Annotated in this window: 41 protein-coding genes; 14 read left to right on the top strand and 27 right to left on the bottom strand. The window is 52.8% G+C overall.

Annotated features, from left to right (window positions below):
• Nucleotides 1–133 precede the first annotated feature (133 nt).
• The 9 genes from LQ229_RS21705 to LQ229_RS21665 form a co-directional block, all read right to left on the bottom strand.
• A complete protein-coding gene (locus LQ229_RS21705) occupies nucleotides 134–1,243 on the bottom strand; it encodes a trypsin-like peptidase domain-containing protein (protein WP_230192900.1) in 1,110 nt (369 codons plus the stop codon).
• A gap of 249 nt (nucleotides 1,244–1,492) precedes the next feature.
• The gene (locus LQ229_RS21700; protein WP_230192899.1) at nucleotides 1,493–2,371 is read right to left on the bottom strand and encodes a sugar phosphate isomerase/epimerase family protein; all 879 of its coding nucleotides are present in this window, start codon (nucleotides 2,369–2,371) and stop codon (nucleotides 1,493–1,495) included.
• Between the two features lie 1,003 nt (nucleotides 2,372–3,374).
• A complete protein-coding gene (locus LQ229_RS21695; protein ID WP_230192898.1) occupies nucleotides 3,375–4,262 on the bottom strand; it encodes a carbohydrate ABC transporter permease in 888 nt (295 codons plus the stop codon).
• 15 nt (nucleotides 4,263–4,277) lie between these two features.
• Complete coding sequence (locus LQ229_RS21690; RefSeq protein WP_216537988.1) at nucleotides 4,278–5,156, bottom strand: sugar ABC transporter permease; 879 nt, start codon at nucleotides 5,154–5,156, stop codon at nucleotides 4,278–4,280.
• A gap of 118 nt (nucleotides 5,157–5,274) precedes the next feature.
• Nucleotides 5,275–6,648: an extracellular solute-binding protein gene (locus tag LQ229_RS21685; protein ID WP_230192897.1), complete on the bottom strand. Its 1,374-nt coding sequence runs from the start codon at nucleotides 6,646–6,648 to the stop codon at nucleotides 5,275–5,277.
• A 94-nt stretch (nucleotides 6,649–6,742) separates the two neighbouring features.
• A complete protein-coding gene (locus LQ229_RS21680; protein WP_230192896.1) occupies nucleotides 6,743–8,305 on the bottom strand; it encodes a response regulator in 1,563 nt (520 codons plus the stop codon).
• Nucleotides 8,302–10,068, bottom strand: a complete 1,767-nt coding sequence (locus LQ229_RS21675) for a sensor histidine kinase (RefSeq protein ID WP_230192895.1) — start codon at nucleotides 10,066–10,068, stop codon at nucleotides 8,302–8,304. Before LQ229_RS21675 ends, LQ229_RS21680 begins: the two co-directional genes overlap by 4 nt.
• Nucleotides 10,069–10,202: 134 nt before the next feature.
• Nucleotides 10,203–11,378, bottom strand: a complete 1,176-nt coding sequence (locus tag LQ229_RS21670; RefSeq protein ID WP_216537991.1) for an MFS transporter — start codon at nucleotides 11,376–11,378, stop codon at nucleotides 10,203–10,205.
• A 150-nt stretch (nucleotides 11,379–11,528) separates the two neighbouring features.
• A complete protein-coding gene (locus LQ229_RS21665) occupies nucleotides 11,529–11,831 on the bottom strand; it encodes a metalloregulator ArsR/SmtB family transcription factor (RefSeq protein WP_216537992.1) in 303 nt (100 codons plus the stop codon).
• A 261-nt stretch (nucleotides 11,832–12,092) separates the two neighbouring features.
• Here LQ229_RS21665 and LQ229_RS21660 point away from each other — a divergent pair, with 261 nt between their 5' ends.
• The 5 genes from LQ229_RS21660 (at nucleotide 12,093) to LQ229_RS21640 (ending at nucleotide 16,996) form a co-directional block, all read left to right on the top strand.
• On the top strand, nucleotides 12,093–12,743 hold the full coding sequence (locus LQ229_RS21660) for a helix-turn-helix transcriptional regulator (RefSeq protein WP_230192894.1): 651 nt from the start codon (nucleotides 12,093–12,095) through the stop codon (nucleotides 12,741–12,743).
• Nucleotides 12,744–12,881: 138 nt separating this feature from the next.
• Nucleotides 12,882–14,018, top strand: a complete 1,137-nt coding sequence (locus LQ229_RS21655; protein ID WP_230192902.1) for an alanine racemase — start codon at nucleotides 12,882–12,884, stop codon at nucleotides 14,016–14,018.
• A gap of 530 nt (nucleotides 14,019–14,548) precedes the next feature.
• Entirely contained in the window at nucleotides 14,549–14,749 is a 201-nt protein-coding gene (locus LQ229_RS21650; protein WP_230192893.1) for a hypothetical protein, read from the top strand.
• Between the two features lie 118 nt (nucleotides 14,750–14,867).
• Nucleotides 14,868–16,481 carry a D-aminoacylase gene (locus LQ229_RS21645; RefSeq protein WP_230192892.1) on the top strand — a complete coding sequence of 538 codons (1,614 nt, stop codon included), beginning with the start codon at nucleotides 14,868–14,870 and terminating at the stop codon, nucleotides 16,479–16,481.
• A gap of 50 nt (nucleotides 16,482–16,531) precedes the next feature.
• Nucleotides 16,532–16,996: a RidA family protein gene (locus tag LQ229_RS21640; protein ID WP_216537995.1), complete on the top strand. Its 465-nt coding sequence runs from the start codon at nucleotides 16,532–16,534 to the stop codon at nucleotides 16,994–16,996.
• Nucleotides 16,997–17,091: 95 nt separating this feature from the next.
• On the opposite strand, the gene LQ229_RS21635 is transcribed toward LQ229_RS21640, so the two are convergent.
• The 3 genes from LQ229_RS21635 to LQ229_RS21625 all read right to left on the bottom strand — a co-directional run bounded on the left by LQ229_RS21635 (nucleotide 17,092) and on the right by LQ229_RS21625 (nucleotide 18,569).
• Entirely contained in the window at nucleotides 17,092–17,784 is a 693-nt protein-coding gene (locus LQ229_RS21635; RefSeq protein WP_230192891.1) for a hypothetical protein, read from the bottom strand.
• A 123-nt stretch (nucleotides 17,785–17,907) separates the two neighbouring features.
• The gene (locus LQ229_RS21630; protein ID WP_230192890.1) at nucleotides 17,908–18,219 is read right to left on the bottom strand and encodes a DUF3889 domain-containing protein; all 312 of its coding nucleotides are present in this window, start codon (nucleotides 18,217–18,219) and stop codon (nucleotides 17,908–17,910) included.
• 140 nt (nucleotides 18,220–18,359) lie between these two features.
• Complete coding sequence (locus LQ229_RS21625; protein WP_216537998.1) at nucleotides 18,360–18,569, bottom strand: hypothetical protein; 210 nt, start codon at nucleotides 18,567–18,569, stop codon at nucleotides 18,360–18,362.
• A 303-nt stretch (nucleotides 18,570–18,872) separates the two neighbouring features.
• Between LQ229_RS21625 and LQ229_RS21620 the strand changes: the two genes are divergently transcribed.
• Nucleotides 18,873–20,483 carry a nitrite/sulfite reductase gene (locus LQ229_RS21620; RefSeq protein WP_230192889.1) on the top strand — a complete coding sequence of 537 codons (1,611 nt, stop codon included), beginning with the start codon at nucleotides 18,873–18,875 and terminating at the stop codon, nucleotides 20,481–20,483.
• A gap of 196 nt (nucleotides 20,484–20,679) precedes the next feature.
• On the opposite strand, the gene LQ229_RS27360 is transcribed toward LQ229_RS21620, so the two are convergent.
• The 3 genes from LQ229_RS27360 to uvrB all read right to left on the bottom strand — a co-directional run bounded on the left by LQ229_RS27360 (nucleotide 20,680) and on the right by uvrB (nucleotide 25,865).
• A complete protein-coding gene (locus LQ229_RS27360; RefSeq protein ID WP_356711611.1) occupies nucleotides 20,680–20,760 on the bottom strand; it encodes a putative holin-like toxin in 81 nt (26 codons plus the stop codon).
• 111 nt (nucleotides 20,761–20,871) lie between these two features.
• Nucleotides 20,872–23,733: an excinuclease ABC subunit UvrA gene (gene uvrA, locus LQ229_RS21615; RefSeq protein WP_216538000.1), complete on the bottom strand. Its 2,862-nt coding sequence runs from the start codon at nucleotides 23,731–23,733 to the stop codon at nucleotides 20,872–20,874.
• Between the two features lie 134 nt (nucleotides 23,734–23,867).
• Nucleotides 23,868–25,865 carry an excinuclease ABC subunit UvrB gene (gene uvrB / locus LQ229_RS21610; protein ID WP_216538001.1) on the bottom strand — a complete coding sequence of 666 codons (1,998 nt, stop codon included), beginning with the start codon at nucleotides 25,863–25,865 and terminating at the stop codon, nucleotides 23,868–23,870.
• A gap of 223 nt (nucleotides 25,866–26,088) precedes the next feature.
• Here uvrB and LQ229_RS21605 point away from each other — a divergent pair, with 223 nt between their 5' ends.
• A complete protein-coding gene (locus LQ229_RS21605; protein WP_216538002.1) occupies nucleotides 26,089–26,895 on the top strand; it encodes a flagellar motor protein in 807 nt (268 codons plus the stop codon).
• Nucleotides 26,879–27,661, top strand: a complete 783-nt coding sequence (locus LQ229_RS21600; RefSeq protein ID WP_216538003.1) for a flagellar motor protein MotB — start codon at nucleotides 26,879–26,881, stop codon at nucleotides 27,659–27,661. Before LQ229_RS21605 ends, LQ229_RS21600 begins: the two co-directional genes overlap by 17 nt.
• A 53-nt stretch (nucleotides 27,662–27,714) precedes the next feature.
• Here the strand turns inward: LQ229_RS21600 and LQ229_RS21595 are convergent, their stop codons facing one another.
• From LQ229_RS21595 to ftsE, 6 genes are all read right to left on the bottom strand, one after another.
• Complete coding sequence (locus LQ229_RS21595) at nucleotides 27,715–29,277, bottom strand: copper amine oxidase N-terminal domain-containing protein (RefSeq protein ID WP_216538004.1); 1,563 nt, start codon at nucleotides 29,275–29,277, stop codon at nucleotides 27,715–27,717.
• Nucleotides 29,278–29,383: 106 nt separating this feature from the next.
• The gene (locus tag LQ229_RS21590; protein ID WP_216538005.1) at nucleotides 29,384–30,694 is read right to left on the bottom strand and encodes a PDZ domain-containing protein; all 1,311 of its coding nucleotides are present in this window, start codon (nucleotides 30,692–30,694) and stop codon (nucleotides 29,384–29,386) included.
• Nucleotides 30,695–30,767: 73 nt separating this feature from the next.
• Nucleotides 30,768–32,216: a S41 family peptidase gene (locus tag LQ229_RS21585; RefSeq protein ID WP_230192888.1), complete on the bottom strand. Its 1,449-nt coding sequence runs from the start codon at nucleotides 32,214–32,216 to the stop codon at nucleotides 30,768–30,770.
• 134 nt (nucleotides 32,217–32,350) lie between these two features.
• The gene (locus LQ229_RS21580) at nucleotides 32,351–33,550 is read right to left on the bottom strand and encodes a peptidoglycan DD-metalloendopeptidase family protein (protein ID WP_216538006.1); all 1,200 of its coding nucleotides are present in this window, start codon (nucleotides 33,548–33,550) and stop codon (nucleotides 32,351–32,353) included.
• 24 nt (nucleotides 33,551–33,574) lie between these two features.
• Complete coding sequence (ftsX, locus tag LQ229_RS21575) at nucleotides 33,575–34,489, bottom strand: permease-like cell division protein FtsX (protein ID WP_216538007.1); 915 nt, start codon at nucleotides 34,487–34,489, stop codon at nucleotides 33,575–33,577.
• Complete coding sequence (ftsE, locus tag LQ229_RS21570; RefSeq protein ID WP_216538008.1) at nucleotides 34,479–35,165, bottom strand: cell division ATP-binding protein FtsE; 687 nt, start codon at nucleotides 35,163–35,165, stop codon at nucleotides 34,479–34,481. The genes ftsX and ftsE overlap by 11 nt, the downstream gene beginning before the upstream one ends.
• A gap of 278 nt (nucleotides 35,166–35,443) precedes the next feature.
• On the opposite strand from ftsE, the gene LQ229_RS21565 reads away from it, so the two are divergent.
• Complete coding sequence (locus LQ229_RS21565; protein ID WP_230192887.1) at nucleotides 35,444–36,901, top strand: VanW family protein; 1,458 nt, start codon at nucleotides 35,444–35,446, stop codon at nucleotides 36,899–36,901.
• A gap of 990 nt (nucleotides 36,902–37,891) precedes the next feature.
• On the opposite strand, the gene thpR is transcribed toward LQ229_RS21565, so the two are convergent.
• Entirely contained in the window at nucleotides 37,892–38,479 is a 588-nt protein-coding gene (thpR, locus tag LQ229_RS21560) for an RNA 2',3'-cyclic phosphodiesterase (RefSeq protein WP_216538009.1), read from the bottom strand.
• 301 nt (nucleotides 38,480–38,780) lie between these two features.
• Between thpR and LQ229_RS21555 the strand changes: the two genes are divergently transcribed.
• From LQ229_RS21555 to ilvA, 3 genes are all read left to right on the top strand, one after another.
• Entirely contained in the window at nucleotides 38,781–40,127 is a 1,347-nt protein-coding gene (locus LQ229_RS21555; protein WP_356711601.1) for an MFS transporter, read from the top strand.
• 79 nt (nucleotides 40,128–40,206) lie between these two features.
• Complete coding sequence (locus LQ229_RS21550; RefSeq protein WP_230192886.1) at nucleotides 40,207–40,401, top strand: hypothetical protein; 195 nt, start codon at nucleotides 40,207–40,209, stop codon at nucleotides 40,399–40,401.
• 79 nt (nucleotides 40,402–40,480) lie between these two features.
• On the top strand, nucleotides 40,481–41,746 hold the full coding sequence (gene ilvA / locus LQ229_RS21545) for a threonine ammonia-lyase IlvA (RefSeq protein ID WP_230192885.1): 1,266 nt from the start codon (nucleotides 40,481–40,483) through the stop codon (nucleotides 41,744–41,746).
• A gap of 36 nt (nucleotides 41,747–41,782) precedes the next feature.
• Here the strand turns inward: ilvA and LQ229_RS21540 are convergent, their stop codons facing one another.
• The 3 genes from LQ229_RS21540 to LQ229_RS21530 all read right to left on the bottom strand — a co-directional run bounded on the left by LQ229_RS21540 (nucleotide 41,783) and on the right by LQ229_RS21530 (nucleotide 44,047).
• The gene (locus LQ229_RS21540; RefSeq protein ID WP_216538013.1) at nucleotides 41,783–42,151 is read right to left on the bottom strand and encodes a DUF488 family protein; all 369 of its coding nucleotides are present in this window, start codon (nucleotides 42,149–42,151) and stop codon (nucleotides 41,783–41,785) included.
• A 69-nt stretch (nucleotides 42,152–42,220) separates the two neighbouring features.
• Nucleotides 42,221–43,198 (bottom strand): diaminopimelate dehydrogenase, encoded by a 978-nt coding sequence (locus LQ229_RS21535; RefSeq protein WP_216538065.1) that lies wholly within the window; start codon nucleotides 43,196–43,198, stop codon nucleotides 42,221–42,223.
• A 201-nt stretch (nucleotides 43,199–43,399) separates the two neighbouring features.
• Nucleotides 43,400–44,047 carry an HAD-IA family hydrolase gene (locus tag LQ229_RS21530; protein WP_216538014.1) on the bottom strand — a complete coding sequence of 216 codons (648 nt, stop codon included), beginning with the start codon at nucleotides 44,045–44,047 and terminating at the stop codon, nucleotides 43,400–43,402.
• A gap of 148 nt (nucleotides 44,048–44,195) precedes the next feature.
• Here LQ229_RS21530 and LQ229_RS21525 point away from each other — a divergent pair, with 148 nt between their 5' ends.
• Nucleotides 44,196–45,098 carry a LysR family transcriptional regulator gene (locus tag LQ229_RS21525; protein ID WP_230192884.1) on the top strand — a complete coding sequence of 301 codons (903 nt, stop codon included), beginning with the start codon at nucleotides 44,196–44,198 and terminating at the stop codon, nucleotides 45,096–45,098.
• Here the strand turns inward: LQ229_RS21525 and LQ229_RS21520 are convergent.
• Together LQ229_RS21520 and LQ229_RS21515 are read right to left on the bottom strand one after the other, a co-directional pair.
• A complete protein-coding gene (locus LQ229_RS21520; RefSeq protein ID WP_230192883.1) occupies nucleotides 45,083–45,649 on the bottom strand; it encodes a uracil-DNA glycosylase in 567 nt (188 codons plus the stop codon). The two genes, LQ229_RS21525 and LQ229_RS21520, sit on opposite strands and share 16 nt — an antisense overlap.
• 51 nt (nucleotides 45,650–45,700) lie before the next feature.
• A complete protein-coding gene (locus tag LQ229_RS21515) occupies nucleotides 45,701–46,189 on the bottom strand; it encodes a GAF domain-containing protein (RefSeq protein ID WP_216538017.1) in 489 nt (162 codons plus the stop codon).
• A 164-nt stretch (nucleotides 46,190–46,353) separates the two neighbouring features.
• Between LQ229_RS21515 and LQ229_RS21510 the strand changes: the two genes are divergently transcribed.
• Nucleotides 46,354–46,572, top strand: coding sequence for a DUF2905 domain-containing protein (locus LQ229_RS21510; RefSeq protein ID WP_230192882.1), 219 nt, complete (start codon nucleotides 46,354–46,356; stop codon nucleotides 46,570–46,572).
• The last annotated feature ends 334 nt before the right edge of the window (nucleotides 46,573–46,906 follow it).

Here is a 46,906-nt window from a genome sequence, read left to right as displayed (position 1 = left end):
GTAAATGACTTGATTTTCGGGCTGGGTTTAGTTTGGTGCTGTCATTTTCCCTGACTCCCTTGCTTTACGGCCAAGAAAATTTCCAATTCTCAAGAATCAGGGACTTGACATCTTACCGCTGGACTTTGTCTCTTTACTCGCCTTCCGAAAGCGTAACTCTGCGTGTAACCAAATCGCCGTCCGATTGCATCATGAGCTTTACTTGCTGACCCGGCAAGTACGATTTCAACAGCTCGTTCAAGTCTATGATCGTCGTCACGATGCGGTCGTCCACCGAATACAGCACATCCCCCGCCCGGATACCGGCCTTGGACGCTTCCGCGGACTCCGCTTTGCGCACGGTTAGCGGATCGTCCGTCGGCAACCCGACGATTGCCGCCCAGCTTTCTTCGAGATCGATGCCGAGCGATGCGCGCCGCACTTTGCCGTATCGATCGAAATGGTCCAGTACGTACTTCACCGTGCTTGCCGGTATGGAGAAGCCCATGTTCTCCACCCCGATCGCCGCGAATTTCAGCGAGTTGATGCCGATTACTTCGCCTTTCATATTAACGAGCGGGCCTCCGCTGTTGCCGGGATTGATCGCCGCATCGGTCTGAATGAGTTTGTAGAACGAATCAATGCCGCGGTCGAGTCCGCTGACAATGCCTGCGGTCGCCGAATTGCGCAGCGAGAACGAAACCGGCGTCCCAAGCGCGACAACCGGCTCGCCGGCTTCCAATTCCTCATCCTCCGCGAAAACGGCGGGCTGCAAGTCTGCGGCGTTGATACGAATCAGCGCGAGATCGCTGAGCTCATCGGTAAAGGTTTGGACGATATCGTAAGATTTGCCGTCTAAGGTGACGACGACCGCGTTGTTCAGTTTGTCGACGACATGCGCGTTCGTTACGATCCACCCGTCCTTCTTCACGATGACGCCCGTCCCGTGAGCCAGATTGTAACGATTGGCGGATACCCATTCTTGATCGGACTCGGGCTTGCCGATAATCGCGACGACGGAAGGTGATACTTTGCGAACGACCTCAGGCACCGAATAGGCCGGCGTATAGCGGTACGTTTGCGTTTTTGCGTCATATGTCCCCGACCCGCCAAGCTGTGCCGGCACGGCGGCGGCCTTGACATAAACTTCGCCGTTTACGAGCTTCGCTTCCAGCGGTACCGTCCCGCTCTGCGGATTCGCAGCGGCCGCTTGCGCCGGGCTGCCGGTTGCGGCTATTCCTCCCCAGAGGACGATTCCTCCCAATATTGCTGTCCAACAGCGTCCAAACCTCTTATTCATCTTCCGGTTTCGTTCCTCTCTCTATTAGTCTTTCCTCTATCATCTATAAGTCTCTCTTCTTTGTACCACACTCTACCAGGCAATACAAATCTATGAGCCTCTTGATCGCAAAAGAAAATGGAAGCTCCGTATATCGGGGCCCATCTCTCCCTCCGAATCCGGACTTCCATTATAAGTACGCTATAGCCGGGTCAAATATGCCCGTCTACCTCATTAAGCTTTATACCGCCGGATAAATTCCACCGCTTTGCGGATATCGATCTCCGGCTGATCGCCGACCTCGCGTTCGATCGTCAAATAGCCCGCGTATCCGATGTCCTGCAATGCGGCAAAATAACGGTCAAAATCGACCTTGCCTTCGCCGAGCGGCACTTCCGCGAAAATTTCGCCAGACGATACCATTTGCGAGATTTTGCCGTGATCCATCGGTTCGAAGCCGAGCGCCCCGTATACTTCGCGCGGATCGACCTCCCGATAGCGGATGCCGTCCTTCACATGCGTATGCACGATATAGTCTTTCAAGGCATACACGCCCGCGACCGGATCGTCGCCGGTTACCATCACCATATTGGCAGGGTCGAAGTTGACGGAAACGCCGTTCGTGCTGAGCGAGTCGAGGAAGCGTTTCAGATGAAGCGCCCGCTCCGGCCCGGTTTCGATCGCGAAATACGCGCCCGCGTTATGCGCATATTGGCTCAGTTCCTCGCATGCCGTCTGCATGCTGTGATAGATTTCGCCGTTCTCGTCTTCCGGCACGATGCCGATATGCGTCGTAACGATATTCGTGCCTAGGTCGAGCGCCAAATCGAGAATTCGTTTCGACTTTTCCACCTTGTCGGGGTTGGCGGTCTTGTCTTGAAAGCCATGCCCGCCCAAGTCGCCGCATAGCGCTGAAATTTCCAGTCCATGCGAAGCGATCAAATCTTTCAGTTCGCGCCGCCCCGCGGCCGTTAAATTGGCCGGGTCCATCTCGCCCTTCACCGCATAGATTTGCACCCCGTCCGCTCCGACTTCCTTCGCCTTTTTCAATCCTTCGCGCACGCCGACGCCGATGCTGTCGACGATCACGCCGATTTTATTCGTCAACTTCATCCAATTGTCCCTCCCCTATTCATTTGTATATAACATTCCACTTTCCACTCCGAAATCCTCTTCCTCATCGCTTCGTTGGAAATAAAGACTATCGGCGAGGTTCAAAATTTATAACGGTTATGAAAAACCTTTAATAGAAACAAGCCTGACTTTCCGGTTCTAACGAACTTCAGCGTCCTTTCGCTTCGAATCCCACGATTTTATCACGAGCGTTGCATCGAGAAATTGCTATCCGGACCGTACGGCCGTTATTTTGCGTCAAAACCGTTTATTCACGGTTTAGGCGGACATTGGTTCCGTTATCCGTTCATCGCAGGGCTTATTTTTACGCTCTTGCCGCGAATAGAGGATCGTATGTCCGCGAACTGTCCGAAATCGGGCCGTTTGTCACAATCAGCGTCTTCGGTGTCCGCGAACTTGGGAGCGAGGCGGTAGAACCAATGTGAAGGAATAGTACGGTAATCCGCACAACTGTTTCAATATTGCTGAAAAAAGTTAATGCAACGCCAGTGATAATCCTGCTCAGGTATGCGAACAATCGTACAAAACAAGCGGCTCACACTTCCAATCCATCGACTTAGTTCGAAATTTCGTACATAATGAGCAATTCCGGACCTATTCCCACAAAGGTGTACGAAAAATCGTACGAAACGAGTGCCGCACGCTTCAAATCCATCGACTTAGTTCGAAATTTCATACACAATGAGCGATTTCGCCCTTATTCCCGCAAAGGTGTACGAATAATCGTACAAACTAGCGGCACACACTTCCAGTCCATCGACTTAGTTCGAAATTTCGTACATACTCGCCGATTTGAGCCCTATTCCCGCAAAGGTGTACGAAAAATCGTACGAAACAAGTGCCGCACACTTCCAATCCATCGACTTAGTTCGAAATTTCGTACATAATGAGCAATTCCGCCCCTATTCCCGCAATGGTATGCGAAAAATCGTATGAAACGAGCGGCGCTCGAACCGCCAAATCGCCCCCTATCCTTCCACCGTTATCCCTTCACCGAGCCGGCGACCATCCCTTTCATCACCTGCTCCTGAAAGATCAAATAAACGGCAATCGTCGGAATGACGGCCAGAGACAGCGCCGCGAACGTCAACCGGTAATCCGTCATATAGCCGGTGGCGAACATGGACAAGCTAAGCGGCAGCGTCTGCAGCGCCGGCTTGCTGATGAACACGAGCGCGAACGCGAAATCGTTCCAGAAGCGCAGAAACGCAAGAATGCCTACCGTCGCCAGCGCCGGGAGGGACAAGGGCAGCATCATGCGCATGAAGAAGCCCCAATAGCCCGTGCCGTCGATCAGGGACGCCTCCTCGATCTCTTTCGGGATGGACGTCATGTAAGCCATCGTGACGAAGATGGCGAGCGACAATTCGAATGCGGTGTACGGCATAATAAGCGCCCAATACGTGTCGAGCATGCCGATCTTTTTCATTAATATAAATAACGGAACAAGCGTGCTATGGATCGGGATCAGCATCCCGAGCAAGAAGATGCCCATAACCGCCGCCCGCAGCCTAAACTTGAACCGCGACAGCACGAAGGCGGCCATCGCGCCGATGACTAACGTAAGAATGAGCGCCGCAAAGGTGACGATGAGCGAGTTGGTGAAGGAAACGCCCATTTTGGCAACCGTCCAGGCGTCCGTAAAATTGTTCCAATGCCACTCGCGCGGCACGCCGAACGGACGCTCGTAAAATTCGGGATTCGATTTGAACGCGCTGATAAACAGCCAGAACAGCGGATACAGCGTCACAAAGGCGTATAACGTCAGGACAATATTCAACGCTCCGCGCCGCGCCTGCTTCCACCGGAACGCCGCACCCGGCGGCGAAGGCTTATGAAGTTCGGCCGCATTTTGCATCTTCGTATTCATTCGTATTCAGGCCCCCTATCGCGTATTCCGCTGCTTCATGATGAATTGGCTGCCCGCCACCATAATCAGGCTAATGACGACGATCGCGGTCGAGACGGCGCTGCCGTAGCCGAAACGGTAGATGCTGAACGTATTGTTGTACATATAGGATGCGAGCAGCTCCGTCGAATGCGCCGGCCCTCCGCCGGTCATGACGTAGATCAGATCGAACGTCTTCAAACTGCCGGAAATGCACAGTACAACCGTCACCTTGATCGTATCCCAAATCATCGGCAGCTTGATCGAGAACAGCTTGCGCCAAGGGTTCGCCCCGTCGATGGCGGCCGCGTCCTCGATTTCAGCCGGAATGTTCTGCAAGGCGGCGATATACATAATCATATAGGGGCCGATAAAATTCCAGATAATCGGAACGGCCAGCATGTACATCGATATTTTCGGATTGGACAGCCACGCCTGCTTCCAGGAACCCAGCCCGACCGTATCGAGCACAAAATTTAAAATCCCGATTTGCGGATGATAAATATAACCCCAAATGATCCCAATCACGACGGAAGAGAGGACCATCGGCAAAAAGACGGCGGAACGGATCGCCCGCTGAAACAGCGTACTTTGGCGCAATACGAGCGCCAGCGCCAGCGCGATCGGCACTTGGCCGAAAACGGAAGCGGCGACAACGATCAAATTGTTGCGGAACGATTGCCAAAAAATCGGATCTTGCACAATTTCCGCATAATTGCCGAAGCCGATAAACTTCATCGCTCCGATCCCTTTCCAATCGAAAAAACCGTAGTAGGCCGACCAGACGATCGGCACGATGACGAAAAACGAGAAAATGAGCAGCGCCGGCAAAAGACCTGCCGCGATGACCCCCCGGATGCGGGCTTTGGATGTCATGACTTCCCTCCTGTAAAGAAAAGGTGATGCTGTCGAAACAGTAAACGAGCAAATGACCGCGTATGCGATCCTTTCCGATATGCCAAGGAAGCGCCGGATTGCGGCGCTTCCCTTAAGACTAATTTTCCAACGATTTCGCTTGCGCGTCTTGAATTTTCTGCGCGATGCTTTGCGGATCCCCGCCCATCAACAGTTCTTGCAAGCCGTTGTTGACGGCGTCCGAGCCCGCCGAAGTCATGACGTTGTCGTAGACCGGCGTCCGCTCCACGCTGTTGACAAGCTTATACACCTCGCTGAAAATCGGCGATACTTTGCTCTCGTCCAGCTCCGCCTTATAGCTGACCAGGTTGCTGCTGTCGAGCGTCTTCTTCTGCACGTCCGGACCGGACAGCGCATAGATCAAGTCATAGGCCGCCTGCAGACGATCGCCTTCCACTTTGCTGCTCAAACCGAGGGCCGAGCCGAGCGCGCCGGATACCGAATTCGGATTCCCTTTGCCGCCGGGCACGGACGGCAGCACCGTCGCCCCCATATCCTTCATTTGCTCCGGCGTCGCATTCGCCGCCAAGTTCGAGAGCGCCCAACCGCCGTCGATCATCATCGCCGCTTGCCCTTGGGCGAACATCACTTCCATTTGCGTATTGTCGATGCTGTTGAAGCCTTCCTGGAACGCTCCCGCTTTCCACAGATCCTGTAGAAGCGTCAGCGCTTGTACGAACTCCGGATCGGTAAACTTCGCGCCGTCCTGCGCCGACGCCTTCAGAAACCATTCCGTTCCGGTGACGCGATCGGCCAAGGAGCTGATAATGCTCGATTGCGCCAGCCAAGCCGCTTTGTTCCCGAGCGCGATCGGCGTAATGCCGTTCTCCTTCACCACTTTGACCGCATTCATCAGTTCGTCCCACGTCTTCGGCACTTCCAAATTATATTTTTCAAGAATCGCTTTGTTGTAAAACAGAATCGATGTCGGCGTCAAACCGAGCGTAGCGCTATATATGTTCCCGTCGATCGTAAAATCGTCGAACGATCCGGGCAAATACCCGTCTCTCCACTCCGGCTTGCTGTCAAGCAACGCGTTGATCGGTTGAATAAGACCGCCGGCATGGAATTCCTTCGTCATCGCCCCGGGCCACATCATGAAGACATCCGGCATTTCGTTGGCCGCCGCTACCGTTTTCAGGCGCGTCTTGTATCCGTCCGGCGGAATCGCCTGAATTTCCAGCTCGATGTCGGGACGTTCCTTTTGGAATTGCTCGATTTGCTCCCGCATCATCGTCGCGCGCAAATCGTTGCCCGTAAAGTTATGCCAGAGCGACAGCTTTACTTTTTCCTTTTTGGCTTCGCCGCCGTCCCCGGACGTTTGCCCCGACGATCCCGATCCCGATCCGGACTGCGCGGATTGCGTTCCTTCCGAACCGCTCTTGCCCCCGCCGCAAGCGGCCAATGAAACGGTCAGTACGACCATGAGCAAAAATATAAGCGCTTTCTTCATTGTTTTACCCCCTCCATCATGTTTACAGGTTCAGTATAAAAGCGCCGTCCTGTTGCCAAAAGGGGATATCCTTCAGCATCTGGGTAGATAAAATTCAGTTTTTGCCGCGGAATTCGGAAGGCGTTTTGCCCGTATATTTTTTGAACAACTGACCGAAATATTTAATATCTTCGTAGCCGACCCTTTTCGCGATCTCGCTTATTTTGGCCGGGGATGAAACGAGCAGTTCTTCCGCCAGGCGCATTCGTTCGCGCGTGACAAACTCGAGATAGTTCATGCCCGTCTCCCGCTTGAACACTTCGCTGAAATGGTTGGGATGCAGATGCACCGCCGCCGCCACTTGCTGCAGCGTAATATGTTTGTCCAAATGCTCCTGAATGTACGCGATCGACCTCCCAATATAGGATGTACGTCCTTCCGCCACCGTTTTATGATAGGCGTCCATAATCGTCAGCAAATGCTGGAATAACGCTTCCTCCGGATCGATGAACCGCTCCGGCGCCGCCTGCAATTCGTCGATCGACGGATGCGGCGCAGGATTGGATTTGCCCATTGCTTGCACGACCCGCTCCAGCCAGCGGTGTCCCGCCACCGCTGCCGAGACGAGGAACGCGCGCAGCGCCGGGGGCGTCAAGTCCGGGTCTTGCAGCTGTTTGCGCATCGTACGGCTTACCCAATGTTTCAACTCGATCGAATTGCCTCCATGCAGAATGCTCGCCAGTTCCGCTTCTTCCTCCAGCGAGCATACTTTGCGGCCGCCTTTGCGATCCTTCACCTGTTCGTAAGCGGCGATTTCTTCGAATCCGCTTAAGCCTTGATAGGCGGAAGCGTGCAGCGCCTCCGCATAAGAAGCCCGCAACTCCGCCGCATCCCGAACCGCCGTGCCTAGGGCCGCGAACAGGTCGCATTTCAACATTATGCGGATATGAGACATGGCCCGCTGCAAATCGTTACGATCGCTACTTGACCGATACCCCCGCAGCACGACGGCGATATCGTCCGCGCGCAACAGCGTCTCGCAATCGAGCAATTCCTTGAGGCTGTTGTCCACGGCGAATAGGAGCAGGCTGCGGACATGCGGCTGCGTTCCCCAGCCGGATGCGGTTACGATCGCCGCCTGCAGCGACCTGCCTTGGACGGCTTCGGTCCGCAAGCGCGGCAAATGCGTCCCGGCTTCGGCTAACAACTCCTCGTCCGGCATCTCTTCCGTCAACAACCGCTCCAGTATGCGGTTGCGGTAGGCGAACCGCCTGTTCTGATCCTGAACGGCTTCTTCCCGCCGCTGCATAATGTGATGTTTCGCCTTCATGACCGCTTTAATGATCTCTTCGGGCCGGCTCGTCTTAAGCAAATAGTCGCTGACGCCTTCGCGAATCGCCTGCTGCGCGTAAGCGAAATCGTCGAAGCCGGTTAAAATGATCGTCTCTACCTCGGGATTGATTTTACGCGCTTCGTGGATCAGTTCGAGCCCGGTTTTGCCCGCCATTTTAATATCCGTCAAAATGACATGCGGCGCTTCGGCGGCAATCCGCGCCAGCGCCTCTTCGGCCGAATCGGCCGGCTCAAGCAGGCGGAAGCCGAGACCGGGCCAATCGATGACCGTGCTCAGCCCTCTGCGTATGATCACTTCGTCGTCGACGATTAACAATCGAATCATGATGCTCCCTCCCTGATCGGTATCGTAAATGACGCTTTCGTCCCTTTGCCGAGCGCGCTCTCGATCGACAGCCGCGAGTCCAAGCCGTAATGAAGCACGAGTCTCCGCTGCACGTTGCGCAGACCGTAGCTTCCGGAGCCGTCGTCGCGGTACAATGCCGTTTCGAGTTGGTCCTGCAAGCTGCGCAGCGTCGTTTCGTCCATGCCCACGCCCGTATCCTCGACCGTAAACGTCATGCTGCCGTTCGTTTGATCCGCCACCACATGAATCGTGCCCGGCTCGCGTTTTTTCTGAATGCCGTGGATGAGCGCATTCTCGATCAACGGCTGCAGCACTAGCTTCAACATCGATTGCTTGCCGAGTTCCGGATGGATAATGAACCGGATTTCGAACTGGTCCGGGAAGCGGATCGATTGAATATTCGCATAATTTTGCGCATGGGCGATTTCCTGCGAAACAGGGCAGAATTCCTCCCCTTTATTCAGGCTGAACCGCAAAAAGTCGCTCAGCGCCCCGACCATTTCCGCAATCTGCATATCTTTGCTCATCAGCGCCATCCAATGGACGGACGATAACGTGTTATAGAGAAAATGCGGATTGATTTGCGCTTGCAGTGCCTGCATATCCGCTTCCTTCTTGCGCGCTTCGTTCGTTTTAACCTGCTCGGTCAAATGCTGGATGCGGTTGCTGAACTTGTTGTACGTATGCATTAGCTGACCGACTTCGTCGACCGTCGTCACTGGAAACGTTTGCATTTTACCGTCCGGATTGGCGTTTTTCAAGATGCGGGTCAGTTGTTCCAGCGGGCGCGTTACGCGATGAACGAGATAGAGCACCAAACCGACGAGCAGGACGATGGCAACGGCGACGGCGACAGCCGTCAGCGTGATGACGTATCGGTTCTGCGCCTTGTATTCGTTGTAAGGAATGACCCCCATCAACGTCCAGCCTACATTCGGCACTTGATCGAATAGAATCGTCTTTTTCTCCTCGCCTTCGCCGTAATCCTTCACGCTGGCCCCCTCCCTTGCGAGGGCGATTCCCGGAAACAGCTCGTCCGTTTTCCGGTTCAGCCACGGCGACGGCCCGCCGGAAATAATGCGCCCTTCGCTGTCGAGCAGCAGCACGTATCCGTTGCTCTCCAGGCCCGACGTTTTCAAGTAGGTCGATATCACCTCCTCGTTCAAGCTGATCGTCAGCATGCCGAGCGTTTTGAAATTGTTAATGTCCCGAATCGGCCGGATCAGGGAAATGACCCGCTTTACTCCGGTAAACGTCTCGTTTTCATATAGCGATGTCCAATACTTGGGATGCTTTGCGAAATAATCCGGCTGCTCGGCCAGCGGATCGGGCGCGCCCGATTGCGTGACCGTATCGTTGAAAAAAGTGGATAACGTCGCCCGGTCGCCGCGGGGTTGGATCGTAATATCGGATATGTATTTTTTGGAGAAAGCCAGATTAGTCAAAAAACCGATCATTTTCAAATATTCCGTCGCATCGGTCTGTTTATGGTTCAAATATTTTTGCGTATCCCCGTGTCCGATCAGAAAGACCGACATGTTCTCGACGTCCTGCACGATAAATTCCAGGTTCGTCCGAATTTGGCGCAGCGTATTCATCCCGGATTGCTTCGCTTTTTCCTCCGTGACCGAAGAAGAGAGCTGGTACGAAACGACGCCGAGCAGCAGTACCGGAACGAGCAGCGAACCGACCAGCATAAACGACAGTTTATGTTTTAACGAGCCAGCCAGCCAGCGTTTCAACGGAAGCCCCCCTTTGCGAGCCTATAGATTCTTATCATCACTATACAAAATATAATATTTGAAATCTATACCAAAAGAGAGAGCGGCCTCGCGTCTCCCGCGGCCACTCTCTCCTATAATTGTCAAGAGCCGGTTTATGTTTGTACGGACTCCGTTTCGCGCTTGACCGGGCTTGAACGGAACAGCGCCCAGGCGGCCGCGATCGCAACGGCGACGCCCAACGCGCCGAACCAAGCGACCGATGCGAGCGATACCTGATTAACGGCGATGCCCCCGATTCCGGCGCCGGCTGCCATGGCCAACTGCATCATGGATTGGTTCAAACCAAGCATCACGCCGGACGCCCCGGGCTCAATCGTTGCCAAATTATATTGCTGCGTCGGTCCGGTCGACCAGGCCGCGAATGACCATAATATCAGAACGGCAAGCACGCCGGCAAATGCGTTCGCGACCAGCGACAGCAGAACGAGCATTATAATATGCAGCGTCATCCCGCCAATCAGCGTCACGCGCACGCCCCATCGGTCCGTACTGAAACCGCCGAACTTCGATCCGATCAGACTGGCGATGCCGAAGATCAGAAGAACCGTGCTGAGCAGCTTGTCGCTGATCCCCGATACCGTCAGCAGATAAGGAGAAAGATAGGTATACGCGACCGAGTAACCGCCAAGCCAGAAAAACGTAATGAGTAATCCGAGCGCCACCTTCCGCTTTTTCAAAAGGGCGAGCTGCTGCGGCAAAGGGATCGGCTCATCGCCTTTCGTACGGGGAATGGCGAAGAACAGCACGACCATTGCGATTATGGCGAATAACGCGATCCAGCCAAATACGGCTTTCCACCCGAAGGCGTCGGCGACCGTTCTCCCGAGAGGAACGCCGATAATTAAAGAAGCGGTAAATCCCATGACGACCGTCGCGATCGCGCTCGCTTGCTTGCCCGGGGGAGCGATCTTGGCCGCAATATTGAGCGCGGTAACGACAACCATTCCCGCCCCGAGCGCCATAATGACGCGTGCGGCAACGAACAGTCCATAGCCGGGCAGAACAAACGATAGGATATTACCCGTTGCGAAAATGCCTAGCGAGTATAAAATCAAATTGCGTCGATCCACTCTCGCCGTCCATGCCATCAAAATCGGCGTGCCGATCGCATAGACGAACGAGAAAATCGTAATCAACTGGCCCGCGGCCGCCAGCGTAATGCCAAGCGACTCCGCGATTCGGTCCAAAATGCCGGATACGATGTATTCGGACGTTCCCACCAAAAAACTGATCATAGCCAGCATGTATATTCTCCATGTGTTTCTCATTCTCTCACTCCTGTTTCCTTAGTTTATATTAAGACATATCGTGAAATGTTAATATGATAGGGTTAAAAAATAGATACATATCGCGATATGTCGAATTGTTTGGCGCAAAATGAAACCGAACGCTCCGGCCGAGAATTCAGTTCATTTTGTTTACAGCTCTTCCTTCAACAAATCGGCGATGCTGCGGATCGCTTCTTCATCCCTCTGGTAATACGTAAACTTGCCGATACGCTTCGTCTTGATCAGCCCGGCCCGCTGCAGCATCGTAAGATATTGGGAAGCCGTCGATTGCGTCATGTTCAATCTGTCTGTAATTTGACTTACACATACCCCGATTTCGTTCATATCAATCCCTTCATGGGGCGTAAAATGGAGATACGGCTCCTTCAGCCAGTGCAAAATTTGCAGTCTCGATTCATTGGACAGGGCTTTAAATACTTCAATTGGTTTCATACATATCATTATATCGAGAATTATCGATTTGTCAAATCATTCGTCTTGACCGCCTTATGGCTATGTCTGCCAAATCCGAAATTCGCTAGAGCTATGCGGGGTCCACTAAGGCGAGTCCGATGAATTCGCCCTGATCGCGACGAACGTCCAACATGCTGCCTAATGTTCTCCTTACTTATTTTTTGTCTGTCAAACTTTTTGTTTGTTTTTCCGATTCGATATGATAATATTTGAGGCAAAGGCAAGAAGGAAGGTGACAGCTTGGAGCATGTTCAGCATGAAATGGAGTTTCTTTCTGCGCTGGTGAAAGGCATCGCCGCTCAATTCGGCGAAAACTGCGAGGTCGTGCTGCATGACTTGACCCGCCCGTACGAGAGCACCATCGTCGCCATTGAGAACGGCCATATCACCGGCAGAAAAGTCGGCGATCCCGGCACGAATCTAGGGCTGGAGCTGCTGCGCGGCAATACGGAAAACGGCAATAAATTCAACTACGTGACACAAACCAAGGACGGGCGGATATTGCGCTCTACTTCGCTGTATATGCGGAATCACGCCGGCGAAGTGATCGGATCGCTATGCATGAACTTTGATATTACCGATTTGACCATGGCGGAGAAAACGCTGCAATCTCTAACCTACAGCGGTTTGCAGCCCGAAGTGCGCGAATCGTTCGTCAGCAACGTAGGCGATTTGCTCGACATGCTGATTCAGGAAGCGCAGGAGCAGGTCGGCAAGCCGGTCGCCTTAATGGGCAAAGAAGACAAGATGAAGCTGATCCAGTTGCTCGATCAGAAAGGGGCCTTCCTGATTAAAAAAGCGGGCGAAAAAGTATGCGGCTACTTGAATATCTCGAAATATACGCTATACAGCTATATGGAGGAGGCGAAAAACGCCGAACCGAATGAGTAGCAACCTTGGATAGATGGGAAAGGAGCGACTAGCATGGCTCACTATGGGAATGGATTTCACGAGAAGCTGCCGCAAACGTCAGGCATTCTGGAACAATTGAAAACGGCCGCGCTGCCGGAAAACTCGAACGCGACGCCGATGCCGGACACGCCTTGCGTCGTCATCGACGTCTCCAAGATGGAGCGGAATATCGAGTCGATGGCGAATATCGCGAAGGAACATCGCGTGAAATTAAGGCCGCATGCCAAAACGCATAAAATGCCCTGGATCGCCAAGAGACAGTTGGAGCATGGCGCAGCGGGCATTACCGTGGCCAAAGTATCCGAGGCGGAAGTGATGGCGGCGCACGGAGTGGACGATATTTTCATCGCTTATCCGCTCGTCGTCGACTCGAAGATCGAACGGGCGCTGCGTCTTGGCGAATATATTCGTCTCATCGTTGGCGTCGACAGCCTGGAAGGCGCCCGGCTCCTGGCAGAAACGGCTGCGGCAAGAGGCCGGCAGCTTGAGGTCCGACTCGAGGTCGATACCGGCCTAAGACGCACCGGCGTCGCTTATGACGAGGCGCTCGCGCTCGCCCGCGACATAGCAAGCTTGGACGCGCTCCGTCTCACCGGCATCTATACGTTCCGCGGCGCCCTGATGAACGGGAAGGCGACGCTGGACCTGCGCAGCGCCGGCATCGAGGAAGGCCGCATGATGGCCGATCTCGCCGAGCGAATGCGCGCCGCGGGCATCCCGATCGAGGATGTGAGCGTCGGCTCGACGCCCACCGCCGCGTTTGCCGCCATGGCGGAAGGCGTCACGGAAATCCGTCCCGGCACCTACGTCTTCGAAGACCGTATGCAAGCGAAGTTCGGCGTCTGTTCGCTCGAGGATTGCGCCGCCGTCGTCATGGCGACCGTCGTCAGCCGGCCGACCGACGATCTCCTCGTCATTGACGGCGGGAGCAAAACGTTCGCCACCGACGTGCAGCCGAATGTCGACCCGCTCCGGCTGCAAGGGTTCGGCCATATCCTCGAAGCGCCTGACGCGGTGCTCGAACGACTGTCGGAGGAGCACGGCATGATCCGGGTGGCGCCGGAATGTTCGTTGAAAGTCGGCGACCGGATTCATATTATTCCGAATCATATTTGCAGCACGATCAATCTGCACAATAAGGTCTATTACGTGAACGACGGCAGTGCCGGCGAGGAATCGAGGCCGGCGGGGAGAAAAAACGCGCACAATACGTACTACAAAATGAAAGTTTGGGGCCGCGGCATGTTGGAATAACGAACGTCGATATGAACTTATCGCTCGTATCGATAGACTTGCCGACAGTACGGCGGCTGGCGTTGCATCAATTTTAAACGGGGCTGGGATGGGCCTTATTCGAAAACCTGCAATGGGAGTCAATTAGTCACTTTCATAATATCGCTGCACTGCTGACGCTACCGCTGCACCGCTGACACTCCGTCGGGCGGGCTACGAAACTAGGACACGCTAATAGCCTGTAAATGACCCTGTTGCTGGTGTAACGAAACTAGAACACGCTAATGAGGGAAAGAAGGCGGTAAAACGGCCGATTTCCAATGCATAACGATAGGTACTTTCGTTAGGATGGGAACGTCTTCATTTTGAGCCCAATAAGAGTTGGCAGTTTCGTTAGCGCCCAGGTCCACGCGGATCGCCTTCGAAACAAGGAGCGATCCCCTTCTATGTGCGCAATAAAACCAGTACCATCAACGATGGCGAATTATGGGAATTTGTAGAATTGGCAATCGACAAGATCAGTTGCAGGCTAATCACGTGTGACAACTTCCATGAAAAACGAATCTGCAGCCGTTTTCGATGCAACGCCAGTGGCCAGTGCGTCTGCGCCTTTGATGCATTGGAAAATGTACAGCGGAAAGAGCCAATTTCGACAGCAATTGGATGTTTTATTGGAAACCATCCAATGGAATATCGTCTCGAACCGATCCTGCAACCTATTTGCCGCAATTCTGCTGCATCATTTCCAATGAAGCGGCCCATCGCCAAACTGATAGCGCTATAACATTGGATATTTTCCAATGAGCGAAACTTAAAACATGCATCACATAGATCAAACGCCGTTGCAATCGCAAGGGGAGGAATATCATCGTGCTGGATATCATTTTGAAAAACGGAAAAATTGTGGACGGAACAGGAAATCCATGGTTCGCCGGCAATGTCGGCATTAAAGATGGACGCATCGTCGCGGTCGGACGGGTCGATCAGGAGGCCGGGCAAATCGTCGATGTACGCGGTCAGGTGATTGCGCCCGGTTTTATCGACGGCCATTGCCATTCCGATTTGATGATCATTGACCATCCGTTAAGCGAGATCAAGCTGCAGCAAGGCGTGACGACCGAAGTGGTCGGCAACTGCGGCCTCGCGCCGGCGCCTTTCTTGAAAGAAAAAGCCGGGCTGCTCCAAAGCTACGTCGAGCCGGTGCTGGGCAGCACGACATGGGAGTGGCCGTGGGAAACGGTCGAGCAGTATATGGCCTATGTCGGCAAGTCCAATCCGGCGGAGAACGTGGCCACGTACGTTGCGCACGGCGCGCTGCGCATTGCCGTGATGGGCTTCGACAACCGCCCGGCGACGAGCGAGGAATTGAACCGCATGAAGTCGATGCTTGAAGAAGGCTTGAAAGCGGGAGCGATCGGGCTCTCGATCGGCTTGCTGTACGCGCCGGGCAGCTACACATCCCGCGAAGAGCTCGCGGAGCTGTGCACCGTTCTGTCCAAATACGACGGATTGCTGTCGACGCATATACGCGGCGAGGGCAATAATCTGCTTCCGTCGATCAAGGAAGTGATCTGGATCGCGGAGAAAGCCGGCATTTCGCTGCATGTCAGCCATCTGAAGGCGGCTGGCCGGCGCAATTGGGGCAAGGCGCTGGAAGCGTTGGAGCTCATCGAAGAAGCGCGGGCGCGCGGCATGGATGTCACCTGCGACGTCTATCCTTATTCCGCCGGCTCGACCTCGCTCACGACCGTATTGCCTCCTTGGACGCTGGAAGGCGGCATCGACGCGACATTGGCGCGGTTTCGCGATCCGCGGCTGCGCGACAGGATCCGGGAGGAACTCGGCCGGGAACAGGACGATTGGGACAATCTCGTCCACTCCACCGGTTGGAACAGCGTCTATGTATCCTCGCTGCAGACGGACGCCAATCGCCCGCTCGAAGGACGCACGATTGCGGAAATTAGCGAAGCGCGCGGACAACATCCCGTCGATTGCGTTATGGATTTGTTGTTGGAGGAAGACGGCAAAATATCGATCGTCTACTTCCATATGTCCGACGACGATGTGAAGCAAGTGATTGCTTGGGAGAAATCGCTGATCGCCTCCGACAGCCTGCATTGCGAAACGGGCAAGCCCCACCCCCGTCTGTACGGCGCGTTCCCGCGCATCTTCGCCAAATATGTGCGCGAAGATCGCGTCCTTTCGCTGGAACAAGCGGTGCGCAAAATGACGTCGTTTCCGGTGCAGCGCTTCAAGCTGGGCAAACGCGGCTTGCTCGTTCCCGGCTATGCCGCCGATGTCGTCGTGTTCGATCCGGAGACGATAGCCGATCTGGCGACGTATGAAGAGCCGCGCCAATATCCGGTCGGCATCTCGCATGTGATCGTCGGCGGCGCGATGGCGCTCGAACACGGCAACCATACGCAAGCGCGCAACGGCCGCTGGATTTCGGCTTCGCATTGCTTGCACGAGCATCATCAATAAACGAACGATTGCGAAGCACTATACTACAATTTTTAGGAGGAATCATACTTATGTCCAAAATTGAAAAACGACTGGAAGAACTCGGCATCGTTCTGCCTCCGGTGGGCAAGCCCCGCTTCTCTTATATCCCGTGCAATCGCACCGGAAACCTGGTGTACACGTCGGGTCAAGATTGCCGCATTAACGGCGAGCTCATGTTCGAAGGCAAGCTCGGCCGGGAAGTGACGATCGAACAAGGCCAAGCGGCCGCCAGACAGACGATTATCAACTGCTTGGCCGTCATCAAAGCGGAAATCGGCGACCTCGATAAAGTCGTCAAAGTCGTCAAAATGCTCGCATTCGTCAACAGCGCTCCCGGCTTCGCCGATCAGCCTTATGTCATTAACGGCGCATCCGACTTGCTGATCGAAGTGTTCGGCGACAGCGGCAAGCACGCCCGCTCGGCCATCGGCACGAGCGATCTTCCGTTCCATACGCCGGTAGAGATCGAATTGATCGTAGAAGTTCGCGACTAACCCTTCATTCGCGAACATTAAGAAAGGATCGGAGGCTGACCTCCGGCCCTTTTCTTTTATATGTTAATATTTCACATTATTAACATTTCATTCGATTAACTCAAATCCTTTACTTCTTTGACGGATTCATATTCTAAAACGGAGTTCGCGATATCAACCAATACATCTCCTGTCACGATATGGCTCATCCGTCGGTTCATGCTGAGAATATATTGCAGTCCCTTCTTTTCAAAAACCAATATGCGAAAGCTTCCCGTTCCTCCAATACTGCCGTATACGGCTCGACTCCCATCCTTTAAGCGATATTTACGAATCGTACTCTGTCTGCTGGGAATGTTTGTAATCTTATGTTCTAATGGACTGATCCGAATCAAGTAATGACTGCCGCCTTGATGTCGGTTAATATATTCAATTTCCAAATGATCATTATCCCCTTTCCCCCAACTGCATCTTGCGAATTGATGGGTAAACGGCAGAGGCGGAATATTCACTGGCAAATGAATAGTTTTGCGGAACAACTTCTCGCATGTCCTTAACTCCCGATCGATCGACTTATACCCGTATTGATAATACATTGTTTCAAATGGTTCCCCCGTCATCGCCACCTCTCTCCCATCGCTTGCGTTTCCTAATAATAAGGCAAACAACAGCATGAACGATCGCGTCATCATACCACCACCTTCTCCAGATGACAGTAGTATGGCCGGAAAAACCAATGAAATACAATTCGATTCTGAGTCCACGGGATAGCGATCAAGGGGAATTTTTACAGGAGCTATATTCTCCAAGTTACCGTTTCAATGTTCTCATCCGCTCGGGCAGTATTTGTGTTCCATAGCGATTTCGATAATTGCGGTATACTTGTTGATAAATTCTGTTTTCGCCGCCGTATATCCGTCTCTGTCATGTTCTTAGCGATCGGTTTCCGAGAACCGAATCGTTCGAATCGCATTGGATGACGGATCGAATTGGATGGCCACATATACGCCAAATTCCGTCCCATCGCTTTTTCGAAGCCATAGTTTAAACGTCTCTTCCGCCTTCTCCGGCGATATATTCTGCCGCCCAACATGTTTATAATCGACGATCTCGGCTTGATAGCGTTTCTGCGTTTCTTCCATGGCAATTTGTCCCCATTTGGCATACTCCGGGGCCATTTCCGCCGACGCCGATACGACAGCGGCAAAAAACAGACTGATCACCGAAAGCAACAGTATTCTCATTCTAACCTAACCACCCTTCGAAAGCGTTCGTTTACGATATATATTGCCCAAACGACAGCCGAAAAACAAAAAAAGACCCTTTGAAAAGCGGCTCAAAGCGTCTTTTGGCGGTGCTGTATTCGATTTCTTCGCATGAACGATTACTTTAACCAGCTTTCCGTGATCATCACATAATCGGCAATCAGGAACACAAGCAAGCTTACCGTTGTAAAACCTAGAGCAAATTTATTTTTGACACGGGCAGATGCCAATCGCAAAAGTCCGATAAAAATGAGAACCGTAAACAAGATCATAACAATATCGAACGGTTCGAATCTTTTAGCCGCCTCAACTGCTTCAGCCAACAACATGATAGGACCTCCCTCTCTGAATTCACGCATACTTACTCTCTATGTTATAATTCTCCAGACAGAGATGCAAGTCAAAATCGAAAACTTTAACAAGATTGTCACGGTTTCTAGCAGGGGATATGGAATTTGTCATCGCAATCGCGCGAACTGGTGAAATAACGAATTTCCTCATTATTTATAATAAAAACTTATAGATCTTTTTCCAATGACTCGTTTACAGGTTCATCGGTATTATGATACGATTTAGTTACTAATATTCATACTATTTCAATCGGAATTAAAACCTATAGGAGGATGGAACCGATGGCATACGAACCGGTATGGACGGCAGACCCGTCAAAGTTAAATAAATTCGAGTTCGTCAAATTGGAAAAAGACGGCCTGGACGTTATCCGCACCATTATTGAAAAGTACGCGGTAGAAGGCTACGACTCGATTCCGCCGGACGATATGAGCCGATTTAAATGGGCCGGCGTGTACGAGCAGAAGCCGAAGGACGGCCATTTCATGATGCGCGTGCGGATCAACGGGGGCATTATGACGACCGCTCAGGCGCGCGGTTTAGCCGAGATCGCCAAGCGATACGGCCGCGGGTTAATGGACGTGACGACACGCCAAGCGATCCAATTCCACTGGCTTCGCGTCGAACATTTGCCGGATATTTTCAAGCGTCTGGAAGACGTCGGCTTGTACTCGTACGAAGCATGCGGCGATTGCCCGCGTACCATCGTCGGCAATCCGTTAGCCGGCATCGACCGGAACGAGCTGCTCGACACGACGGATATCGTGGAGCAAGTGAACGATTATTTCCTTATGAATCGCGATTTTTCCAATTTGCCGCGTAAATATAAGATGTCCATTTCTGCGAATATTTACAACAACGCTCACGCGGAAATTAACGATCTGGCGTTTACCCCGGCAACAAAAATCATTGACGGTGTAGAAACGATCGGATTTCACGTATGGGTCGGGGGCGGACTTTCGGTCAAACCGCATCTCGCGAAACAGCTTGATATTTTTGTTCGACCGGAAGAAGTACTGAAAGTTGCGATCGGCGTCACAACCATTTTCCGCGATTACGGCTACCGGGAAAAACGCCACCATGCGCGGCTCAAATTTTTAGTGGCCGATTGGGGACCGGAGAAATTTAAAGAAAAGCTGATTGAATTGATCGGCGAAATGCCTTCGAGCGGCGAAAGCAAAATCATCGGTTGGCAAGCGGCCTACTTCGACGGGGTCCATCCGCAAAAAGAAGACGGGCTGAACTATATCGGCCTGAATGTGCCGATAGGGCGTTCGAACGCAGACGAGTTCTTGCAGTTAGCGGACATTGCGGACAAATATGGAGACGGCAAAATCCGTACAACGATGTCGCAAAACATTATTTTGAGCGGCATTCCGGACGATCAAATCGACAATGTATTGAACGAACAAGTGCTGAAACGGTTGTCGCCGTTTCCGAAGCATTTTATGAGCCGTACCGTCTCTTGCACCGGCAATGAATTTTGCAACTTGGCCGTCGTGGAAACGAAGGAAAGAGCGCGGCTAGTGGCCGAATACTTAGACGAGCATGTTGAATTGGACGAAAAAATTCGCATCCATATGATCGGATGCCCGAACGCTTGCGGCCAGAAGCATATTGCCGACATCGGCTTGCAAGGCGCGCTTGTTCGTACGCCGGAAGGAACGTTCGACGCCTTCGATATCGCAGTCGGCGGAACCCTCAGCGAGAACGCCAAATTCAACCAAACATTGAAAGGCCGCGTCAAAGGCGAGATCGTCGCCCAACTGCTGGAGCAATTCGTCCTTTATTATAAAGATCATCGGGAGCCGGGCGAGTCGTTCCATCAATTCGTCAATCGCGTCGGCACCGAGCCTTTCCAACAGAAATTATCCGACTTTTTGGCATCCTAAAATATTGCGTACTGCCTTCGAGCAAGCGGGCGGGCGACCGCCTTATTGCAAGTATATTTTTTCCATGTTATGATGATCATATAGAAAAGAGACGGTGAGCCGACCGTCTCCTCGTACAATCATCTTGCGCGGGCTTCCCTCCAAGATTATAACGAAGAAGAAGTAACCCACGAACTAGGCTCTCAACCTGAGTGGGTTACTTTCGTTTTTCGATATAAGTAAGCAACGCCAGAACGAACATTCCGAACGTAATCACATCGATGAACGAAAGCTCCATAGGCATCCCCCCTTTCCGGAGGGCACCTATCCCACGTCAAGTTATTGTACGCTTTCATTATACCATAATTTAAGCCCATTACCATATTATTGGTAATGGGCTTTGCAGTTTCTAGACGAACGCGTCTTCCAATTGTTCCGTGCGCTGGCGGTCGCGCTCCAGAATCGGCTTCAAATACTGGCCCGTGTAGGAGCGTTCGTTCTTCACGACCGTTTCCGGGCTTCCGGTCGCAATGATCGTTCCCCCGCCGCTTCCGCCTTCCGGTCCGAGGTCAATCAAATGATCGGCCGTTTTGATCACATCCAGGTTATGCTCAATGACTAGCACCGTTTCCCCGGAATCGACCAAACGATGCAGCACCTTCAACAATCGATCGATATCGTCGACATGCAAGCCGGTCGTCGGTTCGTCCAAAATGTACATCGTCTTGCCCGTGCTGCGGCGATACAGTTCGGATGCGAGCTTGACCCGCTGCGCTTCGCCGCCCGACAGCGTCGTCGCCGGCTGCCCCAATTTCACGTAGCCTAAACCGACGTCCAGCAGCGTCTGTACTTTGCGGTGAATGCGCGGAATATTTTTGAAAAATTCGCAAGCGTCCTCCACTGTCATTTCCAATATATCGGCAATGCTTTTGCCTTTATATTTCACTTCCAGCGTCTCGCGATTATACCGCTTGCCTTTGCAAACTTCGCATGGGACGTAAACATCAGGCAAAAAGTGCATTTCAATTTTAATAATCCCGTCCCCGCGGCAAGCTTCGCAGCGTCCGCCTTTGACGTTAAAGCTGAACCGGCCTTTCTTGTAGCCGCGAATTTTCGCTTCGTTCGTTGCCGCGAATACGTCGCGGATATCGTCGAACACACCGGTATACGTCGCCGGGTTCGAACGCGGGGTGCGCCCGATGGGCGACTGGTCGATATCGATCACTTTCTCGAGTTGATCGATTCCGATGATTTCTTTATATTGTCCGGGGCGCGTCTTCGCCTTGTTTAAATCGCGCGCCAACGTTTTGTACAAAATCTCGTTCACCAGCGTCGATTTCCCGGAACCGGACACGCCTGTCACCGCCGTAAACACGCCGAGCGGGATTTTCACATTGACGTTGCGCAAGTTGTTCTCCTTCGCGCCTTTGATTTCCAGCCAGCGTCCGTCGTGCGAACGGCGCTTCAGCGGCACCGGAATAAACTTGCGCCCGCTTAAATATTGCCCTGTCAGCGAGTTCGGATCGGCCATGATTTGCTGCGGCGTACCTTGCGAGACGATCTCTCCCCCGTGCATTCCCGCACCGGGTCCCATATCGATAATATAATCGGCCGCGAGCATCGTATCTTCGTCATGCTCGACGACGATTAACGTATTGCCTAAATCCCGCATATGTTCCAAAGCTTTAATCAAACGGTCGTTATCGCGCTGGTGAAGACCGATGCTCGGCTCGTCCAAAATATACAGAACTCCCATCAAGCTCGAACCGATCTGCGTCGCGAGGCGGATCCGCTGCGCTTCGCCGCCCGATAACGTCCCTGCCGCACGGCTTAGCGTTAAATATTCCAACCCGACGTTGACGAGAAAACCTAAACGCCCGTTAATCTCGCGCAAAATCAAATGCGCGATCGTCCGCTCTTTCTCGTTCAAATCCAAGCTGGAGAAGAAGCGCTGCGCTTCGCCGATGGACAAGGATGTCGCATAGGCCATGTTCTTGCCGTTAATCGTAACGGCCAAGCTTTCCTTGCGTAAACGGTCGCCTTTGCAAGTGGAGCAAGGCTTTGCGCTCATATAGGCTTCGATATATTCGCGAATGCCTTCGGAAGCCGTTTCGCGGTACCGGCGTTCCAAGTTGCGCACGATGCCTTCAAACGGCACGAAAGCTTCTTTGCGGTGTCCGAAGTCGTTCTCGTATTTGAAACGAATCTTCTCCCCGCCTGTGCCGAATAGCAGTTTCTTCATCTGTTCCGGCTCCAGCGTTCGAACGGGCACGTCAACAGCGATGCCGTAATGCTCGCATACCGATTTCAAAAATTGCGGGTAATAATTCGAAGTGCTTCCCGCCCACGCCTCGAACGCCCCATCCTCGATCGTCATATCCGTATTCGGAACGAGCAAGTCCGGGTCGACAATCATTTTGACGCCTAACCCGTCGCAATCCGGACATGCTCCGAAAGGGCTGTTGAACGAAAACATCCGCGGCGCCAATTCGTCAATGCTGAATCCGCATATCGGACAAGCCAGATTGGAACTGAACATCAACTCCTCCTGATCGATAATGTCCACGAGCAATTGACCGCCGGACAGCTTCAGCGCCGTTTCGATCGAATCGGCTAAACGAGTTTGAACATCCTCTTTCAGTACGATCCGGTCCACGATCACTTCGATGTTATGCTTTTTATTTTTATCCAGTTCGATTTTCTCGGAAAGCTCCCGGATTTCACCGTCTACACGCACACGTACGAAGCCTTGCTTTTGAATATCGGCGAACAATTTCGCGTGCTCGCCTTTGCGCCCCGATACGAGCGGAGCGAGAATTTGCAGCTTCGTCCGCTCCGGGTACTGCATGATCCGGTCTACCATTTGCTCCACCGTTTGCGATGAGATCTCAATATGATGCTCAGGGCAATGCGGGCGTCCGATTCTTGCGAACAGCAGCCGCAAGTAATCGTAAATTTCCGTTACCGTGCCGACGGTGGAACGCGGATTTCGGCTCGTCGTTTTCTGGTCGATGGAGATGGCCGGGGACAATCCGTCGATCGAATCGACATCCGGCTTCTCCATTTGGCCGAGAAATTGACGCGCGTAAGCGGACAGCGATTCGACGTAACGCCGCTGCCCTTCGGCATATATCGTATCGAACGCAAGCGAGGATTTGCCCGAACCGCTTAATCCCGTTAAGACGACGAAACGGTCGCGCGGAATCGTCACGTCTATGTTTTTCAAATTATGCGCCCTTGCACCTTTAATGACGATACTATCACTTGCCATAGTTTCCCTTCCCCTCAAACCTCTTAAGTTTATATCATCTACGAATTCGATCTTGATCCGTCTATCATCAGTGTTGGCCGATATTGAAAGATTCAAACCGTTCAGAAGCCCGGATCCTTCGCGAAATGCCGCGATTAATCCTGAGCGCGAAGCTCAAGCAGCGCGTCGCGCAGCTCGGCGGCCCGTTCGAATTGCAAATTTTTCGCCGCTTCTTTCATTTCCGCCTCCAGGCGTTCGATCATCAAAGCCCGGTCTTTCTTCGACATTTTCTGTTTGGCGGCGTCCGTCAAATAATCCGCTTTCTGCTCGGCGACCTTCGTCGCCTCAATAACATCGCGCACTTTTTTGCGAATCGTTTGCGGCGTAATGCCATGCTCCTCGTTATACGCGATTTGAATCGAGCGGCGGCGCTCCGTCTCCTTCATCGCCTTATCCATCGATTCCGTCACTTTATCCGCGTACATAATGACATGCCCTTCGGAATTGCGCGCCGCACGGCCGATCGTTTGGATCAACGAGCGTTCCGCGCGCAAAAATCCTTCCTTGTCGGCATCCAAGATCGCCACAAGCGACACTTCCGGCAAGTCCAAGCCTTCGCGCAGCAAGTTGATGCCGATGAGGACATGGAACGTCCCCAAGCGCAAATCGCGCAGAATGGCCATCCGCTCCAACGTCTTGACGTCCGAGTGCAAATACCGGACTTTAATGCCGATTTCCTTCAAATAGTCGGTCAAATCTTCCGCCATTTTCTTCGTAAGCGTCGTGACGAGAACGCGCTCGTCCTTCGCGATCCGGTCGCGAATTTCTCCGATCAAATCGTCGATTTGCCCTTTCGTCGGACGGATCTCCACAACAGGATCGAGCAAGCCCGTCGGGCGGATAATCTGTTCGATCATCGTCGGGCAATGTTCCAGCTCATACGGTCCCGGCGTAGCGGAAACGTATATGATTTGCCCTACCTTTTCCTCGAACTCTTCAAACCGCAGCGGCCTGTTGTCGAGCGCCGACGGCAGACGGAAACCATGCTCTACGAGCACTTCCTTCCGCGCGCGGTCGCCATTGTACATGGCCCGGATTTGCGGCAGCGTGACGTGCGACTCGTCGATGACGACCAGCATATCGTCCGGAAAATAATCAAGCAGCGTGTACGGCGTTGCGCCGCGCTCGCGGAACGTCAGCGGCCCCGAATAGTTCTCGATGCCGGAACAGAATCCCATCTCGGACATCATTTCGATGTCATAACGGGTTCGCTGCTCCAAGCGCTGCGCCTCCAACAGCTTCCCGTTCGCGCGCAGCTCTTCGAGCCGCTCCTCCAGCTCTTTCTCAATATTTTTCAAGGCGACCTTCATCGTTTCTTCCTGCGTAACGAAGTGGGACGCCGGGAATATGGCGATATGCTCCCGTTCGCCGACCAATTCTCCCGTCAATACGTCGATCTCGGTAATGCGCTCGATCTCGTCTCCGAACAGCTCGACGCGAACGGCATGCTCGTCTCTCGACGCCGGGAATATTTCAATGACGTCGCCGCGTACGCGAAACGTACCGCGTATGAAATTGATATCGTTGCGCTGGTACTGAATGTCCACCAGCTTCGATAAAATTTCGTTGCGCGGCTTCTCCATGCCGACGCGAAGCGACAATACCAGGCTTCCGTATTCCTTCGGCGATCCTAAGCCGTAAATGCAAGATACGCTTGCTACGATAATAACATCGCGCCGCTCGAACAACGAACTGGTTGCCGAGTGGCGCAATTTATCGATCTCGTCGTTAATGCTCGAATCCTTCTCGATGTACGTATCCGAGGAAGGGATGTAAGCCTCCGGCTGGTAATAGTCGTAGTAGCTCACGAAATACGAGACCGCGTTATTCGGGAAAAACTCTTTGAATTCGCTGCACAACTGCGCCGCCAACGTTTTATTGTGAGCGATCACCAACGTCGGGCGGTTCAGTTTGGCGATGGTTTGCGCAATCGTAAACGTCTTGCCCGTCCCCGTCGCCCCGAGCAGCGTTTGATGCCTCAGGCCTTGCTTCACGCCTTCCACCAGCTGTCCGATCGCTTTCGGTTGATCCCCTTGCGGAGTATATTCCGATTCGATTTCAAATGACTTCGAACTTACGATAATATCGCTCATTGCGCATACTCCCCAATACCGTGTAGAATATGGTTCTAAACTTTATTTTGCAACTTCCCGATATAACAAAAAGGAAGTTCGTTCCTGACATAAGAATATTTGTTCCCATATATTATACCTTTTTCCGTAAAATGATGCAAATTAAAATATAGCGCCTCATTTCTCATCGTTGAAGACATCGCATCGGAACGGCAATCATAGAAAACGGGAGTGTATTGAAAACATGGATCTCACGACTATTATCGGCATTTTGGCCGGCATCGCGGCATTAATCGGGGGTTTTTTATGGGAAGGGGGAGAGCTTGGCGGACTGTTCGTCGGTACCGCCGCCTTAATCGTGTTCGGCGGCACCTTCGCGGCCGTTATCGTCAGCTTCCCCTGGAGCAGGCTAAGAACCGTGCCGGCGGCGTTGAAGTTCGCCTTTATGCGGCCCCGGGACAACATGGAGCAGTTGATCGAGGATGTGGCGGCGCTCGCTTCCGAATCCCGGCGGCACGGCGTGCTCGCAATCGAGAAGAAGGCCGCCGCGCATCCCAATCCTTTTCTTAGGGAAGGCTTGCTGATGGTTGTCGACGGCACCGATCCGGAACTGGTAAAGCAAATTATGGAGCTGGAAATGGATGCGGCCGAACAAAAGTACGAGAATTATGCCAAAATTTTCGAATCGGCCGGCGGCTACGCGCCGACGATGGGCATTATCGGCACGGTGATGGGACTGATCCACGTCCTCGGCAGCCTAACCGACCCGGGCGCCTTGGGGCCTTCCATTGCCGTCGCGTTTACGGCGACACTGTACGGCGTCGCCAGCGCCAACGTCCTGTACCTGCCGATCGCCTCCAAAATTCGGGCGCGCAGTGCGGAACAATTGCTGCAGATGGAATTGCTGTTTCACGGCGTTCTGTCCGTTCAAGCGGGCGACAATCCGCTGCTCGTCCGCAAGAAGCTGGAATCCTTCCTGGCCGCGGAACATCCCGAGCTCGCGCTGCCGCTGTTAAAGAAAAAGGTGATGACCCATGAGACGCAGGAGTAGAAGAAGGAAAAACGATCCCGGCGGCACGCAGGACCGTTGGCTCATTACATATGCCGATTTGATTACACTGCTTCTCATCTTTTTCGTCGTCATGTTCGCAATGAGCAAGATCGACGCGGATAAATACGACTCGCTCTCGCAGACGCTGCAGCTTACGTTCCGCAACGGCGATTCGTTATTGGACAAAGGAACGTCGATCGCCGGAGAGCCGGACCGCGGCGATCGATCGGAGGTTTCGCAAGCAAACCGGCAAGAAACCGGCTATGTGCCGACAGAGCTTGACCTGGCTTTTCGCAAACAGGAAGAAGATTTGCGGCGATTGAAGCATGTCATTGAAGATTATGTGAAGGAGCACCAATTGGAGCAAATGGTACTCGTCTCCGATACGCCGAAAGGAATCGCCATTCGGCTCAGCGACCAATTCCTGTTCGATCTTGGCAAGGCGGATGTAAAGGCCGACTCTGCGCCGACTTTGGCCAAGCTGGCCAGCCTATTCGCTCAATTGGATACGACGATCAGCATCGAAGGCCATACCGACGATTTGCCGATCCAACCGGGCGGAACCTATACGGACAATTGGGGCTTGTCCGCTGCGCGCGCGCTTTCCGTCCTGCGGCATTTCGTCGACGAGGAGCGGCTTGACGCCAAGCAGTTTCAAATTGCCGGCTATGCCGATACGCACCCGATCGCCCCCAACGATAACGAATCGAACCGGCAGAAAAACCGTCGCGTCGAGATTATCGTTTTAAGAAAACTGATGCAATAAAGAATCAAATCCCCTGCGGCCCGCCAAGGCTTACAGGGGATTTTCCGTTTCGGTTAATCGCGCGTCACGATAAATTCTTTATACTCTTCGTCCCATTTCAACTCCGCTCCGAGCGTCTCTGCCAGGAAGCGAAGCGGAGCGTGAGCGGTGCCGTCGGCATCGACGGTAACCGGCTGGCTCATCGTTTGCGCCGTACCGTTCACATAAACCGTATCCGACCCGATCGTAAACCGGAGCGAAAGCTCTGTGATCGGATCGTCTACGACAACCTGCTTGTATTGAGGAACCCATGTTACATCGGCTTCCAATTGATCCGCGAAAGCCCAGATCGGAACCATCGCCGCGCCGTCAAGCATCGACCACGTCAAATCGTACCAATCGTAATAAAGCTCGTCGTTTTGCGCAATATAGAATTGCTTTTGCGTTACTTTCAAATCGTCCTTTAAGATGCGGTAAACGGTCGAGTCTTTCTCGAAATTGGCGGTCAGCTTGCTGCCGGACGCATACATGCCGAACTGCAGTACGCCGCCTTTCGCGTCAATCGTATCCGCTTGAACGGGTTGATTGATATTCCACGTTTCCGATTCCGCGCGGACGATCACTTTTCCGAACGGAACATCGGCCGCATCAGGCATTGCAATCGTAAAGGCGACATTTTGCTTGCGGATCCGCATTTGATTATCGACGAACAGATCGATATCGAGCGAGGTGTCTTTGCTAAGCACTTGCTTCAGTTCTTTCTCCTGCTCCAGCCACTTTGCCGTCTCCTTGTCGAAATCCGCCAACGCATGATCGAGCGATTCGCGAATCAATTCATATAACATGAGTACGGCGGCCTCTTTATTTTTGATCAAACCGGCGCCGAGCGACGATTCCGAATCTTCGGCTTCCCCGTACAGATCCATCGCCTGGGTCATGATCGGGTAGTATACGTCATACAGCACGCCGATTATTTCTTTTAAACCCGCTTCATCCTTGGCGATGCTTTCGAGCATTTTTTTCACAAGGCCGATCATTTCGTCGCCTTTGATTTCAACATGCAGCTTATGTAAATTCAGGCTTTCCCCGTGTACCTTCTCGGTTACGTTCGTCACGGAAACGACATTCGGATTCGGCAAATGCTTCACCAAGTAGGAAGCGACCGTCGGGGCGGCTTGCCGCATTTGCTCCTGCAATTGCCGATATTGCAGCGCGTAGTCTTCTCCCCATTCGTCTGTCGGCGCGTTCGAGAACGCGATCGGTTTCCGCGCCCCTTCCAGCCATAACAGCATGTCGGATTCGTTCACCGTCATAAGAAACGGAACGGATTGATCCTGATAGTCTATCGAACCTTTTACGGATAAACGGTTGGGATCTTGCACTTTCATATGATCGACAGATAATTTCAACGAATTGATCAAGCGGACCATTTCCGCCTCTTCCCCCGTCAAGACCGTTCCTTCTTTCACTACAAGCTCTATCGAGTAGGATAAGCTCGATTCGGAAGAGGTCGATTTCAAATTGTTTTCGAGCACACGATCGACTGCGAAGCCTCCGACGGATTGGCATCCCGCCAAAATGATCAGCATGCCTGCCAAACCGGCTGCAATCCATTGCCTCCACTTTACTGTTTTCATCGTTTTCACTCACCTTTTCAGAGATAATTCCATTGTGGTAAAAAATCCAACTTCTCGAAAATGAGAAAAGTCGCATCTGCCATAGTACTTTAGAACTGTTTTTCCTTTATTGCAACGTTTCCGTCTCGTCTTGCCGCTTACGGCCGCTTCCCGCGGCAAGCCCTCCGATCTTTACTTTGATCATGCCAAGAAGCGATACTTGCCTCGTTTCCGCATAATAAGCCGCATCCTGATCCGGCGCCAGCACGACGCCAAGCTGGTGATGATCCCCGGCATAAATCGCCCGCTGCAAAAACTTGCTTTCCCCGGCCAGATCGAGCACCTCCAGCTTGCAAAACGCCGAATTCATCCGCAACGCCTGATGCAATTCTTCTTTCGTCCGGACGCGGACTCCATTCACTTTATGAATCGTCTCTCCCGCCCGAATCCCCATGTCTTTTGCCGGTCCGCTTGGCAGGACGGCCAAGATGCGCAGGCCGCGGCTATCGTGGACGAATAGCGGGCTGCGCGCCGCTTCCTCCTTGCCGCTGTACCAGGTCAATCCCTCATGCAGCGCCAATGCGGCGACGGCCGCAACGATCGCCAGCGGACTCCACAGCTCGGCGCCAACAGCCAGAGCCAAGACGACAGCCCCGTATGCCAGCAGACGCGAGGAACTGACGCGCGCTTTCTCTTGCGGCAGTCGCGATTGGGTCATTTCCGAGAAGCCGATGACGACCGGAAATGCGATCATCGCCCAGCCCCCCAGCCAAGCGTCGCCGCCGAAGAACGGGGTCCACGGCAATACCGTACCCGCCGTTTGCGCCGGAATCGTCATAAAGAGCGGAACCGGCCATAATCCTTGCATTTGATAGCCGCCGATCAATTTGCCGCGTTTCCCCGCGAAGAACAGCGGACCGGCAAAACGCGCACCTTGATACCGGACCAGCAGCGCTTCCGCCAGATGAAGCAAAGCGACAAGCGCAAGCAAGGCCGGAATATCCAGTTCCCGAACCGTTTGTACGACAACCCCCAGCCACGCGGGAACGCCGCTCTCCAGCGCCGGAAAAAAGCCGAGAATAAACCGAATGATTCCTAATATTCCGATCGAATACGCCAAGCATAAATAGCGAACCCGGAATAACAGCAGCACCAGCGCGACGGCCCATATGCAAATCATCCCCGCCGGGGACAACGAGATGCCGAGAAACACAAATGCGATCGAGACGGCGATCCCGGCCGCAATGCCTCCGAGCAGCGTTCGCCATATCTGGCTGCTCCAAGCGTGCATCCGGACGTGAAACAGCTTCCGTTCCATCGTCACCTGTCTGCGGTACTGCAAAAAAACGAACAAAATCGCAATATAGAAAAACGGCTGCATCAACATCCGTACAATAGCTTCGGCTATATTTTGAAGCGTTTCAAGCGCAAATTCCATTGTCCCCACTCTCCTATTCCGCGCAAAAAAAAGAAGGTTGAACTTCGCCAACCTTCTACGTATTCGACGCGGACTAGCGGATTTCCTTCCGCAGCACTTCGACCGCTTTATTTAATTGCACATCGCTCTTAGGATCTTCCAGCAGCTTGCGAACCGCATCTTCCAATTTCTCCGCGGTTTCGGAATTGATTACGCCGGTCGCATGGAGACCGTTTTGCCGCTGGAACTTCTCTACGGCCGACTTCGTTTGCTGGCTGAAATATCCGTCCTTGCGTCCCGGCTTCATCCCGAGCGCATCGAGCATAACTTGCGCGTTTTTCACATCGTCGTTATTCATGTCGTAAGCCAAATCCCGCTCTTTGGAAAGACGAACGGCATAGTAGTAATCCGGCGGCTTAATTTCGATGTCCGGCTTGACGCCTTGATGATGGATCCAATTGCCGTCCGGCGTCAACCATTTGGCGATCGTCATTTTCAGCAAGCTTCCGTCCCGCAGTTCCTCCGTATAGCTGACTTGAACCGTTCCTTTGCCGAACGACGTTTCGCCGACGAGCGTTCCGACATGATTTTCCTGCAAGGCGACCGCCAATATTTCCGCCGCGCTCGCGCTTCCTTTATTAATCAACACGGTCACCGGATACGGTTTGGAGCTTCCTTTGGATAACTGTTGCTCCCGCTTCCCTTCGCGGTTTTCCATTTGCAAAATCACTTTGCCTTTCGGCACGAAATGTTCCGCGATTTCGATCAGCACCGGCACGACTCCCCCGGGGTTGTTGCGCACATCGATCACCAGGCCCTTCATGCCTTGCGATTCGAGATTTTTCAATTCCTCGCCGAAGCGCTTCGCCGTCTTCATCGAGAATTGGCTAATTTCGATCAACCCGATCTTATCCGGCAGCATTTGCGCATATACCGTCTCGAGATCGATCTCCTCGCGCACGACGACATATTCGATCGGCTCGGCCACGCCGGCCCGTTTCACTAATATTTTCGCTTTCGTCCCTTTCGGGCCGCGAATTTTCGCGACTGCATCGTTCAGCTTCAGCCCTTCCAGCTTCTCTCCGTTCACGGAGATCAACACGTCCTTGGCCATAATGCCCGCCCGCTCCGCCGGAGAGCCTTTGATCGGCGAGACGACGGTGACTTTGCCGTCCTCAAGCGTCACTTCCGCGCCGATTCCGGTAAAGGCCCCTTCAATGCTGCTCGACGAGAACTCGTCGGCTACTTCTTTATCCATATATACGGAGTAAGGGTCTTGCAGCGAGCTCATCATGCCGTTAATGGCGCCGTCGATCACTTTGGTCCGGTCCACATCGCTATAAAAGCGGCTTTCGATCAGTTTCAGCGTCGTATTGATTTTCTCAAATTCTTGTTTGGTCAAGCCCTCCGCCGCCATGGACGACGCCATTCGCTCGCCTTGATTGGCAAAGATGGGCGTGTTCACCAACGTTACCGTCAACAAGGAGGTCGCAAACATCGTCAGCAGCACAAATACGAATACCGTACGGCCTTTAAATATCACACGGTTCACCGCCTTTTTCTAACAGGGTTATCCGCTCGTTCCCTGCGCAATTCCTCTTTATCATTATAGTATATGTCAAGCTTGTACTGATTATTAAGTTTTTTCCAATGCCAACTTCCGATGACAAGTTCAAATTATAAGTTCAAATATCCAGCCGGGTTCACCGGTTTTTCGTTAATACGCACTTCGAAGTGCAGATGATTGCCTGTCGATACGCCGGTGCTTCCGACTTCGGCGATCTTCTCGCCTTTCTTCACGGATTGGCCGTTCTCGACCTTAATGCCGCCGTTGCGAATATGACCGTACAGCGTCCAGACTCCTTTGCCGTGGTCGATAATGACGGTATTTCCGTAACCGCTCGTTTCCTGCGCGACGATGACCGTGCCGCTTTCGGCCGCGAATATCGATGTGCCTTTCGGAGCGGCGAAATCGATGCCGTTATGCGGCTTGGATTTTTGCCCGGTTACCGGATGGGTGCGCGGACCGAACGGGGAAGAGATGCGTACGAAATCTTGAATCGGCATGCCCAGTTTGCCGCCCTTGTACGTTTTGTTCGATTTTTTGTTTTTATTCTTCTCTTTCTCCAGCGCGGCATATTTCTCCGCCCGCGCCTTGGCCAGCTTCATCACCGCTTGTTCCTGCGCTTCGCTGATTTCTTCGGACTCTTCGATTTTTTGATTTAGGCTGGCGATGGCCACTTCTTTTTTCTTTTCTTTGGCGACCAGGTTCTTTTTCGTGTCTTCCAGCTTCGCATAGAGCACTTTCACTTCTTCCAGGTCTTTCTTAATTTGCTTCTCTTTCTCGACGATTAGTGCTTTGTCGCGCTTATGGGCGGCCAAAATTTCTTTATCCTGGCCGACGATCGTTTGCAGCGTATCGAGCCTGTCCAAAAAATCGGAAAAGCTCGTCGAACTCATCAGTACATCCAGGTAAGACACGAAGCCGTTCATATACATTAACCGAACGCGGGAATCGAGCAACTGTCCGCGCGCGATGACGCGATCCGTCGCTTCTTGCAGCTGCTGTCCCGTCACATGCAACTCGTCGACTTTATCGTCGATTTGCAGCATGACGTTGACCATCTCGTCGCTCACGCTGGAAATTTCCTTCATAATTTGGTTGATTTCCTGCTCGGTCGCGGCTTTTTGCTGTATCGCCTGCTTCTTCGTCGCTTCCGCGTCGTCTTTCGCTTTTTGGGCGTTCTTTATATCTTGTTCGATTTTTTTCAAATCCGCGTTAATCTCGTCAATTTTGGATTTCGCTTCGCTGGACGTCGGGTACAAAACGGCGAACAACAAACCGGCGGCGATAAGCATCGCTGCGATTTTCTTCATTTTCTCTCCTCCCGGTACGAATGTTTATACTTTCAGAAATTTTCGAATCGAAATCGTGCTTCCCCATATTCCGATCAAAACGCCCAAACATAGCATCAGCAACCCGACCTGCATCCACATGTCTTGCAGCGGGACCAGCTTGATCAGCATGAGGCCGAGCTGGTTTTGCGTCGAATCGACCAATCGGTAATAGCCCAGAAACAACAGCCCGATCGTGATAAGCGAACCGATCAATCCGATCAGCGCGCCTTCCACGAAGAACGGCCAGCGAATAAAATGGTTCGTTGCGCCGACGAGCTTCATAATGCCGATTTCCCGGCGCCGCGCCAATATTGTCACTTTGATCGTATTCGAGATCAGGAACATGGCTGTAACGGCCAATCCGGCTACAATGATCAGCCCGATGTTGCGGATCGTATTCGTCACCGCGAACAGCTTCTCGACGGTGCCTTCCCCGTATTTCACCTTCATGATCGGCTCGGCCGTATCCACCTTGTTGATGCCGTTAATTTTCTTGGCGACGAGCGGCACCGTAGTCGGTTCGTATACTTCCACCAGGAACGAATCGGGCAGCGGATTGTTCTCCTCGTTATATCCGTCGAGCAAATCCGCGCCGTCTTCTCCTAAACTTTCGCGAAATAATTCCATTCCTCTCATTTTAGAAATATAGTCGATTTTGCTGACCTCCGGTATATTGCCGATTTCCGTTTTCAATGCTTGTATTTTTTCTGTCGATACGTTTTGCAGATAGACCTGAATTTGTACTTTGCTCTCGATCTGGTCGCTCAAAGCGTTGACGTTAAGCGCCAGTATTACGAACACTCCCAATATAAACAAGGAAATGACGATCGAGCTGATCGAAGCGAACGACATCCACCCGTTGCGGATTACGTTTTTGCTGCCTTCTCGGATGTGACGGGTAAACGTATTAAAGGTCATAACCGTACTCCCCCCGCACTTCGTCGCGCACAATAAGCCCTTGTTCAATCGCAAGAACGCGTTTGCGAAGCGAGTTGACGATATCCTTGTTATGAGTCGCCATCACGATCGTTGTGCCGCGAAAATTAATTTCGTCCAACAGGTTCATAATGCCCCAGGACGTTTCCGGATCGAGGTTCCCTGTCGGCTCGTCGGCGATAATCACCGACGGGTTGTTCACGATCGCCCGGGCGATTGCCACCCGCTGCTGTTCCCCGCCGGATAACTGCGCGGGCAGGCTGCCCGCCTTTCCCTTCAATCCGACAAGGTCCAGCACCTCCACGACACGGCGTTTAATGATGCGGCGCGGCGCCTCGATCGCTTCCATCGCGAACGCGACGTTCTCGTATACCGTCAATTTCGGCAGCAGCCGGAAGTCTTGGAACACAACCCCGATATTCCGCCGTACGAACGGAATTTTCCGCTGCTTCAGCCTGCCGACGTTGAACCCGTTTACCGATATTTGTCCTTTTGTTGGAACTTCTTCTCTATAAATTAATTTCATAAACGTCGATTTGCCGGCTCCCGACGGGCCGACCACATAGACGAATTCGTTACGGTCGATCCGAACGGAAATTCCTCTTAATGCATGTGTGCCGTCCGGGTAGGTTTTCCACACGTCTTGCAGTTCTATCACGTTATCACTCCCATACATAGTTAGCCTTTATATATTCGACATATATTGCTTAATTCCTCTTGCAACCCGACGATTTTCATCAAAATATTTACTGTTTCGTTACAACCTTGTTACTTTTTAGGCCGGGACGAAAGCTTTTCGCATAGCGCGCATATACATGAGGAATGACCTCCGGAAAAAGAAAATCGCACGGATGCCCTTTCGCTTCCGGGCAACTTCTTTGCGCCCCAAAGCCGGCTTTGCAAACGTTCGGAGGTTAGTGACGAGAAGAGCAAAGGGTGAAGCTGATCTTGAAACGGGTCCATTATTTGTTTATCGTTGTCGCGTTCGTCTTTTTGATCGTTGTGGGATTGTGGGGTTGGCTGCATAGCTATGCGTCGCAAAAGACGATCCCGGCCGGCGTCCGGATCGCCAATTGGGAAGTCGGAGGGTTGACGGCGGAGCAATTTGTCGAAAAATTAAACGTTTACGAGGAACGATTTGCGAATAAACAAGTCGTCTTCACGATAAGCGAGCCGAAAACGAAGTCCGAAACGCTTACGTTCAAGCAGTTGGGCGTAACGTTCAATAAAGACGAGCTGCAAAGCGGCATCTTGCGCTTATGGGAAGGAAACACGTGGGAACGCGTCAAATACCGCCACTCGATGCCGCTTCGCTTCGATTTGCGGGTGGCGTGGGATGCAAGCCGGATCAAGTCCGTATTCACCCCGGATTGGGAGCGGCGGACGATGGGCGACGCGGTCGATGCGGTCCGGTGGATTACCGAGGACGACGAGGTGCGCTATGTTCCGGAGCAGTTGGCATACCGTATCGAATGGCCGGAGCTTGAGCGCAATATCGCGGAAATCCTGCCAGCCGATTTTACAATGTTCAACGACATGAATAATAGCAACAAAATTTCGCTGCGCGTGCCTCTCGCCTCAACCCCGCCGGCCATTACGGTCGCCTCGCTCAAGGAGGAAGGGATCGAACGTAAAATCGTCGAATTTACGACGAGCTTTGAAACGAGCGAAGAAGGCCGGTCGCATAATGTGACGTCGGCGGCGCTCACCATTCATGACATGATTCTCGAGCCTGACGAAGTGTTCGATTACGGAAAGGTAATCGCGGAGACGGAGAAAACATACGGCTTCCGCGAAGCGCCGGTGATCTATAACGGCAAGCTCGTGCCGGGGATCGGCGGCGGCATTTGCCAAGTGTCGAGCACGCTGTACAAAGCCGCGCTGCTGTCCGGCCTGGAAATCGTGGAAAGACGGAATCATTCGCTGCCTGTCAGCTATTTGCCGATCGGGCAGGACGCGACCTTCGCGGATGGGTATATCAACTTTCGATTTAAAAATTCGACGGGCAAATCGCTGCTCATCCGCACCTCGGTAGAAAATAAGCGGCTCACGGTCAAGCTGTTCGGGACGCTGCCGGAAGACGTAACCTATGAAGTGAAGTCCGAAACCGTGAAAGTGCTCGATCCACCGGTGAAATACGTGCGCAACACGAGCTTGCCCGCAGGCAAGGAGCAGGTGCTGCAAGCCGGCAAACAAGGCTTTGTCGTCGACACGTACCGCATCGAGCGCAAAGGCGGCAAAGTCGTCGATACGAAGCGCGTGTCGCGGGACACGTATCAGCCTCAGCCGAAGCTCGTCGCCGTCAATGCGGGCGGCGAAGGCGGTTCGGACGGGAAGAAGAACGACGATTCGCAGCGGATCGTGGAAGACGGCATCGGAGGCCCGAATTTTTGAGGCCGGGGGCGTTAGGCCGCTCAACTTTGATGCGTACTCAGATCTCGGCATCGCGCTCAGGTCTCGGGGCATCGCGCTCGGACCCTGACGTGAGGCCCTCGGCATCGCGCTCGGGTCTCGGGCATCGCGCTCGGACCTTGACGTCGCTCTCGGGGCCTCGTCATCGCTCTCGTGCCTCAGTATGCGCTCAGACCCCGAACACCGCGCTCCATTACCCCTGGAATTGGCGTCAGTAACAGTGCGGCGGCTTGAAGCCGGACACAGAATCCTCTATTTCGGGTAAAATGAGCTTTTAAGCAGGTTATGCGGACATACGTTCCGTTATTTGTCGCTAAACGAGTCATTTTAGGCCGATTTGCCACAAATAGAGGATCGTCTGTCCGCCTTTCCGTCCCATATGGAGACAAAACGCAAAATAACGCATTCTCTGTCCGCGAACCAGGCATGCCGCTACATTCCCATGAAACTAGCATTAGAATTGCATTACATTTTCTAGCTGGGTCGGCGCCTCAAAAATATAACGGATTTCCAAGGCCCTATTTTTCAAATTTCAGTCGATTTTTCGGACTTAACGGATTTTCGAACCGTTATCATACCGCGATCGGCCTGAGAAGGTAAAGTTTTGCGATGTTTCGACAAAATAGCGCCCTCAAAACCCGTTAACTTCGCCAAGACGGCGTTTTGATACGCAATAAAGCCTCCAAAATCCGTTAACCTATAGATCATCCTATGCTACCCTCGGCTGGAAAGGCTATAATATGTAACGCCGGTGTGACTCTATTGGATTTTGTCCAATGTTTCTCCGCTCTGCCTACGCTATACAACCTTTTCATTGGAAAATGTACAATGAAATCTTCAAAAAATCGGACAAGGACGCGAAAAGACGAAGTCCATTGGATCATTTCCAATAGCGACCCGCTTTTACCTATAAATCGGCCATTTCAATTGGATGTTTTCCAACGGAGACCCCACAGCAAGCGCAGGAGCCGCTTATAATGAACCCGCCGCAAAAGGAAACCGCCCGATTGCCTCATACATCGGTTCGCGGTTCATATGGGTTTGGTACAGAACCATACTGTCAACGGATTGAACCGAATCGTCCGATACCGGCGTTCCGGATTCGCTCGACAACCCGTCGGGGCGAAACGGCTGCACGCCCCGGTAGCGCCGCGCGAGCGTAATATGCGGGCGGTAAGGGCGATTCTCCGGCTCGAAGCCGTAAGCGCGGCAGGCCTCTTCCACTTGGCGCTGCAAACGGCGGAGCGGCTCCACATCCCCGTTCACGGCAGCCCATAGTACGCGCGGCGAAGAACTCTCGCCGAACGTGCCGAAATGATGCAGCGCAAACCGCAGCGGATCGGTCGCAACGGCAATGCGCATGAGATCGCCGTGCAGCCGCTCGATGACGGCCGGAGCCGTATTGCCCAGAAATTTCAACGTAATATGGTAATCGGACGGATGCACCCACTTTTGAAACGAAAATTCCCGCTTCCGATGCCGGGACCATTCGCTCAAAGCGGCACGCATGTCCTGAGGAACGGGAAGAGCGACAAACACGCGCATTTCTTTCTGATCCATGCAATCATCTCCTATTATCAAACTAAGTTTATACCGGCATAGCGCTCTCGGATCAAGAACGTTTCCGCCATGCGGAATAGAACTCCCCCTCCGCTTCATACTAAGGAAGAGGGGGTGACAAACCGACGATGGCCAAACAACAAGGACATGCCCGCCAAAACACGACGACCCGCACTTCGGACCGGAAAAACAAAAAAGGAAAATAACGGCCTTGCGAAGATTTGCCGCACACCCGGCCGGAAAACAGCCACAAAATAATTGTTGACAATCCTCTGGAAACGGCATTAAAATAACCAAAATAATGGCTGCAAAAACCTTTTCCTCCCATGCCGCGCATCGATCGGCGGAAGGAGCGAATCGGTTTTTTATTTTATATTTTCAGGGAGTGACCGACATGTCAACAAAACCGGCAATTGCACAGGCCGCGCAAGCAGCGCGCCCGCTACAAACCGTCTATCCGATTCTGTTCGCCGTCAGCCTCGTGCATTTGCTGAACGACACGATTCAAGCGGTAGTGCCCGCGATTTTTCCGATCTTGAAAGATTCGCTCGCTCTTACCTTTACGCAAATCGGACTGATCTCGTTCACGATCAACGCCACCGCCTCGGTACTCCAGCCGCTCATCGGGCTCTACACCGACGCTCGTCCCAAACCGTATTTGCTGCCGATCGGGATGCTGTTCACCCTGTTCGGCGTAGCCGCGCTATCGATCGCGCCCAGCTTCTGGATCGTCCTGCTTTCGGTCATGCTGATCGGCATCGGTTCCGCCGTGTTCCACCCGGAATCGTCGCGCGTTTCCTACTTAGCGGCCGGGCCGAAAAAAGGGCTCGCGCAATCGATCTTTCAGTTCGGCGGCAATATCGGCCAGGCGCTCGCGCCGGTTATGGCCGCGCTTTTATTTGTCCGGTTGGGACAGCATGGCGCGATCTGGTTTACGATTGCTGCAGGCGCGGCGATTTTAATCCAGTATTACGTTGCGGGTTGGTACGGCAAGCAGCTCGCCTATTCGCAAGTCAAGAGGAAGAGCGCCGCCGCAAAGCCTGCCGTAACAAGCGGTTTGTCCAAAACGCGCGTCGCGTTCGCCATCACGATTTTGATGCTGCTCGTCTTTTCCAAAAACGTCTATGTCGCAGGCATCACCAATTATTATTCATTTTTTGTGATCGACCATTTCGGCTTATCGATCCAGCAGGCGCAAATGGTATTATTCGCTTTCCTGGCTGCAAACGTCCTTGGGCTCGTGTTCGGGGGAATGCTGGCCGATCGGTACGGCAGACGGAATTTGATCTGGTTTTCCATTCTGGGAACCGCTCCGTTCGCGCTTCTGCTCCCTTATGCGAACTTGGCGTTCTCTATCATCTTGCTCATTTGCGCCGGATTCATTCTCGCCTCTGCCTTTTCGATTATACTCGTCTATGCGCATGAACTGCTGCCGGGCAAAGTCGGCATGGTATCGGGCATTTTCTTCGGCCTGGCGTTCGGCTTGGGAGGGATCGGCGCCGCCGTGCTGGGCAATCTCGCCGACGCGACCAGCATCGGCTTCGTCATGAAATGCTGCTCCTATTTGCCGCTGCTCGGGCTGTTGACGGTACTGCTTCCTTCCGACCGGAAGCTGCGGGAAGCTTCCGCCTCCGCGCCGCAATCTTAAAGAATCATACTCATACTCCTCTTCTCCGGTCCGTTCCGGAGAAGAGCCTCTCCTCAAACGCTAGTAGTTTCGTTTCTCCTTGAATCAACCGCATACCATTCGAATACTGACGATCGGCTTCGATCCGAACATGATGCGCGAAACGCCGAACGCCCCGGAACAGTATGTGCCGGTCATGCTGATGACGATCGGCAAAGCCGACGTTTCGAGCGAAAGACCGCGGGGATATCGCAAACCGACGGGCGAATTCGCTACTTACAACTCTTTTGCTTGAATCCTGCAACTTGACAAATCGGGACGGCTAGCGTTATAACTACTACAATCGTTATTTAGAGAGAAAAGAGGGACCCGAAATGAATCAGAATGCCGCCCCGAAAGCCGTAAGCATGGAAGAAATCATTGTCGCCCATCATGCCCTAAAAAATGTGATCAATAAGACCCCGTTCCAGCGGGACGCCAAATTGTCGGATAAATACGAGTGCAACGTATACTTGAAACGGGAAGATTTGCAAGTCGTCCGATCGTTCAAAATTCGCGGCGCTTATCATTTGATACGCAGCTTGTCGCCGGAAGAACTGAAGCAAGGCATCGTCTGCGCCAGCGCGGGCAATCACGCGCAGGGCGTCGCCTTTTCCTGCAACGCGCTGCAAATTCAGGGAAAAATATTCATGCCGAGCACGACTCCGCGTCAAAAAATTGCCCAGGTGAAAAATTTCGGCGGTTCGTTCGTCGAAGTGATACTGACCGGCGATACGTTTGACGACGCCTATGCCGAAGCGGTGAAAACTTGCGAAACGCATGGCATGAAGTTCGTTCATCCGTTCGACGATCCGAAGATCATTGCCGGCAACGGCACCGTCGGCATGGAAATTATCGAGAAGCTGGACGAGCCTGCGGACTACATCTTCGTGACCGTCGGCGGCGGCGGGCTGGCGTCCGGCGTCGGCACCTACGTGAAAGCCGTCAGCCCGGACACGAAGCTGATCGGCGTCGAGCCCGAAGGTGCCGCGTCCATGAAGGAATCGTTCGCACAGGAATCGATCGTGGCGCTGGACAATATCGATAAGTTCGTGGACGGAGCGGCCGTGAAACGAGTCGGGGATCTCACCTTCCGCATTTGCCGGGAAGTGCTCGACGATATTGTAGCCGTGCCCGAAGGGAAAGTATGTACGACGATTCTCGATCTATATAACGAAAACGCGATTGTCGCCGAACCGGCGGGAGCGTTGACGATCGCCGCGCTAGATATGTACCGCGGCCACATTAAAGGTAAAACGGTCGTCTGTGTCGTCAGCGGAGGCAACAACGATATCGACCGGATGCAGGAAATTAAAGAGCGCTCGCTCATCTACGAAGGCTTGAAGCATTACTTCGTCATCAATTTCCCGCAACGCGCGGGGGCGCTGCGGGAGTTTCTCGACGATGTGCTCGGTCCGAACGACGACATTACCCGGTTCGAATATACGAAGAAGAACGACAAAAACAACGGTCCGGCGCTGGTCGGCATCGAATTGAAGCATAAGGAAGATTACGACGCCTTGATCGAACGGATGAAAAAGAAAGGCGTCCAGTATACCGAGATCAATAACGATCCGGTTCTCTTCAATCTATTGATTTAATCGCAAACGGCGCTCTCGAGCGGCCCGCCGGCCGGCCTAGAGCGCCGTTTCTTCCGCAATCCGATCCCGCAACACGACCGCTTGGTTATGCGCCGCATCCTTCGCGGCATAGACGAGCGTAATCGTCTCCGTCTCCGCCCACGATCGAAGCTGCCGCACCAACTGCCGTTTCTCCGGATCGCCGTCCAGTTCTTGCCTATACCGCTTCCGAAATTCCGCGAACTTCCCGGGATCGTGGCCGAACCAAATTCTTAGTTCCCGGCTCGGTGCGATCTCCTTCATCCATAACGCGAGCCCGGCCCGCTCCTTGCTCATCCCTCTCGGCCAAATCCGGTCCACCAAAATGCGTTTGCCGTCCGCTATGTCCGGCGCATCGTATATTCGTTTTAGATAGATCGGTTTCATATCGGCACTCCTTCACCCCCGCGAATAGAGCAAAGGCGCATATCCTGTCGGATACGCGCCCGCACTATATTACAACAATTCTTTTCTTAAGTCCGCCGCCGATTTCGGCGACAAATATCCGAACGGGATATCGAATACCGTCTTCGCCCCGGACTGCCCTTCGGAGGACAGTTTATAAGCCGCTCTGGCGCAAGCGACGAGAACGCTCGCCGTGAATTCGGGATTGCTGTCCAATTTCAGGCCGAATTCGATAATTTGCGTGTTGTTCGCCCCCGTTTTGCCGCTGCGAAACACAAGCCCCCCGTGCGGCATCGCCGAATGGTTCGCTTTCAGCTCTTCTTCGCTAATAAACGTTACGTTCGTGTCGTATTGGTCGAAATAGTTCGGCATCGATTTAATCTCGTTGGCGATACGCTCCAGATCGGCGCCTTCCTCGGCCACGACGTAGCAATCGCGCAAATGTTTTTGGCGGGTCGTTAATTCAGGCGTCTCTCCCGCTCTGATCTTCCCGACCGCTTCCTCGCTCGGAATCGTGTATTGTACGCCGTGCTTCACCCCTGCCACGCGGCGGATCGCATCGGAATGGCCTTGGCTGACCCCTTTGCCCCAGAACGTGTACTCTTTGCCTTCCGGCAATACCGCTTGCGCCAGCAACCGGTTCAAGGAGAACAAGCCCGGGTCCCAGCCTGTGGAGATGACGCCGATCGTGCCCGCCTTGACCGCCGCTTCGTTCACTTTCTCGAAATATTCCGGAATTTTCGCATGCGTGTCGAAGCTGTCCACCGTATTGAACATCGCCGCAAATTGCGGCCCTTGATCCGGCAAATCCGTAGCCGATCCGCCGCATAAAATCATGACGTCGATTTTTCCTTTATAGTTCTCCGCTTCGGAAATATGCTTCATCAGAGCGTTGCCCGAAACTTCGCTCGGTTGTCTTCTCGTAAAGATCGCTTCCAGTTGAAAATCCGGATTTTGCTTCAGAGCCAGTTCCACCCCGCGTCCCAAATTGCCGTAGCCGACAATGCCGACTTTAATCGTTGCGCCCATCATGTATCCCCCTATTGAAACAAATTATTTATTGACATTCGATACGGTTCATAAAAATTATTATAGCAGTCTCCATCGACATTTCAAAGGGAGCATTCTACAGTTTTTTTGCACTTTTACGCATATAAATGGGTTCGTTTTAGATTGATCGCAACGAAAAAAAACATCTTCCCCGGTATCCGAATGAAGATGTTTTCGCGCTTATGATTCCGCCGTTCTCAGCGTTTCCACCCATTGTAAAATTTCATCAGGCTGATGGACGATCCGCTCCGGCTCCGCCTTCTCGAGCAGGTCGACCGTATCGAAGCCCCACGAGACGGCTGCGATTTTCACGTCGCATTTTTTGCAGGCCGCAATATCTCGATGCTCGTCGCCCACATAAACGATGTCGGCCGGACGCAGCTTCGTTTTTTTCAAAAACTTGTTGATCACCTTGTCTTTTCCGAATAAATTGCTGGAGCAAATAATATCGTCAATCCATTCTTTCATGCCGTTGTTTTGCAGAAATTCTTTAATGTTCTCCTCTGCGTTCGAAGAAATAATAGCGACCTTCAGTCCCCGCCGAATCAATGATTGGATTAAATCCGGAATTCCCGCGAAGAAAGAAAGTTTGCCGATTCTTTGTCGAAAATTCGTTTGAAACTCGACGGCGAGCGAAGGCAATCGATATAACGGAACGCCCAGTCTGCGGCATTTCTCTTTTAACGACATCGAACGCAGTTGCTCGATCTCCTCTTCCTTAATCGGATCGTATCCGTATTTGGCAGCAAGCTCCTGAATCAATTCGATGACAATATTTCTAGAATCGGCTAACGTCCCGTCGAAATCGAAGACAACATACTTCACCACAGGCCTTCCTCCCCTTTCATCATAAAATGTTTGCTGCGGACAAGTACCATTTTAACAGGTTTGCACCGCATCTGGCTACGCCGCATTGTAGCTTTATGGTAAAAAAGATACAATGGAACTACTTCAGAAACATCGGAGGGTTCAGACGGTGATCGTGGAAACATTAAAAGTATATGCTGCCGTTGTAGAGCACAGCCATTTTTCCCGCGCTGCCGAAGCGCTGAATATATCGCAGCCGGGCGTCAGCTTGCATATCCGCAATTTGGAAAACGAGTTCGGCGCGAAGTTGATCCATCGTTCCCCCAAATATGTAAAAGTAACGGAAGCGGGCAATATTTTGTATCAACGTGCAAAACAAATTCTCGCGCTGTACGAAGAAGCCAAGCAGCAGATTCGTTTGCTCCAGGACGTCGTAACGGGCGCGCTGAAAATCGGGGCAAGCTTTACGCTTGGCGAATATATTTTGCCCCGGGTGCTGGCGCAATTTGCCGCTTCGCACCCGCAGGTAGACGTGCAAGTGATTATCGCCAACACGGAACAGATTGCCCAATCGGTTCACCGCGGCGAACTCGATCTCGGCCTTGTCGAAGGCCAAGTGCATTACTCGGATTTGCAAGTAAGTTATTTTATGGAAGACGAAATGATTATGGTCGCTCCGCCGGATCATCCTTTGACGCTGCTGCCGTCGGTTGAAGCCGGGATGCTGCAGGATCAAATATGGATTTTCCGCGAGAGCGGGTCCGGCACAAGGGCGTTTTCCGACCGCGTCCTCGAACAGTTGCAATTGCGCGCGAAGCATTCTTTCATTTTCAGCAGCAATCAAGGCGTCAAGGAAGCGGTCGCTTCGGGACTCGGCATCTCCGTCCTGTCGCATCTCGTTGTAGACAAGGCGCTGGACGCAGGAGAAATATGCCCGATCCGAGTGAAAAGCCGGCGTTTCGTGCGCAATTGCTCGATCGTACAAGCGGCCGAGCCGTCCGAATCGCTGGCGGTCAACGTATTCGCCGATCATTTGGCCGAATTCGCCAAACGACATCAGCCGCGTCCGTAGTATGCGGCGACACGCCGCCAGTCTTCCAAGAAGTACGGCATGAGATTCGGCCTGCGGCGGACGGCGAGAGGGTGATACGAAACCGTAGTCGGAACGCCGCGCACCTCGGTCCACGTTCCGCGAAGCGTTCGCACGTCGGCATCCGGATTTTCCAAATAGGATTGTGCGGCCACATTGCCCAAACAGAGCGCCAGCTGCGGCTTCTTCGCCATTTCCTGCTCTTTCATGTGCTGCATGCAGATCGCGCGCGCTTTCGGCTTATCATATTTTCTTCTCGGGCGGCATTTCAGTACATAAGTCACATACAGGTCGTTCTGCGCAAACCCTGCTTCGTAAGCGGCATATTGCAGCGTTTGTCTGGTGCCGCAGACGTAAGGGTTGCCTTCGCGGTCCTCCCGTTCCCCGGGATTATCCAATATAATCCATATCGGAGCGTCCGGATTGCCTTCTCCCCAAACGACTCGGGAACGTTGACAGGCAAGCTCGCACTTCCGGCAATGGACGGCTTCTGCCGGAGGCGGATCCTCGGGCCAAACGGTCGGTTGAAACAACGGCTTTCGCCTCCTTATGGCAGATCGTGTTAACCGTAGTTTCTCCCGAGGCTACCTTAGATGATCCAACAGCTTTGCCGCGAACTTTTCCAAATATATGCGGTCGGCCTCTTGAAAGCGGCCTTCGATCGGGCTGTCGATATCCAACACTCCAATCACCTTGCCGTCTTTTATTAATGGGACGACGATTTCGGAACGGGATGCGGCGTCGCAGGCGATATGTCCGGGAAACGCATGGACATCGGCCACAACGATCGTCTCGGCCTTGGCCGCCGCCGTTCCGCACACGCCTTTGCCGTAAGGGATACGAACGCAAGCGGGCAAGCCTTGGAACGGACCTAGCACCAATTCGCCGCTATCGTCTTCCGTCAAATAAAAACCGACCCAATTCACTTCGTTTAAAAATTGGTTCAGCAGCGCCGAGGCGTTGGCCAGGTTGGCGATCAGGCTCGTCTCGCCTTCCAGCAACGCGTCCAACTGCCGCAGCAGCGTCTCGTAATTGTCTTCCAAACTGCCTGTATATTGCAACGATTGAAACATTCGATTCACCTCTTCGGTCACGGGTACGTATTCGCAAATGCATTGCTGCTAATCATTATATAGAATGGGAAAGTCGTTGTATATTCATAAATAAAATACGTGTTCAAAAAGTCAACTTGATCAGGAGAGGACTTTTAGAATAACCTCTAAAGGAGATTTTCCAAGTGGATAACATGCCGAAACTGTTAATCATCGCAGGTATTGTCTTGATCGTGATCGGGGCCGTCTGGGCATTTGGCGGCAAATGGCTGCAATTCGGTCGGCTTCCGGGGGACATTGTCGTCGAGAAGGAAAATTTTACATTTTATTTCCCAATCGTGACTTGCATTGTGATTAGCGTTGTCGCTTCGATCGTAATGTACCTGTTTCGATTGTTTAAATAAGAGGACAGCCGATTCCATAATCAGGTTAGCGTCCCCAAAGAGAGCCTCGATTCGTTGGGATAGTTTTGGCGTGGAGAACGTAACGTAGCAGGAAATGAGTAAGGAGTTTCTGTGAAACATACGGAATCAGGGCGAGTCGCCGATTTGTGTATGAAATTTCGTATTAAATCGTGTGACTCGATCCAGGCACCGCACATTCCGTACGATTTTTCACACAAATCCCCCATGGCCTGACGACCATCGCCATAAATGAAAATAGAGTTGCAAACTGTATCCGTTTTTGGGGTAATTAATATGGGCAGATCATAGGTCGAAAGCTTTTTGGTGTATCAAT

The sequence above is a fragment of the Paenibacillus sp. CECT 9249 genome (genome assembly GCF_918697855.1).
Classification (GTDB): domain Bacteria; phylum Bacillota; class Bacilli; order Paenibacillales; family Paenibacillaceae; genus MSJ-34.
Note: the sequence above shows the minus strand (reverse complement) of the source record. Positions and strands in the feature narration are given on the sequence as shown.

Excerpts from the sequence above, each read along its gene's own strand:
- LQ229_RS21700 (WP_230192899.1), bottom strand. The coding sequence starts at position 2,371 with ATGAAGTTGACGAATAAAATCGGCGTGATCGTCGACAGCATCGGCGTC.
- LQ229_RS21695 (WP_230192898.1), bottom strand. The coding sequence starts at position 4,262 with ATGAATACGAAGATGCAAAATGCGGCCGAACTTCATAAGCCTTCGCCG.
- LQ229_RS21690 (WP_216537988.1), bottom strand. The coding sequence starts at position 5,156 with ATGACATCCAAAGCCCGCATCCGGGGGGTCATCGCGGCAGGTCTTTTG.
- LQ229_RS21685 (WP_230192897.1), bottom strand. The coding sequence starts at position 6,648 with ATGAAGAAAGCGCTTATATTTTTGCTCATGGTCGTACTGACCGTTTCA.
- LQ229_RS21680 (WP_230192896.1), bottom strand. The coding sequence starts at position 8,305 with ATGATTCGATTGTTAATCGTCGACGACGAAGTGATCATACGCAGAGGG.
- LQ229_RS21670 (WP_216537991.1), bottom strand. The coding sequence starts at position 11,378 with ATGAGAAACACATGGAGAATATACATGCTGGCTATGATCAGTTTTTTG.
- LQ229_RS21665 (WP_216537992.1), bottom strand. The coding sequence starts at position 11,831 with ATGAAACCAATTGAAGTATTTAAAGCCCTGTCCAATGAATCGAGACTG.
- LQ229_RS21655 (WP_230192902.1), top strand. The coding sequence starts at position 12,882 with ATGCCGGACACGCCTTGCGTCGTCATCGACGTCTCCAAGATGGAGCGG.
- LQ229_RS21650 (WP_230192893.1), top strand. The coding sequence starts at position 14,549 with ATGAAAAACGAATCTGCAGCCGTTTTCGATGCAACGCCAGTGGCCAGT.
- LQ229_RS21640 (WP_216537995.1), top strand. The coding sequence starts at position 16,532 with ATGTCCAAAATTGAAAAACGACTGGAAGAACTCGGCATCGTTCTGCCT.
- LQ229_RS21630 (WP_230192890.1), bottom strand. The coding sequence starts at position 18,219 with ATGAGAATACTGTTGCTTTCGGTGATCAGTCTGTTTTTTGCCGCTGTC.
- LQ229_RS21625 (WP_216537998.1), bottom strand. The coding sequence starts at position 18,569 with ATGTTGTTGGCTGAAGCAGTTGAGGCGGCTAAAAGATTCGAACCGTTC.
- LQ229_RS21620 (WP_230192889.1), top strand. The coding sequence starts at position 18,873 with ATGGCATACGAACCGGTATGGACGGCAGACCCGTCAAAGTTAAATAAA.
- LQ229_RS27360 (WP_356711611.1), bottom strand. The coding sequence starts at position 20,760 with ATGGAGCTTTCGTTCATCGATGTGATTACGTTCGGAATGTTCGTTCTG.
- uvrA (WP_216538000.1), bottom strand. The coding sequence starts at position 23,733 with ATGGCAAGTGATAGTATCGTCATTAAAGGTGCAAGGGCGCATAATTTG.
- uvrB (WP_216538001.1), bottom strand. The coding sequence starts at position 25,865 with ATGAGCGATATTATCGTAAGTTCGAAGTCATTTGAAATCGAATCGGAA.
- LQ229_RS21605 (WP_216538002.1), top strand. The coding sequence starts at position 26,089 with ATGGATCTCACGACTATTATCGGCATTTTGGCCGGCATCGCGGCATTA.
- LQ229_RS21600 (WP_216538003.1), top strand. The coding sequence starts at position 26,879 with ATGAGACGCAGGAGTAGAAGAAGGAAAAACGATCCCGGCGGCACGCAG.
- LQ229_RS21595 (WP_216538004.1), bottom strand. The coding sequence starts at position 29,277 with ATGAAAACAGTAAAGTGGAGGCAATGGATTGCAGCCGGTTTGGCAGGC.
- LQ229_RS21590 (WP_216538005.1), bottom strand. The coding sequence starts at position 30,694 with ATGGAATTTGCGCTTGAAACGCTTCAAAATATAGCCGAAGCTATTGTA.
- LQ229_RS21580 (WP_216538006.1), bottom strand. The coding sequence starts at position 33,550 with ATGAAGAAAATCGCAGCGATGCTTATCGCCGCCGGTTTGTTGTTCGCC.
- ftsX (WP_216538007.1), bottom strand. The coding sequence starts at position 34,489 with ATGACCTTTAATACGTTTACCCGTCACATCCGAGAAGGCAGCAAAAAC.
- thpR (WP_216538009.1), bottom strand. The coding sequence starts at position 38,479 with ATGGATCAGAAAGAAATGCGCGTGTTTGTCGCTCTTCCCGTTCCTCAG.
- LQ229_RS21555 (WP_356711601.1), top strand. The coding sequence starts at position 38,781 with ATGGCTGCAAAAACCTTTTCCTCCCATGCCGCGCATCGATCGGCGGAA.
- ilvA (WP_230192885.1), top strand. The coding sequence starts at position 40,481 with ATGAATCAGAATGCCGCCCCGAAAGCCGTAAGCATGGAAGAAATCATT.
- LQ229_RS21540 (WP_216538013.1), bottom strand. The coding sequence starts at position 42,151 with ATGAAACCGATCTATCTAAAACGAATATACGATGCGCCGGACATAGCG.
- LQ229_RS21535 (WP_216538065.1), bottom strand. The coding sequence starts at position 43,198 with ATGGGCGCAACGATTAAAGTCGGCATTGTCGGCTACGGCAATTTGGGA.
- LQ229_RS21515 (WP_216538017.1), bottom strand. The coding sequence starts at position 46,189 with ATGTTTCAATCGTTGCAATATACAGGCAGTTTGGAAGACAATTACGAG.